Source organism: Streptomyces asoensis (assembly GCF_013085465.1).
Classification (GTDB): domain Bacteria; phylum Actinomycetota; class Actinomycetes; order Streptomycetales; family Streptomycetaceae; genus Streptomyces; species Streptomyces cacaoi_A.
Map to the genome: position 1 here is coordinate 7548906 of NZ_CP049838.1, position 57671 is coordinate 7606576.

Here is a 57671-nt window from a genome sequence, read left to right on the forward strand (position 1 = left end):
AGGTTCGGGCTGGAACTGGCCGTAGCGGTGTAGTGCGCTTGATGCGCGTGCGCGGAGAGGACTGAACTCCGAATCTCAGGAACGCCAGTGGCACCGTCGGTGCGGACATTGCGAGGCCCCTGTGGCGAGCACTCTCCGTGAAGGCTGACGGGCGCTCAGATATCTCTGACGCCTCGTCACCAATTTAAGATCATCTTGCACGCACGTTGCACAAGGTGATGAAAAACAGCGATGATCAATGGAGGGTCCCGCAAGTGTGTAACAGCAGGTCAGCAGGCATTTAGGAGTGTCGTGCCCCTCATCTCCTAGGGGCACGACACTCCTACCGATCAGATGTCCCGGAAGATCTCGATCTGCGCCCCGACGGAGTTCAGCCGCTCGGCCAGGTCCTCGTAACCGCGGTTGATGACGTACACGTTGCGCAGCACCGACGTACCCTCCGCCGCCATCATCGCCAGCAGCACGACCACCGCGGGCCGCAGGGCCGGCGGGCACATCATCTCGGCGGCCCGCCAGCGCGTCGGGCCTTCGACCAACACCCGGTGCGGGTCGAGGAGTTGAAGCCGGGCGCCGAGCCGGTTCAGGTCCGTCAGATAGATCGCGCGGTTGTCGTAGACCCAGTCGTGGATGAGGGTCTTGCCCTGCGCGACGGCCGCGATGGCCGCGAAGAAGGGGACGTTGTCGATGTTCAGCCCGGGGAACGGCATCGGGTGGATCTTGTCGATCGGCGCCTCCAGCTTGGAGGGCCGGACCGTGAGGTCGATCAGACGGGTGCGGCCGTTGTCGGCCGGGTACTCCGGCGTACGGTCGTGGTCGAGCCCCATCTCCTCCAGGACCGCCAGCTCGATCTCCAGGAACTCGATGGGCACCCGGCGCACCGTCAGCTCCGACTCGGTGACGACGGCGGCGGCCAGCAGGCTCATCGCCTCGACCGGGTCCTCGGAGGGCGAGTAGTCGACGTCGACGTTGATGTCCGGCACGCCGTGCACCGTGAGCGTGGTGCTGCCGATGCCCTCGACCCGCACCCCGAGCGCCTCCAGGAAGAAACACAGGTCCTGGACCATGTAGTTGGAAGAGGCGTTGCGGATAACGGTTACGCCGTCGTACCGGGCGGCCGCCAGCAGAGCGTTTTCGGTAACCGTGTCCCCGCGCTCGGTCAGTACGATCGGCCGGTCCGGGTGGACGGCACGGTCGACGATGGCGTGATACTGCCCCTCCGTCGCCGCGACCTCCAGCCCGAACCGGCGCAGCGCGATCATGTGCGGCTCGATGGTCCGCGTACCGAGGTCGCAGCCACCGGCGTACGGCAGCTTGAAGTGGTTCATACGGTGCAGCAGCGGACCGAGGAACATGATGATGGAACGGGTGCGTACGGCGGCCTCGGCGTCGATCGCGGCCATGTTCAGCTCGGCCGGCGGCACGATCTCCAGGTCGACACCGTCGTTGATCCAACGGGTCCGTACGCCGATGGAGTTCAGGACCTCGAGGAGACGGTAGACCTCCTCGATCCGGGCGACCCGGCGCAGCACCGTGCGCCCCTGGTTGAGCAGTGAGGCGCACAGCAGGGCCACGCAAGCGTTCTTGCTGGTCTTCACGTCGATCGCGCCGGACAACCGACGGCCACCCACGACCCGCAGGTGCATCGGTCCCGCATAGCCCAGAGAGACGATTTCACTGTCCAGTGCTTCACCGATTCGAGCGATCATCTCAAGGCTGATGTTTTGGTTGCCTCGCTCGATGCGGTTGACGGCACTCTGGCTGGTTGCGAGCGCCTCGGCCAGCTGCGCCTGTGTCCAGCCCCGGTGCTGCCGGGCGTCACGGATGAGCTTGCCGATGCGTACGAGGTAGTCGTCTGCCATGGGGTTGAGGTTATCTCAAATATGAGATGGCACCTCTTGGGGGGTCCGTTCGGGTGACGTCCCGTCAATGGTGCCTGTCCTTACGCGTACGACGCCACCCGAAAGGTCCGGGCAAATCAACCGATGTCGTACGACGTCCGGTGCTGCTGTGCGTGTGACGCGGTCCGTGCTTGCCGCCGCCGGTCGTGATCGACCAGGAATGCCGATTGATGTTCAGCCGCACCCCGGGGAGGATGCGGAAACTCTTGCGGAAGGTGAGGGGCATCGAGTCTCCTTCGTCGCGAAGTGTCCGTCCGCACGCGTCTACCCCGACTCGGCGGGCCCATGACCGGTGCGCTTCCAATGCCCCTCACCCGGAGGCTCGTTCAGCCGTCGACGCCCCGCACCGCCGTCACCACCACCGTCGCGTACGGTGCGGTGAAGCCGCCGCCCCTCGCGTCGATCGCGGCCCCGACTTCGGCCAGCACCTCCGCCACCCGGTCGGCCGGAAGTCGGGTGAGGATGCCGTGGGTGCGCATCTGGTCCAGCCAGGCGTCCCGGGTGTAGGTCCACTCCCAGTCGAACCGCCACTGCTCCGGCTCGCCGAACTTGCCCGTCTCCCGGATCGCGTCGGCGGCCTTCGTGGCAGGCGCCCGATATCCGTCCGCGCCGCGCCGCATGGCCCCGACGTCGATCGGCGAGTCGGGTGCCACCCGCCGGTAGGCGCCGGCCAGTGCCGTCGTCAGATCGTCGGGGAGTCGGGGCACGTTCCAGAACGCGGCGAGCCGTCCGCCCGCTCGCAGTGTCCGCCCGGCCTTCGCGGCCCCCGCGACCGGATCGATCCAGTGCCAGGCCTGGCCGGCGACGACGGCATCGAAGGCGCGGCCCGCGGGCTCCCACGACTCGAACGTCGAGACCTCGGCCTCCACTCCGTGGGCGCGAGCCTTCTCGGCCATTCGCTCGTCCGGCTCGACCCCGAGCACCCGGCAACCGGCCGCCTGGAGTTGCCGGGCGACGATCCCGGTGCCGCAGCCGACGTCGAGGACACTCAGGGGGTCGGGCCCGGACCGGCCGGCCACGATCCGGTCGATCAGGGGGGCGGGATATCGGGGACGGGTCCGGTCGTAGCGTCCGGCGTCGACACCGAAGGACTCGGCCATCTGCCGGTGCGCGTGGGGTTGGGCGTTTGGTTGGGCGTGGGGTTGGGCGCCGAAGGGCGGCGGTAAAGTGGGCATGCGCCCACTCTAGTGGGCGCATGCCCACTCGCCAATGGGGCGAGGCGGCTGAGTAACCGCTTGAGTAACAAACCGCTTGAATAGCAGTCCGCTTGAGCAGCAGATACTCGACCAGCAGACCGATTCGAGCAACTGACCGACTGAGCAATCGAAAGGGGAGGCCACGACTCATGGCGCCGACCGGAGTGGCCATCCGCGATGTCCGCGAGCAGCTGTTCGATGCCGCCGAGCGCGTCCTGTCGCGGGACGGGGTGACCGCACTGACCAGCCGGGCGGTCACCATCGAGGCGGGTTGCGCCAAAGGCGTCCTGCATCGTCACTTCGCCGACTTCGACGCGTTCCTCGCCGAGCTCGTCCTCGACCGCATCGGCGGGCTCCGGTTCCGGGCGCAGGGGCTGCGCGAGTCCGCCGGGACCGGCACGGTCGTCGCCAACCTCACCGCCACCCTGACCGACCTGTTCGGCTCGGTCGCCGTGGCGATCGTCGCCCTCGTCATCTCCCGCGACGAGCTGCGCTCCCGCCTGCGCGCCGCCGGCTCGAAGGGCGTCCCGCTCCTCACGGAGGCGGCGGCCGTGACCGCCGCCTACCTCACCGCCGAGCAGGCCCACGGCCGCATCGCGCCGGACGCCGACGTCGACACCCTCGCCCCCACCCTGATCGGCGCGGCCCACCTGCTCTTCGCGAGCGCCGGAAACACCGAGCCGCCAGAGGAGGCGGAGGTCACGAAGGTCGTGACGGCGGTGGTGGGCGGGGTGGTGCGTGCGGGCTGAGGGGCGAGGTGAGTAGACCGATGGGCCTTCGATCAGGCCGAGTCGGGCCCAGATGATCACCGTGCGCATTCTGGTGAGACCTGCCCTCCGGGGGGACGGTTCGGATCCTTTGCGGCCGGGACGGGCCGGATCGGTCGACCGGGTTGGAAACTGTTTCCGTGAGGGAGCAGGAGTACGCGCGGATCGAGCGGGAGAGACGGTTTCTGCTGGCCGCTCCTCCGGCACCTTCGTCGATAACGGTTACCCGGCTGATCCGGGACCGGTATCTGGAGGGAACGCGGTTGCGGCTCAGACGGATCGAACGCCCGGACACCGGTTCTCGGGAGCTCAAGCTCACCCAGAAGGTGCCCGCGAACCGGCCGGGTGCCGTCCAGGGACTGATCACGAACACGTATCTGTCGCAGGCCGAGTACGACCTGCTCGCCTCGCTGCCGGCGGCGGTGCTGTCCAAGACGCGGTTCAGTGTGCCGCCCCTGGGTGTCGACGTCTTCGTCGGTCCTCTGACGGGCCTGGTTCTTGCGGAGGCGGAGTTCTCCGGCGACGAAGAGGCGCTGGCCTTCGTGCCGCCCGCGCAGTGCGTGGCCGAGGTCACGGACGACGTGCGCTTCACCGGCGGCATACTCGTCAGCGCCTCCCGGCGGGAGCTGTCGGCCTGGCTGGCCGAGTACGGAATCCGGCTTTCACCGGGAGCGGACAGCGAGCCCGGGCATGACCATTCAGCCCCCATGTACTAGAGTTATCTCGACATCGAGATATCTGCCGAGGCGCCCCGCAGTCGCCACCCTGGTAAGGGTTACCTAACTTAGCCTGACCTTAGCGGATCGGCCAAGTCTGCGTGGCGGCAGGATGCGGTGGTAAGCGCACATCAATGAAGGAGACTGTCGTGTCGGCGAACAGCTTCGACGCCCGCAGCACGCTGCAGGTGGGCGACGAGTCGTACGAGATCTTCCGGCTGGACAAGGTGGAAGGCTCGGCTCGCCTTCCGTACAGCCTGAAGGTGCTGCTGGAGAACCTGCTCCGTACCGAGGACGGCGCGAACATCACCGCCGACCACATCCTTGCGCTCGGCAACTGGGACTCCCAGGCCCAGCCGTCGCAGGAGATCCAGTTCACGCCGGCCCGCGTGATCATGCAGGACTTCACCGGCGTGCCCTGTGTCGTCGACCTCGCCACCATGCGTGAGGCCGTCAAGGAGCTCGGCGGCGACCCGGCGAAGATCAACCCGCTGGCCCCGGCCGAGCTGGTCATCGACCACTCCGTCATCGCCGACAAGTTCGGCACCAACGACGCCTTCGCCCAGAACGTCGAGCTGGAGTACGGCCGCAACAAGGAGCGCTACCAGTTCCTGCGCTGGGGCCAGACCGCGTTCGACGAGTTCAAGGTCGTCCCGCCGGGCACCGGCATCGTCCACCAGGTGAACATCGAGCACCTCGCTCGCACGGTTATGGTGCGTAACGGCCAGGCCTACCCCGACACCCTGGTCGGCACCGACTCGCACACCACCATGGTCAACGGCCTCGGCGTCCTCGGCTGGGGCGTCGGCGGCATCGAGGCCGAGGCCGCGATGCTCGGACAACCGGTTTCGATGCTGATCCCGCGCGTCGTGGGCTTCAAGCTCACCGGCGAGCTCACCCCCGGCACCACCGCCACCGACCTCGTGCTGACCATCACCGAGATGCTCCGCAAGCACGGCGTCGTCGGCAAGTTCGTCGAGTTCTACGGCGAGGGCGTCGCCGCCACCTCCCTCGCGAACCGCGCCACCATCGGCAACATGTCGCCGGAGTTCGGCTCCACCGCCGCGATCTTCCCGATCGACGACGAGACGCTGAAGTACCTCAAGCTCACCGGCCGCTCCGAGCAGCAGGTCGCGCTCGTCGAGGCGTACGCCAAGCAGCAGGGCCTCTGGCTGGACCCGAAGGCCGAGCCGGACTTCTCCGAGAAGCTCGAGCTGGACCTCTCCACGGTCGTCCCGTCCATCGCCGGCCCGAAGCGCCCGCAGGACCGCATCGTCCTCGCGAACGCCGCCGAGCAGTTCAAGAGCGACGTCCGCAACTACGTCGCCGACGACGACGAGGCGGGCAAGGAGTCCTTCCCGGCCTCCGACTCCCCGGCCGCCTCCAACGGCGTCCCGTCGAACCCGGTCACCGTGACCGCCCCCGACGGCTCGACGTACGAGATCGACCACGGTGCGGTGACGGTCGCAGCCATCACTTCCTGCACCAACACCTCCAACCCGTACGTCATGGTCGCCGCCGCGCTCGTCGCGAAGAAGGCCGTGGAGAAGGGCCTGACCCGCAAGCCGTGGGTCAAGACCACGCTCGCCCCGGGTTCGAAGGTCGTAACCGATTACTTCGACAAGGCGGGTCTCACCCCGTACCTCGACAAGGTCGGCTTCAACCTCGTCGGCTACGGCTGCACCACCTGCATCGGCAACTCCGGCCCGCTGCCGGAGGAGGTCTCCAAGGCGGTCAACGACCACGACCTCGCCGTCACCTCGGTCCTCTCCGGCAACCGGAACTTCGAGGGCCGGATCAACCCCGACGTCAAGATGAACTACCTGGCCTCCCCGCCGCTGGTCGTCGCGTACGCCCTCGCGGGCTCCATGAAGGTGGACATCACGCGCGACGCCCTCGGCGTCGACCAGGAGGGCAAGCCGGTCTTCCTGGCCGACATCTGGCCCTCCGAGGCCGAGGTCAACGACGTCGTGGCGAACGCCATCGGCGAGGACATGTTCAACAAGTCCTACCAGGACGTCTTCGCGGGCGACGCCCAGTGGCAGGCGCTGCCGATCCCGACCGGCAACACCTTCGAGTGGGACGCCGAGTCGACCTACGTCCGTAAGCCCCCCTACTTCGAGGGCATGACGATGGAGACCACCCCGGTCTCCGACATCGCCGACGCGCGCGTCCTGGCCAAGCTGGGCGACTCGGTCACCACCGACCACATCTCCCCGGCCGGCGCGATCAAGGCCGACACCCCGGCGGGCAAGTACCTCACCGAGCACGGCATCGAGCGGCGTGACTTCAACTCCTACGGCTCGCGCCGAGGCAACCACGAGGTCATGATCCGCGGCACCTTCGCCAACATCCGCCTGCGCAACCAGGTCGCGCCGGGGACGGAAGGCGGTTACACCCGCGACTTCACCCAGGCCGACGCGCCGGTGTCGTTCATCTACGACGCCTCGCGCAACTACATCGAGCAGGGCATCCCGCTGGTCATCCTGGCCGGCAAGGAGTACGGCTCCGGTTCGTCCCGCGACTGGGCGGCCAAGGGCACCGCGCTGCTCGGCGTCAAGGCCGTCATCGCCGAGTCCTACGAGCGCATCCACCGCTCCAACCTCATCGGCATGGGTGTCATCCCGCTTCAGTACCCGGCGGGCCAGTCCGCCGAGACCCTCGGCCTGACCGGCGAGGAGGCCTTCTCCATCGCCGGCATCACCGAGCTGAACGACGGCACCACCCCCGCTACGGTCAAGGTCACCACAGACACCGGTGTGGAGTTCGACGCGGTCGTCCGCATCGACACCCCCGGTGAGGCGGACTACTACCGCAACGGCGGCATCCTTCAGTACGTGCTGCGCAGCCTGATCCGCAAGTAACCGATCGGGCAAGCGGTTCCGCAACCGATCCCGGCAAGCGGTTCCGCAACCGATCGAGCAGCGGTTCGGCAAGCAGTACGGCAAGGCAATGGAGGGCCGCATCCCCGTCGGCGGGGGTGCGGCCCTCCGCCGTGCCGCCCGGACGCCGGACCTCGTGGCCGACCAGTGCCGATGCCCCTTTGGGCCGCGGCGGTCGGCGGGCAGTCGGCAGCCCCCGGGCAGGCCCTCGGCAGGCCTGCCCGGGGCCTGGGACCGAAAGCCGTGCGCCGCCACGGATCGGCACAGAGGGAAAGAACCCCGGTTCGCACGGCTTCGGCTCAGTCGGAACACAGGGTTCCCTCAGTCAACCGGGACAGGATCAGGACATGGCTGGCATCTCCGGTACCCGAAGCGGACGGGTCCGCGTTCTGATCGTCGACGACGAGCCCGCGCTCACCGAAGTGCTCTCCGTGGCCGTCACCGAGGCGGGCTGGCGCCCCTACCCGGCCGCCGACGGACACAGCGCGCTCAGGATCGCGCGCGGCTGCGCCCCGCACGCCGTCGTCCTCGACGGCATGCTGCCCGACCTCGACGGCATCCAGGTGCTGCGCCGTCTGCGCTACGAGAACCCCGAGCTGCCCATCCTCATGCTCACCGCCCGCGACGCCCTGGAGTTCCGCATCGACGGGTTGGCGAACGGGGCCGACGACTACGTCACGAAACCGTTCTCACTGGAGGAGGTCGTGCTGCGCCTGCGCGGGCTGCTGCGCCGGTCCGGTGCCGAACGGACCCGCACCGACGACTCCGTACGCGTCCTCGGCGACCTGGTGCTGACCGGCGAGTCCCGTGAGGTGCACCGGGACGGTTCGCGGATCACCCTGACCGCCAAGGAGTTCGAACTGCTCAGCCTGCTGATGGAGCACCCGCGGCAGGTCCTGAGCAAGACACAGATCCTCGACCACGTCTGGACCAGCACCTTCGACGGCGGCGGAAACCTTGTCGAGGTGTACATCTCGAGCCTGCGCCGCAAGCTCGACCGTGGCCGCCCACCCATGATCCACACCGTGCGCGGGCTGGGATACGCCATCAGGCCGGTGGAGGACGGAAGATGAGGACTCGTCCGAGTAACGTCCGCCCGCAGGGTGCCGGTTCGAGGGATGCCCGTCCGGCCGACGTCCGTCCAGCCGATGCCGGCCCTGGGTATGTCCGTCCTGGGGGTGTCCGACGGTGGGATTTCCGTAGGGCGGATGCCCGTCCGCGGGGTGGTTCCCTGCGCACCCGTCTCCTGGTCTTCATCAGCGTCGTACTCGTCGCCGTGTGCGCGGTGATGGCACTCACCACCGTTTTCGCCCAGCGTGCCTACCTGCTGGGCAACCTGGACGACCGGGTCACCAACGCCGCGGAACGCAGCCTGGGCGGTGCCTCCCTCCACCCGGACCTGACGCAGGACCTCACCTTTCTCAACGAGAGCGGCCATCCGGCCGGGATGCTCGCCGCCCGTCTGGGCGCGGACGGCACCGTCCTCGCGGCGGCGACGGTGGGCCAGGACGCTCCGCCGCAGAACCTGTCGGCAACCCAGATCGCGTCCCTGAAAGGCATCGAGGCCGACGGCGGTCTGCACACCAGGACGGTCCCCGGCCTGGGCACCTACCGCTTCACCGCGCTCGGCAACAACGGTGTACGCGTTCTCACCGGACTCCCGATGGACGACGTCCAGGACATGATCGGCGGCCTGGTGGTCGTGGAGGCGGTCGTCGCCGCGGCGGGCCTGACGGTGGCCGGCTGTGTCTGCGCGGTGGTCATCCGACGTCAGCTGCGTCCCCTCGGCAGGGTCGCCGCCACCGCCGTCGAGGTCTCGCACGCCCCGCTCTGCCGCGGGGAGGTAACCGGTCTCACCCGGGTTCCCGAACGGGACACCGACCCCGGCAGCGAGGCAGGTCAGGTGGGCGCCGCCCTGAATCGCATGATCGACCATGTGGAGTCCTCGCTCGCCGAACGCCAGCGCAGCGAGGAGCGGATGCGCCGCAGCGAGGAACGCATGCGCCGCTTCCTGGCCGACGCCAGCCACGAACTGCGCACCCCTCTCGCCTCCATCGCCGGATACGCGGAGCTGATGAACCGGGGAACGGACCGCATCGAACCGGGACTGGCCTGGCGCCGGGTGACGGCCGAGTCGGCGCGGATGACGGGCCTGGTGGAGGACCTGCTGCTGCTCGCCCGGCTGGACGAGGGCAGACCGCTGCAATCTGCCGAGGTGGACCTCGCGGCGCTCGTCGCCGAGGCGGTGTGGGACGCCCGGGCCGCGGGCAGCGGCCACGACTGGCAACTGGAGCTGTGCCTCGACGAGGCGCCCCTGGTCCTCGGCGACGAGGCACGCCTCCACCAGGTGGTCGCCAACCTGTTGGCCAACGCACGTGTGCACACACCCGTTGGCACGAGTGTCGTGGCCGTGGTGGAGGCAGGACGGGGGATGTGCGCGGTGCGCGTCCGGGACGACGGCCCAGGCATCCCGCCCGACCTCCTCCCGACGGTCTTCGAACGCTTCACCCGCGCCGACGCCTCCCGGGCCCGTGCCACCGCCGGCAGCGGCGCCGGCCTCGGCCTCGCCATCGTCGCGGCGATCACGGCGGCCCATGGCGGTCACATCGACGTGCACAGCGAACCGGGCCGCACGGAGTTCACGGTGGAGCTGCCGCTCACGGGGGATACCGGCGCGGACACGCTGACCTGGAGTCCACGGGTGTCGGTGCGATGAGCTGACGCGCCGCCGAGGTGCCCGAGCCGGCGAGCCCCGCCGCACCACGCTGGGACTTCACTCAGCCCGATCACCGCGCACAGCCGAGCCGTTCCACTCGGCCGCCTCGATCCGCTTGCTCCGGCAGGTACCGATCAGACGCCAGGAAACCGCTGTCCACGACGATGCTGATGCGACGACATCGGCCCCATCGAACGTCCCGTCGGGCCACCGCAGCGGGTCGCATCAGGAACACGGGCGAAGCGCCGGCCTGCCATGTTCCAGTCGGCAACCTGCCCGACGAGCCGTCGAGTCCACGTGATCCAGAAGCCGCCTCTTCAGTTTTCCCTCAGTTTTCGCACCCAAAGTCGTCCCCGGCCCGGCACTCCGCCACGGACGTGCCAACGACGAAGGGAGCCAGCCGAGATGACCGATTCCACCACCGGGGAACCGGAACCGCAGGCGCAACCGCAGCCCGAAACCGGTCGACGCTCTCACGCCGGCCGCCGAAACTTCATGCGCAAGGTTTTCCTCGCCAGCGGCGCCACCGCCGTGGCGACCATGGGCGGGGCCGGAGCCTGGGCCGCGATGGCCGACGATGCCACCGGCTCGGTGGACGCCACCGCCTCCGCCTCCCCGAGCGGTGGGGCCGGCGGCGGGCCGGGCGGTGGGGCCGGCGGGGCCATGCCGACGGAGGGCATCACGGAGGAGTTCTTCGGTCTCACCACGGACGGCAAGCGGATCGAGGACCTGTACACGATCCACTCGCAGAAGGTCGCCACCGCGCCGGTGACCGCCGCTGCCCAGGCCTTCCTCGCCGGGCTGAGCGACAGCGAGAAATCCGACGCGCAGTTCGCCATCCACTCGACCGAGTGGCGGCTGTGGAGCAACACGGACGCCTACTCCCGCCAGGGTGTTTCCATCGCGGATCTCTCCGACGAGAAGAACGCCCTCGGCGAGGCTCTGCTGAAGGCCGCGCTCAGTGCCCAGGGACTGGAAACCACCCAGCTCACCCGGAAGATCAACAAGGCTGCCTGCGAAGCCATCAACAGCACGCAGTACGCCGAGGCGTACTACTGGACGATCATGGGCACGCCCTCCGCCACCGAGCCCTGGGGTTTCCAGTTCGACGGCCACCACCTGGTCGTCAACTACTTCGTCCTCGGCGACCAGGTGGTCATGAGCCCGTGTTTCTGGGGTTGTGAGCCGACCTCGATGGAGATCGACGGCACGAAGACCGAGGTGATGCAGGAGGAGATCGAGGCGGCGCTCGCGGTCGTCAACTCCCTCGACTCCACCCAGCAGTCGACGGCGATCCTCAAGTCCGAGAAGGACAACGACGAGATCACCGCCGGCGCCTTCACCGACAACGCGGTCGTCGAGTACAAGGGCATCCTCGCCACCCGCCTCACCGCCGCCCAGCGCAAGCTGCTGTTCACGCTGATCGACCGTTTCGTGGGCAAGGCCAAGGACGACGTCGCCAAGGTCCAGATGGCCGAGATCAGGAAACATCTCGCCGAGACCTACTTCGCCTGGATGGGGGGTACGGCCGCCGAATCCGCTTTCTACTGCCGTATCCAGAGCCCGGTCATCTGGATCGAGGTCGACTGCCAGTCGCCGTTCGCGTTCGGCTCGCTCTACGGCGAGACCAACGGCGGGGCCCCGACTCAGCAGCATCTGCACTGTGTGGTCCGCACACCCAACGGCAACGACTACGGCAAGGAGCTTCTGCGCCGGCACCTCGAGACGTCGCCGCACCACCACTGACAGCCGACGTTTCGCAGGAGCGCCGTACGTGCCCGTTTACAAGTGGGCCGTACGGCGCTACCTTCCGCCACAGGTGAAGTGGGAGCGCTCCCATATCTGCTCGCGTCCGGCGGACCGGAACCTGTCGGGCTCGGGTCCGGGAGGCTCCCACTTCACGCCCCCACACCCGCATCCGCAGTGCACCCCATGCACGCACGGTCCGTACACGGAAGGCGGACTCATTTGCCATGCAATCTGTCATGATCACGTCAGACTCGAGGCCAAGGTTACGCACCCGGGCCCTCCTCCTCGTCCTCCTCGCCCTGCTGGCCACCGTCCCCGCCCTGGGCCTGATCGTCACGACCGGCGGCAAGGCCGAGGCTCACGGCACCCCCATGAAACCCGGCAGTCGCACTTTCCTGTGCTGGCAGGACGGGCTCACCGACACCGGTGAGATCAAGCCGATCAACCCCGCCTGCAAGAACGCGCAGCAGGTAAGCGGTACCACGCCGTTCTACAACTGGTTCTCGGTGCTGCGTTCCGACGGGGCAGGCCGCACCCGCGGCTTCGTGCCGGACGGCCAGTTGTGCAGCGGCGGCAACGCCAACTTCACCGGTTTCAACGCGGCCCGCAGCGACTGGCCGCTCACCCATCTCACCTCGGGCGCGAGCGTCGACTTCTCCTACAACGCCTGGGCGGCACACCCGGGTTGGTTCTACGTCTATGTCACAAAGGACGGCTTCGACCCGACCCAGACCCTCACCTGGGACGCGATGGAGAGCCAGCCCTTCCTCTCCGTCGACCACCCGCCGCTCAACGGCAGTCCGGGCACGGTCGAGGCCAACTACTCCTGGACCGGCCAACTCCCGGCGAACAAGTCCGGCCGGCACATCATCTACATGGTCTGGCAGCGCTCGGACAGTGCCGAGACCTTCTACTCCTGCTCCGACGTCGTCTTCGACGGCGGAAACGGCGAGGTAACCGGCATCCATGAACCGGGCAACCCGACCGAGCCCGTTCCCGGTACCTGCACCGCCACTCGGCGGACCACCAACAGCTGGACGGGCGGCTACCAGTCCGAGGTGACCGTCACCAACTCCGGCGACGTTCCGATGCTCGGCTGGATGGTCGACTGGACGCTGCCCAGCGGCCAGTCGGTGGCCAGTCTGTGGAGCGGCAACGCGACGTACAACGGGCAGGCGGTGATGGTCCACAACGCCGACTGGAACGGCTCGTTGAGTCCGGGCCAGAGTACGACGTTCGGATACGTCGTCTCCGGTTCGGGCGGCGACAGCGCCACGAGCCTTCCATGCAGGGTCGGCTGAGCAAGAGCAGCTCAGGGCGGGCCTGCCCCAAGGGGGGGGAGAGGGGCGGTCCGGGGAGTCCCCGCCCGGACGGTGCCACGGGCAGGGATCGCGGTGCGACAACGTTGTCTCAACGTCGCGTGGACGACCCTACCGGGTCAACGCGTGTAGGAGCCAACCGAGTTGGATACGGGTTGGCCGGGAAGCGCCGGCCGTCGCCCAGGTACCCGCGTACATTTCTCGCCGCGGGGGAGATGCGTGATCGCCTCGGTCCGACACTCGTAGAGCACCACTCCGCAGGGGCGCCGGCATTCCGGCGTCCTGCACAGCCCCCGGCCCTCGCGGGCGGTGGTCACGTGATGTGGACCTCAGCCGGTCAACGTCGATGCCAGCCAGTGGAGTTGGCGTGCCACCTGCTCTCCCTCGCCGCCCTCGTGCCCGTTGAACGGATACGCGTACATCTCCCTCCGGGGATCGGCGCCACCGCTCAGCTCCCCGTACCGGTTGAACGCGGCGTACGCCCCGCTCGGCGGGCAGACCGTGTCGCGCAGGCCGGTGCCGAAGTGGGCGGGGGCCTGGGCGCGGCGGGCGAAGGAGACACCTTCCACGTAGGAGAGCGTGCGGTATGCGGTTTCTTCGATTCCGCGGTGGACGGAGAGGTAGGTGGCGATCTCGCCGTACGGACCTGTGTCGGTGAGGTCCAGGGCGCGCCGGATCCCGCACAGGAGCGGGGCCGTGACCAGGACGGCGGCCAGATCGGGGAGCAGGCCCGCGACAGCGAGGGCGAGTCCGCCGCCCTGGCTGTTGCCGACGGCGACCGTGCGGGCGGAGTCGACGCCGGGTAGCGCCCGAGCCGCCGTCACCGCTCGTACCGCGTCCGTGATCAGACGGCGGTAGTGGTAGTCATGCGGGGAGCGAAGGCCGCGAACGGCCGGACCCGGGCCGCCAGGCGCGGTGGCGTGCGGGTCGGGGGTGGCGCCCCCGTTGCCGTACTGGTCGCCCTGGCCGCGGTTGTCCATCAGTAGGTGGGCATAACCGGCGTTCACCCAGGTCAGGCGCTCGTGGGGGAGACCGCGGCCACGTCCGTAGCCGACGTATTCGACAACCACCGGAAGCGGTTCCCGAGCGCCCGCCGGCAGGCTGAACCAGGCGCGCACCGGATCCCCCGCGAAGCCCCGGAACGTCACGTCCCAGGTGTTCGTGAGGCGGAGACCGTTGTCGACGGGGTGCACCGACACGAGCGGGGCCGGCTGCCCGGCCTCCTTCAGGGTGGCCCTCCAGAACGCGTCGAAGTCGTCGGGCTCGTCGGGCTCGGGGCGGTGTCGTTCCAGCTCCGGCAGCGGCAGGTCGAACGCGGGCACGGGGGCACCTCGCAGGGGTTGTGGGCGATCGATCGTTGCGTAGGTCAGCCAGAAATTTGCGGTGGACGGTAGCACTCAACTTCCCGGTTCTACCCCGCCGGTGACGGAATCCAACGCCATGCGCCGTCCCACCAGTCCGCGGTGCAGCACCCATTGACAGCGCTTTCCGTGAGCCCTTACGTTGCCGCAGAGTTACCGGTAAGGGCACGAAAGTTTCGAGATCACGCGCTGCGAATCGAGCGTTTCGAAGAACGCCCCGGGAGGCCCGAGCATGAGCACCTCCACCACATCGGCCCCACCCCCAGGAACCCAGGACCCGCCGCCCAAGACCCGGCACGGTCCCGCGCATCCGGTCGCCGCGCGCCGCGGCTGGCGGCGGGCGCTGCGCCGGGACTGGCAGCTGTACTCGCTGGCCGTGCTGCCGCTGCTGTTCTTCCTGGTCTTCCGTTACCTGCCGATGATCGGCAACGTGATCGCGTTCCGCCGCTTCGAACCGGGCGGTTCGATCCTGGGGGAGCAGTGGGTGGGGCTGCGCTATGTGCGGATGTTCCTGACCGACCCCACCTTCTGGCAGGTCTTCCGCAACACCCTGTGGCTCGGCGGACTGACGCTCGTGTTCTGTTTCCCCATCCCGATCGTCCTGGCACTGCTGCTCAACGAGGTGCGCCGACGCTCGCTGAAACGGTTCGTGCAATCGGTTTCGTACCTTCCGCACTTCCTGTCGATCGTGATCGTCGCGGGCATCACCATGCAGATGCTGGCCACGGACGGCCCGGTCAACCATGTGCTCGACTGGTTCGGCCACGATCCGGTCCGGTTCATCCAGGAACCCGGCTGGTTCCGCACGATCTACGTCGGCTCGGAGATCTGGCAGACCGCGGGATGGGGCACGATTCTCTACCTCGCCGCGCTCACCACGATCGACGAGGACCTCTATGAGGCCGCCCGGATCGACGGTGCGAGCCGCTGGCGGCAGATCTGGCATGTCACCCTGCCCGGTATCCGCCCCACCATGATCACGCTGCTGATCCTGAACATCGGCACGTTCCTGGCGGTCGGCTTCGAGAAGGTCCTGCTGCTCTACAACCCGCTGACCTACCCGACGGCCGACGTGGTCTCGACCTACCTCTACCGGGCCGGCGTCGAGTCCAACAGTTTCAGCTACGCCGCCGCGATCGGTCTGTTCGAAGCGATCATCGGTCTGGTGCTGGTCACCGGCGCGAACCAGCTGTCGCGCCGCACGGTGGGGACGAGCCTGTGGTGAGCCTCCTGACGTCCCGTGCTCCGCGTCCTCGCACCTCCGTGAACCAGCCGACGCGTGGCTACCGCGTCTTCCAGGGCGTCAACGGCGTGATCCTCACCCTTGTCGTGCTGGTGACCCTCTATCCCTTCGTCAACATCATCGCCCGGTCGTTCAGCGGTGAACGCCAGATCCGCGCCGGTGAGGTGACCCTGTGGCCCGAGGGGTTCAACCTCACCACGTACAGAATCGTTTTCCAGGACTCGATGTTCTGGCGCAACTACGGAAACACCGTGCTCTACACGGTTGTCTCCACCGTCGTCGCCATGGTTCTGACGACCTGTTACGCCTATGTCCTGTCGAAGAGGAATCTCAAGGGGCGGGGCGTTCTCGTCGGAGTCGCCGTCTTCACCATGTTCTTCACCGGCGGGCTGATCCCGAACTACGTCCTGGTCACCAGCCTCGGCCTGAAGAACTCCGTCTGGGCGATCGCGCTGCCCAACGCGATCAGCGTCTTCAACCTGCTGGTGATGAAGGCATTCTTCGAGAGCCTGCCGACCGAACTGGAGGAGGCCGCGGAGATCGACGGTCTGAGCACCTACGGCATTCTGCTCAGGGTCGTGCTGCCGCTGTCCAAGGCGGTCATCGCGACGATGCTGCTCTTCTACTCGGTGTCCTTCTGGAACTCCTGGTTCTCCGCATACCTCTACATGGACCGGACCGAACTCATGCCGGCCACCGTCTATCTGCGCAACCTCATCTCAGGCGCCACCACGGGAGGCAACGCGGGCGCCGGTACGGAGCAGCTCAGTCAGGTGGGGGCCAACATCCAGGCGGTCACGATCGTGCTGACATCGCTGCCCATCCTCTGTGTCTACCCGTTCGTCCAGCGCTATTTCGTCTCGGGCGTGATGCTCGGCGCGGTCAAGGGCTGAGAGCCGTCCCTCTTACGGAACAAGGGAGTATCCGTGAAGAACGCCGGTCAGCTGTCCCGACGTCAGATCCTCACCGCCGCAGGCTTCATCGGCCTCGCCACCCTCACCGGGTGCGGCAGCGGCGACGACGGAGGGGACTCCAAGGACCTCTCCAAGAAACAGAACGGTGCGATGAAGGAGTACCGCGCGGGCCAGCAGTTCAAGGCGTCGAAGCCGCTTTCCTTCTCGGTCCTGCACAACAACAACCCGGTCTACCCGTTGAAGGACAGCTGGCTGTTCTGGAAGGAACTCACCAAGCGCACCGGTATCACGCTGAAACCCGTTGCCGTCCCGCTGAGCGATTACGAGAAGAAGCGCAGCGTCCTCATCGGCGCGGGCGACGCCCCGTTCCTGATTCCCAAGACGTATCACCCGTCGGAGGTCGCCTTCGTCTCCTCGGGCGCGATCCTGCCGGTCAGTGAGTACGTGCACCTCATGCCCAACTTCCAGGACAAGGTCAGAAAATGGAAGCTGGAACCGGAACTCGACTCCATCAGGCAGTCCGACGGCAAGTACTACCTTCTTCCCGGCCTGCACGAGAAGGTCAAGTCCGGCTACTCGCTGTCCCTGCGCACGGACGTCCTCGACAGGCTCGGCCTGAGACTGCCCACCACCTGGGACGAGGTGTACGACGTCTTCAAGGCGATCAAGGCCGAGTACCCCGATCGCTACCCGTTCACCGATCGCTGGAGCACCAACACCCCTTTCCCGGCAGCCGCGTTGCTCAGCTACCTCGGCCAGGCGTACGGCGTGAGGGCGGGCTGGACCTACGACAACATCAGTTTCGACGCGAAGGCCGGGGAGTTCGTCTTCACCGGCGCCACGGACGGCTACCGCCAGGTGATCGAGTACCTGAGGAAACTGGTCGCCGAGAAGCTGATGGACCCGGAGAGTTTCACCCAGACGGACGACGACGCCGTGCAGAAGCTGCTGGGCGAGAAATCCTTCGCGATCAGCGCCAATCCGCAGGAGCTGGTCCAGAACTACCGCTACAACCTGGAGAAACAGGTGAGCGGAGCGAAGATCGAGATGGTGCCGGTGCCGCTCGGTCCGGCCGGTCCGGTGGTGCTGGGCGGCGCCCGGTTGGAAAACGGTGTCATGGTCTCCAGTAAGGCGCTCAAGAGCGACACCTTCGTCGCGATGATGCAGTTCGTCGACTGGCTGTGGTACTCGGACGAGGGCCAGCGGTTCGCCAAGTGGGGTGTCCAGGACGTCACCTACACCCGGGCCGGCGACCAGTACAAGCTGGAGCCGGGCATCACCCTCATGGGCTCGGATCCGGATGCCCCGAAGGACCTGCAAAAGGACTACGGCTTCTTCAACGGTGTCTTCACGTACGGCGGCAGCTGGGCGCTGGTCTCCTCTTCCTTCAGCCCGGACGAGAAGAAGTTCCAGGACGCGATGGCCCAACGCGAGCAATTGCCGATCGGCCCGGCCCACCCGTTGCAGTCCGTGGAGCAGGAACAGGCGTCGCTGTGGGACACGCCCCTGAGGGACCACGTCACCCAGAACACGCTCAAGTTCGTCATGGGCAAGCGCCCGTTGTCCGAATGGGACGACTACGTCACCGAGTTGAAGGCCAAGAACATGGATCAGCTCGTCGGCCTGCACAACAAGGCGCGTGAACGCTTCAAGAAGGAGAACGGGTGAGCACCGTTCCCGCCGAGCCGACAGGTCGACTCTCCGACGCCTGGCGTTTCTGTGTGGGCACCGGACGGATCGAACTCGCCCTGCGTCGCGACTACCAGGACTCCCTGGCTCTGATCCAGCGCGAAATCGGTTTCCGTCACATCCGCGGCCACGGCCTGCTCAGTGACGGCATGGGCGTGTACCGCCCGTACGACCATGAGGGAACCCGCCGCACCCACCACTCCTTCACCTACGTCGACCAGGTCGTCGACGCCCTTCTGACGGCCGGCATCCGCCCCTTTCTCGAGCTCGGCTTCATGCCCGCCGAACTGGCCTCCGGAAGCCGGACCGTCTTCTGGTGGCAGGGCAATGTCACCCCGCCCCGCTCCCACCGCGAGTGGGCCGACCTGGTGCGCTCCACCCTCGCTCACCTCGTCGACCGCTACGGCCTCGACGAGGTTCGCACCTGGCCGATCGAGGTGTGGAACGAGCCGAACCTGCCCGACTTCTGGCAGGACGCGGACGAAAAGGCGTATCACCGCCTGTACGAGGTCACCGCGCACACGGTGAAGGAGGTGGACGCCGGCCTCCAGGTCGGGGGCCCGGCGATCTCCCCGGGCGCCGACGACTGGCTGGAGCGGTTCGCCGAGTTCGCCGAGCATCGGGACGTGCCCGTCGACTTCGTGTCGAAGCACGCCTACACCTCCGGCCCCGCGCAACACGTGCCGTTCGGCGTCCACCAGACCCTGGCCCCGGCATCCGGCCTGCTCGACCAGTTCGCCACACCCCGCGCACTCCTCAAGGGCACCCGGCTGGCAGAACTACCGGTACACATCACGGAGTTCAACTCCTCCTACCGTCCTGACAACCCGATCCACGACACCGCTTTCCATGCCGCTTACCTGGCCCCGGTCCTCGCACACGGCGGCGACCTCGCCGACTCCTTCTCGTACTGGACGTTCAGCGACATGTTCGAGGAAATCGGTGTCCCCACCGCCCTCTTCCACGGTGGGTTCGGGCTGCTCACCCACCGGCAGATCAGGAAACCGACGTACCACCTGTACACGTTCATGGCGCGGATGGGCCCCGACCTGCTCGCGCGCGGCGACGACCACCTGGTCACCCGCCACCCCGACGGCCGGATCACGGTCCTGGCCTGGGCGCCCGTCGACCCGACCGGCGAGAGCCCCGGCCCCGACCGGCATCTGCTGCGGCTGTCCCTCCCGGTTGTGGCGCGCGAGGTCTTCGTCCGCCGGTCCACCGTCGACGAGGAGCACGGAAACGCCTACACCGCCTGGCGGCACATGGGCAGCCCGCGCTCACCGAAGCCCGGGCAGCTGGACATCCTGCACGAGGCCGCCGAGCCCGCCCGCAGCCACCGGCGGCTGCCCACGAGGGAGGGCCGCGCCGAACTCGACCTCACCCTGTCCCGCCACGAGATCACCCTCGTCGAACTCACCCCGGTCACCGACGAAGCCCCTCCCTGGTGGGACGAACGACGGCTGCTCGGCGAGGCGGTGGCATGAGCGCAGTAAGCGCTTCGATACCGCTTTCCTCGCCCGCCGGTCACCCGGAGGAAAGACCGCCTCATGCGCGGCCGTGTGAACGAGGTCGATACCGGTTTCCCGCCCCGCCGCCTACCACTCCGCGGCAGGGCCGCCCGGGCCGCGGGCTGAATGATTCCGGAACCGGTTACCCCCGCCGCAGCCCGCCGACGGCAAGGAAAGCCTCATGAGCACCGCGACCACCGTGGGCGGTTTCGGCACCGGACCCCTGTCCCGCGCCGCCGCCCTCCTGCACACCCTCCTCACCGTCGAGGCCCTTCTCCTCGCGACGGCCGCCCCCGGCCTCGTCGGCCTGCTCTTCCTGGGCCCCGAACCGGCGAACCTGCCCCTCGCCGCCGGCTGCGTGCTGCCGCTCGGGCCGGCCGTCTCCGCCGCGCTGTACGCCCTGTACCACCGCAGCCGCGACCTCACCGACCTCCACCCGGCCCGCGTCTACCTGCGTGGCTGGCGTCTCAACGCGTTCCCCGCGCTGAAGCTCTGGGCACCCCTGCTGGCCTGGCTCACCGTGATCGCTTTCACCCTTACCCACTTCGCCGCCACCGGTCTGCCCGGCTGGTGGGCGGTGCTCCTCGGGGTGATCGGCGTGGCCTCGCTCCTCTGGGGCGCCCACGCGCTCGTCCTCACCTCGCTGTTCGCGTTCCGCGCCCGTGACACCGCTCGCCTCGCCGCGTACTTCCTGCTCCGGCAGGGCCGCGCCACCCTCGCCGCGGCCTCCCTGCTCATCCTGGTCGGCGGTCTGACCGCCCTGCTCACGGAAGCCCTGCCCGCTCTGCTGGCCGCACCAGTGCTGCTCTCCCTGCTGAGGTCGAGCGGCCGGGTGATCGTCGAGACTCAGGAGGACTTCACCGTATGACCGAGCCCGACACCGGAAACGACGGCCGTCTCCCGCACACCGACAGGATCCCGTACGGCGGCGACTACAACCCCGAGCAGTGGCCGCAGGCCGTCTGGGACGAGGACCACCGCCTGTTCACCCAGGCCGGAGTCGACACCCTCACCGTGGGCGTCTTCATCTGGTCACTCACTCAACCTGACGAAAGCGTTTACGACTTCACGATCCTCGACGGCATCCTCGACCGGGCCGCCGCCGAGGGGCGGCAGGTCTGCCTCGCCACCGGGACCGCCGCCCTCCCGCCCTGGCTCGCGAAGAAGTATCCCGAGGTCAACCGCACCGACTTCGAGGGCCGCCGCCACCGATACGGTCAACGGCACAACTTCTGCCCCAGTTCACCCGAGTACCGTCGACTGGCCACGGCTCTGGCCGGTCGTCTCGCCGAACGCTACGCCGAGCACCCGGCGTTGCTGGCCTGGCACATCAACAACGAGTACGGCGGAGCCTGTTACTGCGACCTGTGCGCCGACGCCTTCCGCGGCTGGCTGCACGAACGGCACGGCACACTCGACGCCCTCAACGACGCCTGGTGGACGACGTTCTGGTCGCACCGCTACACCGACTGGGACCAGATCGAGCCGCCGAGCGCCCTCACCGAGCACTGGCGCGGCCCCGACCACACCGCCTTCCAGGGCATCACCCTCGACTACCAGCGCTTCATGACCGAGGCCCTGCTCGGCTGTTTCACCGGCGAGAAGGAGGCGATCCGCGCCCACGACCCCGACACGCCCGTCACCACCAACCTCATGGGCACCTACCGTCCGCTCGACTACCACCGTTGGGCGCCCCACCTCGACTTCGCCTCCTGGGACAACTACCCGCCCCTCGACGCCCCGCCCACCCGTCCCGCCCTCGCCCACGACCTGATGCGCGGCCTCAAGGACGGCGCCCCCTTCTGGCTGATGGAGCAGACCCCGTCCACCACCGCCTGTCGCGACGTCAATCCTCTGCGCCGACCGGGCGAACTGCGCCTCGCGACCTGGCAGGCCATCGCGCACGGGGCGGACGCCGCCCTGTACTTCCAGATGCGCGCCTCACGCGGCGCCTGCGAGAAGTACCACGGTGCGGTCATCGGTCACGCGGGCCGCGACGACACCCGCGTCTTCCGCGAAGTCGCCGCCCTCGGCCGGGAACTGGGCGAGCTCGGAGGAAGCACCCTGGGCGCCCGGACGCCGGCTCGCACCGCGCTCCTCTTCGACTGGGACAGCTGGTGGGCACTGGAGATCTCCGACGGCCCCTCGCGACTGGTCCGTTACCCGGACGTCGTACACGCTTACTACCGAGCCGCACGCGAGGCAGGAGCCGACGTCGATGTCGTGGCGGTGACCGCCGATCTCACGCCGTACGACGTGGTCCTCGCCCCGGCACTCCACCTCGTCAAGGGAGACCTGGCGAAACGCCTGGAGGCGGTGGCCCGACGAGGCGGCACCGTCCTCGCCACCTTCCTCACCGCCCGCTCCGACGAACACGACCGCGCCTTCCTCGCCGACGTCCCCGGCCCGCTGGCCCCCCTCATGGGCATCCGCGTCGACGAATGGGACGCCAAGCCCGGCGACGTCGAACAGCCAGTACAGGTAGGCGACTTGGCGACGCGAGCCCGTCTCGTCTTCGAGATCGTCCAGCTCCGCGGCGCCGAACCGGTCGCCACCTACGGCGCCGACTTCTACGCCGGCACCCCGGCCGTGACCCGTAACCACTTCGGCGCGGGACAGGCCTGGTACGTGGCGACCGCCCTCGACCAGCCAGGCGTCGACCACGTTGTCCGCCAAGTTCTCGCCCGCCATGACCTGGTCGGGCCCTACGCCGACCACCACACCGTCGAGACCGCCACCCGCGTCACACCCGACGGAACCCGTCTGCTCTTCCTCCTCAACCACGCGTCCGAGCACGCCCGATTGCCCGCCCACACAGCCGCGACCGACCTCCTCACCGGCAAAAGGTTCGACCAGGGCGAAGTGCTTGCCCTGGACCCGTTGGGTGTAGCCGTCCTTCGGCTTCAGTAGATCGTGCGTCCCCGGCCGTCCGGGATTCCGGACTTCCGCAGGAAGTAGCTGTTCACCTGGTCCCGCCACTCGCGTGCGCCGCGCACCTGCTCCTCGTACCGTTCCGCAACGCGCGCGTGCCACGCCGGTTCCACCAGGTCCGCGAGGCCCGCCCACACCCGGCGGGCCTCCTCGGCTTCCTCCGCACCCTCGAAATGCGTGTCGTAGATGTGCTGCACAACCGTTTTCCCGCTCCTCAGCACATGCCCGTACGGCACGTGGTGGAAGAACAGCAGAAGCTCGTCGGGGCAGGATGCGGCCGACTCGAACAGCTCTGCCCAGGGCTTGGCGTACTGCGCCGCGTACCCCGTGCCGGTGGCCGCGCTCCGGTCGACGCCGATCCCGTCCCGGTCGGCGAAGTGGTACGTCCCCCACGGGCTGTACTCGTAGCCGTCGACACTTGGCCCGTAGTGGTGGCCCGGCTGCACCATGAAGCCGACGCCGAGCGGAGCGGTGTACTTCTCGTACGTCCGCCAGGAGCCGTGCAGCACCGCCCGCAGCCCGGCGGCCAGCCGCTCGGAGGCCGTCGGGAAGGTGAGCGCGATCCACTCGTCCAGGATCCGATGAGGGTCGGCATCCGGTTGCCAGGCGAGCCGACCGAAGGTGTAGAGGTTCGCCTGTGCCAGCGGATGCCCGGTCCAGAACGGGTCGTCCCCGACATTGGCCACCGCCACAAGCCCGCCGCGCGCCAACTCCGCGACACGCAGCCGCTGTTCACTCTCCGGATGGAAGCGCAGCGCCTCGCTCCACATGGGTCCGAGCCAACACACATGCCGTTGCTGCCCGGTGTACTCCTGAGTCGACTGCACCTCCACCGCGACCCGCGTACGAGGCAGCGCTCCCAGCACCGGCGAGACCGGCTCACGCACCTGGAAGTCCATCGGCCCGTGCTTCACCTGGAGCACGGCGTTGTCGGCGAACTTCCCGTCCAGCGGGGCGAAATGGTCGTACGCGGCCCGCGCCCGGTCCGTCGAACGGTCCCGCCAGTCCTGGCGGTGGTCGTACACGAACGCCCGCCAATGGACGGTGCCGCCGTGCGGGGCGAGAGCCACGGCCAGCATGTTCGCGCCGTCCGCGTGTGAGCGGCCGTACGTGAACGGGCCCGGCTGGCCCTCCGAGTCGGCCTTCACCACGAATCCGCCGAAGTCCGGGATCGCCGAGTACACCTTCCGCACGGCCTCCGCCCACCAGCCGCGCACCGCCTCGTCCAGCGGGTCGGCGGTGGACAGTCCGCCGAGCACGATGGGTGCGGCGAAGGTCACGGACAGATGTGTGCGGATCCCGTACGGACGCAACGTCCGTGCGATGTCGGCCACTTCGCCGATCCGGTCGGTGAGGAGGTGCGCCTCTGTCTCGTGCACGTTGACGTTGTTGACCGAGATCGAGTTGATCCCGCAGGCCGCAAGTAGCCTGGCGTACGCCCGTACCCGCTCCAACTCCTGTCGGGCGCACCCGTTTTGCCAGAAGAGTGAGCCGCCCGCGTACCCGCGCTCCACCTGGCCCATGACCGGATGCACGGCCACGTTGTCCCAGTGGTCCAGCATCCGCAGCGCCGTCGCCGGGCGGTGTGTCTCACGCGCGCGCGTGCCCCGGAAGGCGTTCTCGCCGAGCCGTACGACATGGAACAGTCCGTACAGCAAACCGGGTTGACCGCTCGCGGTGACGATGGTGGTCCCGTCGGTGCGCTCGATGGCGAACCCCTCTGCGCCGAGTTCGCCATCACCCGGGCTGCCCAAGCCGCCGAGGCTGCCAAGCTCCCCGACACCTTCGAGACCCGGACCGGTGTCGCCGGAGCCACCGGCCTCCGCCACCCGCAGCACGAGGTCGTACGAGGACGAGGCATCCGATTTCTCGCCCCGTACGACCACCTCGCCGCCGAACTGTGCGCAGGCGTACGCCACTTCACCGTGCACCGTGTCCACCAGTGGGCCCGTGCCGTCGACCAGCGTTCGCCGGCCGCCCACCGGCCGGAACGTCTCCGGTGGCAGCCAGGCGGGGTCGATCCCCTCGGGCAGGACGGGCACGGTGAGCGGCATGGTCCCTCCGGGTGATGCGGGCTTGCCTAGGCGATGGCCGATCCGGTGCCGCGGGCGGCGCCGATGAGGTCGGTGAGCGCAGCGTCGTCGTAGACGGAGATGTCGACGTAAGCGCCTTCGGGCAGGTCGAAGTCCTCGACCTCGTAGTCCAGCACCGCCGTGGTCCCGGGCGGGCTGAAGGTGCCCAGGTCGTGGGACACGCCGCCGGACGTGTAGCTGACCTTGACGTAGTACGTGTCACCGTCGTTGGCGGTGTCGTACACCCACAGCTTCTCGTCGTTGGGGTGGAATTCCACCTTGCCGACGAACGCCCCCGAGTTGGTCAGCTCCATCTTCACGGCCAGGCCGCCGGCATCGTTCGCGAAGTACGTGTTGTCGAACGGGTCGGTGAGGTTGCCGCCGCTGCACGGGCAGTTGTCGGTGTCGTAGTAGTAGGCGTGATACACCGGGTTGGGGCTGTACGCCTGCGCCGGAGCCGCCGTCGCGAACAGCGCCCCCGCTCCCAGCGCCGCACCCGCGAGCAGTCCCGTGAACCGTCTGATGATGCTCATGTACCGCTTTCCCCCTCCGTGACGGGCCGCCCGGTGACCGCGGGCGGCCTGATCATTCTGGAACACGGGTGACGCCCGGTACAGCGGGCCGTCGCTGTTGGTTACCGGATCAGGACAACAACTCCACTTCGGCGAGGCTTACTTGGCCTGCTCGTGCTCCGGGGGCCGCGTTGCTCGGTGCGCCTCCGGTGCCCGCCCCTCCCGCGTCGCCGTCGAGGACCAGCCGGTAGTGCGCGTATGTGCCCGGCCGCTCGAGCGTGAAGGCGCGGGTCTGACGGTCCCAGGGGAAGGTCTGGCCGGAGCGCCGGTCCAGGTCGGTCCACGTCAGGCTGTCCGAGGAACCCTGGAGCACCCAACCCGTCGGTGCCTGCGTGTGGTCGGCCGATGTGAGGGTGTACTGCACCGCTTTGGTACCGGTCGAGACCGGCAGGGTGAGCGTGCCCGACACCGTTTCCTGCGTTGCCGACGTGTCGTCGAACAGCGCGCCCGCGCCCTTCAGTACGTCCGTGCGCGGCGCCGGCGCCTTGTCGTCCTGAGTGATCGAAACCGGTCCCGCGTTCTTTCCGGACCCCCACGACGAGGGGCGCGGTCCCATGTCGAACTCCAGGACCCCACCCTTGGCGAGCAGCGTGTGGGGCAGTGAAGTCGACGTCCAGGCACGGCCGTTGACCTTCAGGCCCTGTACGTACACGTTCTTGGCGCTGTTCTTCGGCGCCTTGACCACCAGGTCCTTGCCGTTCTCCAGGTGCACGGTCGCCTTGGTGAACAACGGTGAGCCGACGGCGTATTCGCCGCTTCCCATCACCAGCGGATAGAAGCCAAGCGCGGAGAACAGGTACCAGGCCGACTGCTCGCCGTTGTCCTCGTCGCCGTGGTACCCCTGCCCGATCGAGCTGCCGGTGTAGAGCCGTGCGAGTACCTCGCGGGCCTTCGCCTGCGCCTTCCAGGGCTGCCCGGCCGCGTCGTACATGTAGATCGCGTGATGGGCGACCTGGTTGGAGTGCCCGTACATGCCCATCCGCACGTCCCGCGCCTCCGTCATCTCATGGATGACGCCACCGTACGAACCCGCAAACTCCGGGGAAGCGGTTTCCGGGGTGGCGAAGTAGGTGTCGAGCTTCTTCGCCAGACCGTCGCGGCCGCCGTACAGATTGGCCAGGCCCCGGCTGTCCTGCGGGGCGGTGAAGGCATAGCCCCAGCCGTTGGTCTCGGTGTAGTCGTAACCCCACACTCGCGGGTCGTAGTCCTCCGACGCCACCCGCCAGTCGCCCTTCTCGTCCTTCCCCTGGAAGAACCCGGCCTTCGTGTCGAAGAGGTGCACATAACCCTGCGCGCGGTTGAGGAAGTAGTCGGCTTCCTCCCGGTAACGCTTCTCGCCGGTCTTCCGGAACAGGGCCTGGCCCATGCGGGCGATGCCGTAGTCGTTGAGGTAGCCCTCCAGTGCCCACGACAGGCCCTCGTGCGTGGCCGTGCTCGTGTAGCCGAGGAAGGGCGAGGTGGACATGCCCTTGCGGCCCACCCCCGACGCCGGGGGCACCACCGTCGCGTTCTTCAGGGCCGCCTCGTACGCGGCCTTGGCGTCGAAGCCGACTCCCTTGACGAACGCGTCCGCGAAGGCGACGTCGGACGAGGTACCGGTCATCAGGTCGGCGTACCCGGGCGAGGACCAGCGCGAGGTCCAGCCGCCGTCCTTGTACTGCTGGACGAACCCGTCGGTCAGCACACCAGCCTGAGTGGGCGTCAGCAGGGCATAGGCCGGCCAGGTCGTCCGGTAGGTGTCCCAGAAACCGTTGTTGACGTACACCTTTCCGTCCACGATCTTCGCGCCGGTGTGCGTCGGGGTGTCCGGGCCGGGCATCGGCGAGAACGGCGACGCGTACCGGTACGTCGAACCGACCTTTTCGAAACCGGAGTTGGGGTACAGGTAGAGCCGGTACAGGCTGGAGTACAGCGTCGTGAGCTGGTCCTGGCTCGCGCCCTCGACCTCCACGGTGCCGAGGAGCTTGTCCCACTGCCGCTGGGCGCGCTGCTTGACCGTGTCGAAGTCGGTGTCCTGCGGGATCTCCTGGCGGAGGTTGTCGCGGGCCTGGTCGACACTGATGAGGGAGGTCGCCAGGCGCAGGGTGACCGTGCGGTCGGCGCCCGCGTCGAAACGCAGGTATCCCTTTACGCCGCTCGATGCACCATCCGCCACCGGGGCGTCGAACTCGCCGTACACGAAGAGCCGGGTCGCTCCCGTCGACAGTCCCGACTTCACGTCCGAGTAACCGGTTACGACGCCGGCTTCCTTGTCCAGGGTCAACCCCGCCTGGTCGGTCACGTTGTCGAAGACGACGCTCGCGTCCGAGCCCGGGTAGGTGAAGCGCAGGGCGGCCGCATGGTCGGTCGGTGCCATCTCCGCCGTGAGACCGTTCTCGAAACGGACTCCGTAGTAGTACGGGCGGGCGGTCTCGTTCACGTGCCGGAAGGCCAGGGCCCGTGCCGTCCGCCCGGTGTCCGGGATGCCGGCCGCGGCCGACGGCATCATCTGGAAGGTCTGCCGGTCACCCATCCACGGACTCGGCTCGTGACTCGCGCTGAACGCCTGGATCGTGGGCAGGTTGTCCGCGTTGTTGGCCCGCGCGTAGTCGTACAGCCAGCCGAGCGAGGACGCGTTGGTCACCGGCGTCCAGAAGTTGAAGCCGTGCGGCACGGCCGTGGCGGGAAACGTGTTTCCGCGCGAGAAGCTCCCGCTGGAGTTGGTGCCGCGGGTGGTCACCGCGTAGTCCGACAGATGCGCCTTCGCCGCCTCAGGGGCAGGGGTGCGCAGCGTGATGTCGTCCACCCAGCCCCTGAACCGGGCCGGCCCGCCGGGGGAGTCGTAGGCGATGAGAATCCGGTCGACGGTTTTCCCGGCCGCCACCGTCCCGATCGCGGACATCACGTCGTTCCACTGGTTGACGTACAGCACCTTCGCGGTGCCCTGCCCACGAGGCGACAACGGGAAGCCGTACTGATCGCTCGCCCCGAGCCCGCTCAGATACGTGCCGTCCGTGAAAGCAAGGTCCACGGAAACATTTGTCGCGGCGTAGTCACGATCGCCGTCCGCCATCCCGGGGAAGATCCGGTACGCCAGCTGTGTGCGGGTACCGACCCGGATATTCACGTCGAAAACCTTGTTGTACGAGTACGCCCGGCCGGAAGCGGTGTGCCGACCCGCGTAACGCAGCGCACGGCGCCCGCTGAACCCGGCGCCCGCCTTCGCGGTCGGTGAGCCGCTCGGGCCCCGGTCGACGACGGTGAGCATGTCCGGCGGGACGGGCCCGTCGCTGCCGCCCGTGCCGAACCGCACGTCGGCGAGCTGGAGGATCCCGGCGCCGTGGTTGCGGGTGACCTCCAGCCGGAAGTGCCGATACTCGGCCGAGGCCGAGGTCGCGAGGGTGTACGTACGGGTCTGGAACCGCTCGGCGAAGGACTCCCCGGAGCGGGTGTCGAGGGGCGTCCAGGCGGTGCCGTCCGCCGAGCCCGAGAGGGTCCAGTCGGCGGGGTCGCGCTCGGCGAAGTCATTGGCCGAGGTGAGTGCGTAAGCGGTTGCCCGCACAGGCTCGTCGAGGTCGAACTCGACCCACCCGGTGGACGCGAACGCCAGCCACTTGGTGCTCGCCTCGCCGTCGGCGAGGTTCTCCTTCACCTCGCCGCCGGCCTGGTTCTCGGCGCTCGCCCGGACGTCCGTGACCCGGTCGGTCACATCGCCGGGGAGCCCACCGCCGTAGCCGCCGTCCACGCCCGAGGCCCGCTTGCCGCCGCCCGGCGTGGTGTCGACGGTGCTCTGCCAGTCGGGGGCGTGTTCACCCGCCTCGAAGGACGAGGCGAACCCCCGGCCCGGTAGCGGCACCGGGGAGGGCAGTGCGACCGCCGTCCCCTGTGCGCCGACCGTCATGACCAGAGCGGCCGTGATCACGACCGCCCGCAACCGCCCCAACCGCTGCATGCGTGAGCACCCTCCCCGCGCCGGACAACGCCCCGGACAACGTTGTCCTCCTGGTTGTGCAGGAATCAGTAGGGGGTCAAGTGGACAGTGATGTCAAGGATGTTGATTGCGCCAAGCGGGGCTCATGTCATGCAATTTTCCGGCAAGGCGCCCACCGGCCGGTCATATTTCCGGGAGGTCTCAACTCGGAAAAGACCAACGGCCAACCTTGCATTCGATCTTGCTCCGCTGGCAAGAAGTGGACTATACCTGTCGGCGATTCACCGTCGAATCCGGCGATGCCGTCCGACCGCATGATCTGTACGACCCTGCTTGACCTGACCGCGGTGCCGGGAAGGATCCGGTGCACCGCCTGAGTCCTGGAGAAGGCGAGGACTTGAGCATGGGATCCCACTCCGAGAACATCGGCTCCGACAAGAACGGCTCCGTAGGTGTCGGCCGCCGAGATCTGATCAAGAGATCCGCGGCGCTCGGCCTGATCTCCGTCCCCACGATGAGCTTTCTGTCCGCCTGCGCCAGCAGCGGCGGGGGCGACGAGGACAAGGCCAAGGCCGGAAAGAAGACCGCGAAGAATCCCCTCGCGGTCAACGAAACCGCCCAGATGGAATTCGTCCTGTTCGACGGCGGTTTCGGCAAGGAGTACGCCGAGGACGCGGTCAAGATCTACGAGAAGGCCTTCCCCGACGCGAACGTGAAGTTCTCGGCCACCCAGAAGATCCAGTCGACCCTCCAGCCCCGCTTCAACCAGGGCACCCCGCCCGACCTCATCGACAACTCCGGCGCCGAGCAGATGGACATGGGCGTCCTGGTCGGCAAGAATCAGCTTGCCGACCTCACCCCGCTCCTGGACGCCGCGTCCTACGACGACCCGAACAAGAAGGTGCGCGACACCCTGCGGCCCGGCATCGTCGAGATGGGCCAGTTCGACGGCGACCCGGTCTGGATCATGTACTACGCCTACACCGTCTACGGCGTCTGGTACTCGCAGAAGGCCCTGGACTCGCTCGACGCCACGTACCCCGAGACCTGGGACGAGATGCTCGCGGTCTGCGAGAAGGCCAAGAAGAAGGGCATCGCGGGCTGGACGTACGCGGGCAAATACCCGTACTACCTCCCCTTCTCGCTGTACCCGATGATCGGCAAGGTGGGTGGTCGCGAGGTCCTCGACGCCATCGACAACCTGGAGCCGAACGCCTGGAAACACCCGGCGGTAAAGGCTTGCTTCGACGCCTACTACGAGCTTTTCAAGAAGGGTTACATCCTCAAGGGCACCCCGGGCCTGGACCACATCCAGTCGCAGACCGCGTGGGCCAAGGGCAAGGCCCTGTTCATCCCCAACGGTTCCTGGGTGGAGAACGAGTCGGCGAACGTCATCCCCGCCGACTTCGACCTGGCGGTCTCCGCGCCCACCGGCATCGACTCCTCCGACAAGATGCCCTTCGGCACCATCTGGGCCTCGGGCGGCGAGCCGTTCGTCGTGCCGGCCAAGGCGAAGAACACGGCAGGCGGCATGGAACAGCTGCGCATCATGCTCAGCGAGGCGTCCTCCAAGAACTTCACCTCGAAGGTGAAGTCGCTGACCGCGTACAACGGCGGCACCGACGGCATCACTCTCACTCCCGGCCTCAAGTCGGGTGTGGCGGCGCTGGACAAGGCCGGCGAGAACGTGGTGAATCCGCGACTTCAGGACTGGTATGTCCAGCTTCAGAAGGAGAAGATCGGGGTGTCCGGCCTGGGCGAGATGATGGCCGGCCGGCTCACACCGGCCGAGGCGATCAAGAAGATCCAGGGCTACGCCGACGAGGCCGCGAAAGACACGTCGATCAAGCATTACAAGCACCAGTGACGGTGAGAATCACGGCGAAGTATCCATAAAAGCACCGGAGTGGCGATGCAGCACGGCAAGTACCGGTTCATCGTGGGGTTCCTGGCGCTCCCCCTGGGACTGTACGCGCTCTTCGTGGTGTGGCCGTTCATCCAGTCCATCTACTACTCGTTCACGGACTGGACCGGCCTGAGCCCCGAATTCAAGATGGTCGGCCTGGACAATTACCGGAGGATGCTGGACGACGAGATCTTCTGGAAGTCCTTGCAGCACAGCTTGATGTTCGCGGTCGTGCTGCCGCTGGTGACGATCAGCCTGGCGCTGTTCTTCGCCTTCATGATCAATGTCGGTGGACGGCGAAGGAAGGGCGGCCCGGTGATCTCCGGGGTCCGGGGCTCTTCCTTCTACAAGATCGTGTACTTCTTTCCGCAGGTGTTGTCGATCGCCATCGTGGCGCTGCTGTTCGCCTTCGCGTACAACCCGGACAGCGGCGCGATCAACTCCTTCTTCCGGGGGATCGGGCTCGACGGCCTCCAGCCGCTCTGGCTCGGCGACCCGGATCTCGCGCTGTGGTGCGTGATGGCGGTGCTCGTCTGGTCCACGGTCGGTTTCTTCGTGGTCCTGTTCTCGGCGGGCATGGCCTCCATCCCGGCGGACCTGTACGAGGCCGCGCTGCTGGACGGCGCGGGCCGGGCCGCGACGTTCTTCCGCATCACCCTGCCCCTGCTCTGGGACACGGTGCAGTCGGGCTGGGTCTACATGGGGATCCTCGCGCTCGGCGCCGAGTCGTTCGCGGTCGTGCAGATCATGACGACCGGGCCCGGCGGCCCCGACTACTCGACCACCGTCATGGTCCTTTACGTGTACCAGAAGGCCTTCCGTGACGGTCAGGCCGCCTACGCCACCACCATCGGCGTCGCCCTGCTCATCGTGACGCTGGCCTTCGCCGCGGTCGTGATGCGGCTGGGGCGGCGCGAGCGGCTGGAGTACTGACGATGAAGACGACCGAAACCCCCGCGCCTCCGCCTGCCGAGTCCGGCTCGGCTGTCCCTGTCACGAAGGTCGGCCTGCCCACCAAGAAACCGCCTACGGAGAAGAAATCGGAAGGAAGCGTTCTCAACGCCTTCTCCCACGGCATCCTGGTCATCTGGGCGATCATGGTCGTGCTGCCGTTGCTGTGGGCGGTGATGACCTCCTTCAAGGACGACAGCTCCATCTTCGGTTCACCCTGGTCGCTGCCTGACAAGCTGCACTTCGACAACTGGTCACGGGCCTGGACCGAGGCCAACATGAGCGACTACTTCCTCAACACCATCCTGGTGGTGGGTGGTTCACTCATCGGCACGCTGGTCCTCGGCTCCATGGCGGCCTACGTCCTCGCGCGTTTCGACTTCCCCGGCAACCGTTTCATCTACTACCTCTTCATCGGCGGCATGAGCTTCCCGATCATGCTGGCGCTGGTCCCGCTGTTCTACGTCGTGAACAACATGGGCCTGCTGAACTCCATCCACGGCCTGATCCTCGTCTACATCGCCTACTCGCTGCCGTTCACGGTGTTCTTCCTGACGGCCTTCTTCCGCACGCTGCCGACCTCGGTGGCGGAGGCGGCCTTCGTGGACGGCGCCTCGCACAGCCGTACGTTCTTCCAGATCATGGTGCCGATGGCCAAGCCGGGCCTGATCAGCGTCGGTATCTTCAACTTCCTGGGCCAGTGGAACCAGTACATGCTCCCCACGGTCCTCAACACCGACCCCGACAAACGCGTCCTCACCCAGGGACTGGTCCAACTGGCTGTCAGTCAGGGCTACAAGGGTGACTGGTCGGGGCTCTTCGCGGGCCTCGTGATGGCGATGCTGCCGGTGCTCGCCGCGTACATCGTCTTCCAGCGGCAGGTGGTGCAGGGGCTGACCGCGGGTGCGCTGAAGTAGGAGCACATCCGGGCACGGCCGGCGCCCGCGTCGAGACGCCCTTCGGGTCTGCGCGGGCGCCCGCTGCACGGGACGGCCCGCGCAGGCCCGGCCGCTACCGTTCGCCCGCCGCCCGCCGCCCGCCGCCCGCCGCCCGCCGCCTGCCGCCTGCCGCCTGCCGCCCGCCGCCCGCCGGCCTTGGCGTCGTGCATGCTCCGATTTCGGCCGTGGCCATGGCGGCGGCATGCGGGCCAACCAAAAGAAGTGGGACGAAAGCGGCTTCGCCTTCATTACCTGGCCCCCCTGCACCCACCCTCACTCCCACCGTCCCGCACGCTCCCCAGGCGCTCACCCCACCTCGCTCCCCGCCGGCACCTGTTCTCCCCCGCCCCGGCCCCGTCCGAGCCCTGGCCGCAACGCCCCGCAGCCGCTCCCACACGCCCCGCGACCCCGGCTCGGCCACCCTCCGTGTCTCTTCGCACGCATGCGGATACTGTTCAACCTCTTGACGGGAGGCGACCCGAACGGCTCAGCTTAGAGTTCACTAGTTGGACATAGACGGGGCCTCATCGAAGCGGTCCCGCGCGCAGGAGGTCGTCGTGGAGACTCCGGGGTCGCAGTCGTCGCTGCACCGAGCCAACCTGGAGAGAGTCGTACGCGCCGTGCGTCTGGCCGGGTCCCTCACGCAGGCGGAGATCGCCAGGACCACAGGTCTGTCCGCCGCGACCGTCTCCAACATCGTGCGCGAGCTCAAGGACGGTGGAACCGTCGAGGTGACACCCACCTCGGCCGGCGGACGAAGGGCACGCAGCGTCAGTCTGAGCGGCGACGCGGGCATCGTCATCGGGGTGGATTTCGGTCACACCCACCTGCGCGTCGCGGTGGGCAATCTGGCCCATCAGGTCCTTGCCGAGGAGTCCGAGCCGCTGGATGTGGACGCCTCTTCGACGCAGGGCTTCGACCGGGCGGAACAGCTGGTCACCCGGCTGATCGAGGCCACCGGGGTGGACCGTACGAAGGTCGCGGGAGTCGGTCTCGGCGTGCCCGGACCGATCGAGCTGGAGTCCGGAACGCTCGGCTCGTCCGCCATCCTGCCCGGCTGGATCGGCACCAGACCCGCCGAGGAGATGAGAGGCCGGCTCGGCGTACCCGTGCACGTGGACAACGACGCCAACCTCGGCGCCCTCGGCGAGATGGTCTGGGGCAGCGGCCGAGGCGTTCGTGATCTTGCTTACATCAAGGTCGCGAGCGGTGTCGGCGCCGGTCTGGTGATCGAGGGGAAGATCTACCGAGGTCCCGGCGGCACCGCCGGAGAAATCGGACATATTACACTTGACGAGTCCGGCCCCGTCTGCCGCTGCGGAAACCGGGGCTGCCTGGAGACGTTCGCGGCGGCGCGCTATGTGCTCCCGCTCCTCCAGTCCAGCCACGGCACGGATCTGACGATGGAAGGCGTCGTACGGCTGGCGAGGGACGGTGATCCGGGCTGCCGTCGGGTGATCGCCGACGTCGGCCGACACATCGGCAGTGGAGTCGCCAATCTCTGCAACCTGCTGAACCCGAGCCGGGTGGTCCTGGGCGGTGATCTCGCCGAGGCCGGTGAGCTGGTGCTCGGTCCGATCAGGGAGTCCGTCGGCCGCTATGCGATCCCGAGTGCGGCGCGCCAACTTTCCGTTCTTCCGGGGGCACTTGGGGGTCGTGCGGAGGTGCTTGGAGCGCTCGCTCTCGCACTCAGCGAGATGGGCGATTCAACCCTTTTGGACGGCACGCTGACCGCAGCGACACCTGCCTTCACTTAGAGAACGAATGAGGCCGTTGCCATCTCGTTAAGTATTTACTTCTTGACGTCGAACTTGCGGCCGAGTTGACTTCGAGCCACCTCGGCCGCAGCGTTGCGGCCCTGTCAGGGAGGCACACCCCAATGAACGCAACGATGCGTAGAGTCGTGATCGGCGCCACCGCCGTGTCCATGGCGCTTTCGATTGCCGCGTGCGGCAAGGCGGGCGACGACAAGGACAGCGACTCCGGTAGCAGCAGCTCGGGCAACAAGTCCATCGGCCTGCTGCTCCCCGACAGCGTCACCGCGCGGTACGAGAAGTTCGACAAGCCGTACTTCGACGCCAAGGTCAAGGCGCTCTGCTCCGACTGCAAGCTCGAGTACGCGAACGCCGCGGCCGACTCGGCCAAGCAGGCCCAGCAGGTCAGCAGCATGGTGACCAAGGGTGTCAAGGTCATCGTGATCTCCGCCCAGGACTCCGCCGCGATCAAGTCCTCGATCCAGTCCGCGGTGGACAAGGGCGTCAAGGTCGTCGCGTACGACCGCCTCGCCCAGGGCCCCGTCTCGGCCTACGTCTCCTTCGACAACGTCAAGGTCGGCGAGCTCCAGGGTCAGGCCCTGCTCGACTCCCTCGGCGCCAAGGCGACTCCCAAGGCGAAGGTCGTCATGATCAACGGTGACGACGCCGACCCGAACGCCGGCCAGTTCAAGGAAGGCGCGCACAAGGCCCTCGACGGCAAGGTCGACATCGCCTACGAGCAGTCCGGCCTCTGGAAGGACACGGTCGCCGCGCAGAAGATGTCCGCGGCCATCACCCAGCTCGGTGCCAAGAACATCGCGGGCGTCTACGCCGCCAACGACGGCATGGCCGGTGGCATCGCCAACACCCTCAAGGGTGCGAAGATCAGCGGCATCCCGCTGACCGGCCAGGACGCCGAGCTCGCGGGTATCCAGCGCATCGTCGCCGGCACCCAGTCCTCCACCGTCTACAAGGCCTTCAAGCCCGAGGCCGAGGCTGCCGCCCAGCTCGCGGTCGACCTGCTCGAGGGCAAGGACATCAAGGCCCTGGCCACCGAGACGCTGACCAGCGGCTCCGGCGACAAGGTCCCCTCGCAGCTGCTGACCCCGGTGTCGGTCACCAAGGCCAACATCAAGGACACGGTGATCAAGGACGGTCTGTACACCGTCGCGGACATCTGCACCGCCGAGTACGCCGCCGCCTGCAAGACCGCCGGTCTCCAGTAGCCCAGCCGGTCCACCCGTAGGCACCCGGTCCCGAGGGCCCCTCTCGAGTCGCATCTCGAGCCGGTCCTCGGGTCCCACCGACCGCTCAGCGGTCCCGTGAGACCTGTCCGACGCCCGCCCCACTTCACACCCCGCTGCCGGGGCGGGCGTCGGACGGAACCGTTGCCAAGCGCAGCGGATTCACGCATGTTCATCTTGTAAACCTCGTGCGTCGGCATCGCGTACCCCGCGTGCCGCGCACATCCCTCCGCGCCTGTCTTTGAGCGCGGCATCCCCGCCGGTCAGGCGGCGAAGGAGATGGTTCACGTGTCCGCTACGCCCGTGCTGGCGTTGCGCGGAGTCTCCAAGCGATTCGGTGCGGTGCAGGCACTCACCGACGTCGAGCTGGAGGTCCACGCCGGAGAAGTGGTCGCCCTGGTGGGCGACAACGGCGCAGGAAAGTCCACCCTGGTCAAGACGATCGCGGGTGTCCACCCCATCGATGAGGGCGTCATCGAGTGGGAGGGAAGCCCGGTCAGCATCAACCGGCCGCACGACGCCCAGGGACTCGGCGTCGCGACCGTCTACCAGGACCTCGCCCTGTGCGACAACCTCGACGTGGTCGGCAATCTCTACCTCGGACGCGAGTTGCTGCACCGAGGCGTCATCGACGAGGTGACGATGGAGAAGAACGCGCGGGAGCTGCTGTCCACGCTCTCCATCCGCATCCCGAGCGTGCGCATCCCGATCGCCAGTCTCTCCGGCGGTCAGCGCCAGGTCGTCGCCATCGCGCGCGCCCTGATCGGTGACCCGAAGGTCGTCATCCTCGACGAGCCCACCGCCGCCCTCGGCGTCGAGCAGACCGCGCAGGTCCTCGACCTGGTCGAGCGGCTGCGCGAGCGCAACCTCGGCGTCATCCTCATCAGCCACAACATGGCCGACGTCAAGGCGGTCGCGGACACCGTCGCCGTCCTGCGTCTGGGCAAGAACAACGGCTCCTTCCCCGTGAAGGACACCAGCCACGAAGAGATCATCGCCGCGATCACCGGGGCCACGGACAACGCCGTGACCCGTCGTGCGGGGCGTCGCACCGCGGAGGCGGCAAAGTGAGCGACACGTCCAAGACCGTGAAGAGCGACTCCTCGGAGCCCGGGAAGGTCGAGAAGACCGGGGGCGTCATCGAGGACCAGACCACCGTCGCCCCCGCCGACGACCCGACGGCCGCGCCGGTATCCGTCGTCGACCCGCGCCTGCTGGTGCGGGAAGAGGGCTTCAAGGGCTACATCACCGAGTTCAAGCGCAAGGTCAAGGGGGGCGAACTCGGTCAGATCCCGGTCGTCATCGGCCTGATCGTCATCTGGACGATCTTCCAGGCGAAGAACGACCTGTTCCTGAGCGCCGACAACCTCTCGAACATCAGCTACTTCATGTCGGCCACCGGCATGCTGGCCATCGGCCTGGTGTTCGTCCTGCTGCTCGGTGAGATCGACCTGTCGGTCGGTTCCGTCAGCGGTCTGGCGTCCACCCTGTTCGCCGTGTTCGTGGTGGACCACACCATGAACCCGTGGCTGTCGCTGGTCCTGACGATCCTCACCGGTGTCGGCATCGGCGCGCTGCACGGCTGGTTCTTCGCGAAGATCGGCGTACCGGCCTTCGTGGTCACCCTGGCCGGCTTCCTCGGCTGGAACGGTCTGATGCTGTGGCTGCTGGGCTCCAGCGGCACGATCAACATCCCGTCGGACTCCGGCCCGGTGCACCTGCTCGGCCAGAACTCCTTCTTCATGGACCAGGCCATCATCGGCGCCTACCTGCTGGCCGGTCTCGCGGTCGTGCTGACCGCCGTCGGCAACTTCGGTGAGCAGCGTCGCCGCCGGGCCGCCGGTGTGCCGTTCCGGCCGACCACGGAGATCCTGCTGCGCGTCGGTGCGCTGGCCGTCGCGTCCTTCCTGGCGGCGAGCGTGCTGAACAACGCCTCCGGTGTCTCCAACGCGCTGGTGATCTTCCTGGCGGCGCTGGTGATCGTCGACTTCGTGCTCCGTCGCACCACGTACGGCCGTAAGGTCTTCGCGGTCGGTGGCGGCATCGAGGCGGCCCGTCGTGCCGGTATCAACGTGCCGATGGTCCGCATCACCGTGTTCGCCATCTCCGGTGGCTTCGCGGCGGTCGGCGGCATGTTCTTCGCGGGCCAGACGGCGTCCGCGACGCTGAACGCCGGTGGCGGCAACACCCTGATGCTCGCCATCGCGGCGGCCGTCATCGGTGGTACGAGCCTCTTCGGCGGCCGCGGCACTGTGTGGTCCGCGCTCCTGGGCATGCTGGTCATCCAGTCCATCCAGACCGGCCTCGACCTGCTGAACATGAACACCTCGATCCAGTACATGATCACCGGTGGTGTTCTGCTGGGCGCGGTCGTCATCGACTCCATCTCCCGCAAGAGCCAGAAGGCCGCCGGTCGAGGCTGACGCTCCAGGTGACGCCCTGTGCCCGGCATCCGTATCGATGCCGGGCACAGTCGTGTCATAGGAAAGGCTCATTCTGGGTACGGCCGTTCGCGTGACCTATGACGCATGGGCCGGAGTCGATCCGCCCGGGCGGAACATTAGACTCGACAAGCCCGGCAACAGCTCGATCAGCTTTTACTGCAAGGAGGCACGGGTGCCGCTGCTGACCCGCATCAGGGGACCGCGCGATCTGGACCGGCTCAGCCTGGAAGAGCTGGACCAGCTGGCAGAGGAGATCCGGAGCTTCCTCGTCGACGCCGTCTCCAAGACCGGTGGCCACCTCGGCCCCAACCTCGGCGTGGTCGAGCTCACCATCGCTCTGCACCGGGTCTTCGAGTCGCCGAAGGACAAGGTGCTCTGGGACACGGGCCATCAGTCCTATGTGCACAAACTGCTCACGGGCCGGCAGGACTTCTCCCGGCTGAAGATGAAGGGCGGCCTGTCCGGCTACCCCTCGCAGGCCGAGTCCGAGCACGACGTCATCGAGAACAGCCACGCCTCCACGGTGCTCGGCTGGGCCGACGGCCTCGCGAAGGCCAACCAGATCCTCGACCGCGACGACCACGTGGTCGCCGTCATCGGTGACGGCGCGCTCACCGGCGGCATGGCCTGGGAGGCGCTGAACAACATCGCCGACGGGGACCGCCCGCTGGTCATCGTCGTCAACGACAACGAGCGCTCGTACGCGCCGACCATCGGAGGCCTGGCCAACCACCTCGCCACCCTGCGGACGACGGACGGCTACGAGCGCTTCCTCGCCCGCACCAAGGAGGTGCTGGAGCGCACCCCCGTCGTCGGCAGACCCCTCTACGAGACCCTGCACGGCGCCAAGAAGGGCCTGAAGGACTTCATCGCCCCCCAGGGCATGTTCGAGGACCTCGGCCTGAAGTACGTCGGCCCGATCGACGGCCACGACATCGAGGCCCTGGAGTCCGCGCTGGCCCGCGCCAAGCGCTTCGGCGGCCCGGTCATCGTGCACTGCCTCACCGAGAAGGGCCGCGGCTACCAGCCCGCCCTCCAGGACGAGGCCGACCGCTTCCACGCCGTCGGCAAGATCCACCCCGACACCGGGCTGCCGATCGCCACCTCCGGCGCCGACTGGACCTCCGTGTTCGGCCAGGAGATGGTCGAGCTCGGCAAGGAGCGCGACGACATCGTCGCCATCACGGCGGCCATGCTCCAGCCCGTCGGCCTCGACAAGTTCGCCAAGGCCTTCCCGGACCGGGTCTACGACGTCGGCATCGCCGAGCAGCACGCCGCCGTCTCCGCCGCGGGCCTGGCGGCGGGCGGGGTGCATCCGGTGTTCGCGGTGTACGCCACATTCCTCAATCGTGCCTTCGACCAGGTCCTGATGGATGTCGCCCTCCACAAGTGCGGTGTGACTTTCGTACTGGACCGGGCCGGCGTCACCGGCACCGACGGCGCCTCCCACAACGGCATGTGGGACATGTCGATCCTCCAGGTCGTCCCGGGCCTCCGACTCGCCGCCCCGCGCGACGCCGACCAGGTCCGCGCCCAGCTGCGCGAGGCCGTCGAGGTCGAGGACGCGCCGACCGTCGTCCGCTTCTCCAAGGGCGCCGTGGGCCCCGCCGTACCCGCCGTGGGACGCGTCGGCGGCATGGACGTGCTGCGCGAGAGCGGCACCGACACCCCGGACGTGCTGCTGGTCTCCGTCGGCGCCCTCGCCCCGATGTGCCTGGAGATCGCGACCCTCCTCGACCGGCAGGGCATCACCACCACGGTCGTCGACCCGCGCTGGGTCAAGCCCGTCGACGAGGCCATGGCCCCGCTCGCCGAGCGGCACCGCGTGGTCGTGACCGTCGAGGACAACTCCCGCGTCGGAGGCGTCGGCTCGGCCATCGCCCAGGCGCTGCGCGATGCGGGCGTAGACGTCCCGCTGCGCGACTTCGGCATCCCGCCCCGCTTCCTCGACCACGCCTCCCGCGCCGAGGTCATGGCCGAGATCGGGCTCACCGCCCCCGACATCGCCCGCCAGGTCACCGGCCTGGTCTCCAAGCTCGACGGCAAGTACGGCAGCACGGCCGCCGAGGTCGACTCCGTGGAGTCCGCGCGCGACTGACGCCGTCGCGGGCCGACCGATACGCCCGGATGGGCCGGTTTCACCACTGTGAAGAGTGGTGAAACCGGCCCATTCGCGTTAACTCGCCCGCGCCGGGGCATACGCTCTACGCCCCCTCTCGATCATGTCGAGGACGACACAGCGTGGGAGGTACCCCGTGAGCAGCACCCTCTTCCGGACGAAGAAGGTCGAGCAGTCCATCCTCGATACCGAGGAACCCGAGCACGCGCTCAAGAAATCCTTGTCCGCGCTGGATCTCACCGTCTTCGGCGTCGGCGTCATCATCGGCACCGGCATCTTCGTCCTGACCGGCACCGTCGCCAAGAACAACGCCGGTCCCGCCGTCGCCCTGGCCTTCGTCGCGGCCGGGGTGGCCTGCGCGCTCGCCGCGCTCTGCTACGCCGAGTTCGCCTCGACCGTGCCGGTGGCCGGCTCGGCGTACACCTTCTCGTACGCCTCCCTGGGAGAGCTCCCCGCCTGGATCATCGGCTGGGACCTGGTCCTGGAGTTCGCGCTCGGCACGGCGGTGGTGGCCGTCGGCTGGTCCGGGTACATCGCCTCGCTGCTCGACAACGCGGGCTGGCATCTGCCGGCAGCGCTCAGCGGCAGAGAGGGAGCCGACGGCTTCGGCTTCGACATCCTCGCCGCCGCCCTCGTCCTGGTGCTGACGGTCATTCTCGTGGTCGGCACGAAGCTCTCCGCGCGGGTCACCACCGTCGTGGTCGCCATCAAGGTGACCGTCGTCCTGACCGTGATCATCGCGGGTGCCTTCTTCATCAGCGGCGACAACTACGACCCGTTCATCCCCAAGGCGCAGACCGTCGACGCGGGCGGCGGTCTCGATGCCCCGCTCATCCAGCTGATGTTCGGCTGGGCGCCGTCCAACTTCGGCGTGATGGGCATCTTCACCGCCGCCTCCGTCGTCTTCTTCGCGTTCATCGGCTTCGACGTCGTCGCCACGGCGGCCGAGGAGACCAAGAACCCGCAGCGTGACATGCCCCGCGGCATCATCGGCTCCCTCATCATCTGCACCGTCCTGTACGTCGCCGTGTCGATCGTCGTCACCGGGATGCAGCACTACACCAAACTGTCGGTCAGCGCCCCGCTCGCCGACGCCTTCAAGGCCACCGGGCACCCCTGGTTCGCGGGCTTCATCAGCTTCGGCGCCGCCGTCGGCCTGACGACCGTCTGCATGATCCTGCTCCTCGGCCAGACCCGGGTCTTCTTCGCGATGAGCCGCGACGGACTGCTGCCGCGCTTCTTCTCCCATGTCCACCCGCGCTTCAAGACCCCGCACCGGCCGACGATCCTGCTGGGCGTCCTCATCGCGATCCTGGCCGGCTTCACCAGCCTCAGCGAACTCGCCGAGCTGGTGAACATCGGCACCCTCTTCGCCTTCGTGGTCGTCGCCATCGGCGTGATCATCCTGCGCAGGTCCCGCCCCGACCTGCCCCGCTCCTTCCGGACCCCGTGGGTGCCGTTCCTCCCGATCCTGTCGGTGTGCGCCTCGCTGTGGCTGATGCTCAACCTGCCCGCCGAGACCTGGCTGCGGTTCGGCATCTGGATGGTCGTCGGGTTCGTCGTGTACTTCCTCTACGGCCGCTCGCACAGCCTTCTCGGACGGCGCGAGGCGACATCCGCCGACGGGGCCCTCAAGCCGGGCCGCGACGACACGGTGTGACGGCCGGGAAGCCGGCCCCGTACGACCGCCCGGGGCCGGCTCGGGCGCCGTTCGCTTCGGTCCCGTCCGGTCAGTCGCGTACGGAGCGCGGGCCCGTCACGTCCGCGCCCAGCTCCGTCACCCGGCGGCGCAGCTCGCGGTCGGCCGTGACGACCAGGCGGGAGCGTCCCACGGACCCGGCCACCAGCTCGACGATACGGTCGTCCCCGCTGCCGGGCGCCGCCTCCACCCGTACGCCGGGCACCGGCTCCACCCCGCGGGCCGCGCCCTCCACGACGAGAACGATCTCCTGGGCCCCCTCGCACCCGGGCAGCCCGTCCGCGGCCAGCCGGTCGCGCAGACGCTCCGCGGCCCCGCGCCGGTCCCGCCACCACCCGTCGGGCACCGACCCGACGACATTCGCGGCGTCGACGATCACGAGCAGCGCGGCGTTGTCGTCCATGGGCCCAGCGTCGCACGGTCGGCCCTGCGGGTGTGACCCTCGCGCAGGAGCCGTGAAGGGTCCGTCATAAAGTGATCGGGTGAACGGCGACTGGCTCATACGCGGCCGCGACGGGCGGCTCGGTGTCTATCTCATGTCGGACGACGCCGTCCTGTGCCGGGCGGAACGAACCCCGGGCGGGCCCTGGGAGGCCCCACGCAGGGTGGGCGGCGACCAGAAGGTGCATCCGGCCCTGGCCGTCGGCCAGGGCGCCGACGGCTACGCCCACCTGGCCTCCTGGTGGACGACGCTGAAGGGGGTGACGGGCATGGTGCACTCCGTGCACTTCCGGCCGCTGCTCGCCGCCCTGGACTGGGCGCCCCTCGGCCATCCCGACAAGAAGGGCGACCGCACCGGCACGCCCGCCGTCGCGGTGGACACCCAGGGACGCGCGCATGTCTTCGTCCGCGGCATCGGCACGGGACTGCGCATGATCGCCCAGAAGGAGAAGGGCGGCTGGGACCCGTGGCGCGACCTGAAGGGGCAGGGCCTTGAGGGGGCACCGGTCGCGGTGACGGGGGAGTCCGGCTGCGTCCAGGCGTACGCGGCCGTCTCCGGTGGGATCCTGCACTGGCGCCAGGAGGCGCCGGGCACCCAGCCGGTGCTCCAGGAGCCCCTCAAGGCACCGGTCAGGACCGGCACCCTCCGGGCGCTGGCCACCTCCCCGGAGCACACCACCCTCTTCTACACCGACGACTCCGGTGATGTGTGCGCGTGGCGTCCCGGCACCGAGCCCGTCTCCGTGCTCGCCGCCGCCGGCCCCGGTCCGGTCGCCGCGATCCGCACCGAACTCGACGGTCACGACTGCACGTTGCTCGCCCAGCGCTCCGCGAGCGGCCGGGTCGCCTTCGCGGCGTATCCGACCGAACGGGAGTCGGCGGGCGCCTGGTGGGCCGAGTCGGGCCCCCAACTGCCCGCCGACGCCGTGGTGGCGCTCGCCAAGGACCACGAGGACCGGGTGGTCGCGGCGGCTCTGTCCCCGTCGACCGGCCTGCTCCAGCTCACCCGCCGCAAGGACGAGCCCGGCCTGGCCCTGATGGCCTGGCGGACGGTCTGACGCGGAACAACCGGGTGACGTGCCCGCCGCGGCCGGCGGTACGCCCACCCGTATCGCCGTATCGCCGTACCGGAGGCCGAGCACGCCGAACGGAAAGCACGGGCCGGGGCCGGACAGGACAGGACGACGGGAACGCATGAAAGAGGGCCTCCGCCACTGGCGGAGGCCCTCTTCACGTCCGAAGCCGCAGGGCGGCTACAGCGGTGACGACGGTTACACCGGAACCGAGGCCACGCCCGGCGCCAGGAACTTCTTGCCGTTCACGCGCTCGGAGACACCCTCGCGGTCCAGGTACGGCGTGATGCCGCCCAGGTGGAAGGGCCAGCCGGCGCCCGTGATCAGGCAGAGGTCGATGTCCTGCGCCTCGGCGACGACACCCTCGTCGAGCATGAGCCCGATCTCCTGCGCCACCGCGTCCAGGACGCGCGCCCGCACCTGCTCCTCGGTCAGGACGGTGTCGCCCTGCTCCAGGAGCGCGGAGACCTCGGGGTCCAGCTCGGGCTTGCCGCTGTCGTAGACGTAGAAGCCGCGCTTGCCCGCCTTGACGACGGCCGCGAGGTTCGGGGAGACCGTGAAACGGTCCGGGAACGCCCGGTTGAGGGTTTCCGAGACATGCAGACCGATGGCCGGACCGACCAGCTCGAGGAGCACCAGCGGGGACATCGGCAGGCCGAGCGGTTCCACCGCCTTTTCCGCCACCTCGACCGGGGTGCCCTCGTCGATGACGTTCTGCACCTCGCCCATGAAACGGGTGAGAATGCGGTTCACGACGAACGCCGGGGCGTCCTTGACCAGAACCGCCGTCTTCTTCAGCTTCTTGGCGACGGCGAAGGCGGTGGCCAGCGAGGCGTCGTCGGTCTGCTCGCCCCGGACGATCTCGAGGAGCGGCAGGATCGCGACCGGGTTGAAGAAGTGGAAGCCCACGACCCGCTCGGGGTTCTTCAGCTTCGACGCCATCTCGGAGACCGACAGCGAGGAGGTGTTCGTGGCGAAGATCGCGTGCGCCGGGGCGACCGCCTCGACCTCCGCGAACACCTGCTGCTTGACGCCGATCTCCTCGAACACGGCCTCGATGACGAAGTCCGCGTCGGCGAAGCCCTCGGCCTTGTCCAGGACACCGGTCACCAGGGCCTTGAGGCGGTTGGCCTTGTCCTGGTTGATGCGGCCCTTGCCGAGCAGCTTCTCGATCTCGGCGTGGACGTAGCCCACACCCTTGTCGACGCGCTCCTGGTCGATGTCGGTCAGCACGACCGGCACCTCGAGACGGCGCAGGAACAGCAGCGCGAGCTGCGAGGCCATCAGGCCCGCGCCCACGACGCCGACCTTGGTTACCGGACGCGCCAGGGACTTGTCCGGGGCGCCGGCCGGGCGCTTGCCGCGCTTCTGCACCAGGTTGAACGCGTAGATACCGGCGCGCAGTTCGCCACCCATGATCAGGTCGGCGAGCGCGACGTCCTCGGCGTCGTAGCCCTGCTGGAGGTCGCCGTTCTTGGCGGCGGCGATGATGTCGAGGGCGCGGTAGGCGGCCGGGGCCGCGCCGTGCACCTTGCTGTCCGCGACGAACCGGCCGCGCGCGACGGCCTGGTCCCAGGCCTCACCGCGGTCGATCACCGGGCGCTCGACCTCGACGTCGCCCTTGAGGACGTTCGCCGTCCAGATCAGCGACTGCTCCAGGAAGTCCGCGCCCTCGAAGATCGCGTCGGCGATCCCCAGGTCGAAGACCTGCTGGCCCTTGAGCTGCTTGTTCTGGTTGAGGCTGTTCTCGATGATCACCGAGACGGCCTTGTCGGCGCCGATCAGGTTCGGCAGCAGGGTGCAGCCGCCCCAGCCGGGCACCAGGCCGAGGAAGACCTCGGGCAGGGAAAACGCGGGAAGCGCCTTCGAAACGGTGCGGTACGCGCAGTGCAGACCGACCTCGACGCCGCCGCCCATCGCCGCGCCGTTGTAGTACGCGAAGGTCGGGACCGCGAGGCCCGACAGGCGCTTGAAGACCTCGTGGCCGCCCTTGCCGATGGCGAGCGCGTCCTTGTGCTCCTTGAGGAGCTCGACGCCCTTGAGGTCCGCGCCGACGGCGAAGATGAACGGCTTGCCGGTGACGCCGATACCGACGATCTCGCCGGCCGCCGCCTCCTTCTCGACCTGGTCGATCGCGGAGTCGAGGTTCGCGAGGGACTGCGGGCCGAAGGTGGTCGGCTTGGTGTGGTCGAAACCGTTGTCGAGCGTGATCAGGGCGAAGCGCCCGGCGCCGAACGGCAGGTCCAGGTGACGGACGTGCGCCTGGGTGACGACCTCGTCCGGGAACAGCTCGGCCGCGCCCTTCAGGAGTTCGGTGGTGCTCACTTGTCGCCTCCGGCGGACTCGAAGTGCGGGTTCTCCCAGATGACGGTGGCGCCCATGCCGAAGCCGACGCACATGGTGGTCAGGCCGTAGCGGACGTTCGGCTGCTCCTCGAACTGGCGGGCCAGCTGCGTCATCAGACGGACGCCGGAGGAGGCCAGCGGGTGACCGAAGGCGATCGCGCCGCCGTACTGGTTGACGCGCTCGTCGTCGTCCGCGATGCCGTAGTGGTCGAGGAAGGCCAGGACCTGGACGGCGAAGGCCTCGTTGACCTCGAAGAGGCCGATGTCGGAGATGGACAGACCGGCCTGGGCCAGCGCCTTCTCCGTGGCCGGGATCGGGCCGTAGCCCATGACCTCCGGCTCGACACCCGCGAACGAGTACGAGACGAGGCGCATCTTGACCGGCAGGTTGTTCTCGCGGGCGAAGTCCTCGGACGCGATGAGGGAAGCGGTTGCGCCGTCGTTCAGACCGGCCGCGTTACCGGCCGTGACCCGGCCGTGGACGCGGAACGGGGTCTTGAGACCGGAAAGGTTTTCCAGCGTCGTTCCCGGGCGCATCGGCTCGTCGGCGGTGACCAGGCCCCAGCCCGTCTCACCGGCGTCCGGGTTGGTGCGGCGGACCGAGACCGGCACCAGGTCGGCCTGGATCTTGCCGTTCGCGTAGGCCTTGGCGGCCTTCTCCTGCGAGCGCACGGCGTACTCGTCGGCGCGCTGCTTGGTGATCTGCGGGTAGCGGTCGTGCAGGTTCTCCGCGGTCATGCCCATGAACAGGGCGGACTCGTCGACCAGCTTCTCGCTGACGAACCGCGGGTTGGGGTCCACGCCCTCGCCCATCGGGTGGCGGCCCATGTGCTCGACACCACCGGCGATGGCGATGTCGTAGGCGCCGAAGGCGACGGAGCCGGCGACCGCGGTGACGGCCGTCAGAGCGCCCGCGCACATGCGGTCGATGGAGTAGCCGGGCACGGAGGTCGGCAGACCGGCCAGGATGCCGGCGGTACGGCCGATGGTCAGGCCCTGGTCACCGATCTGCGTGGTCGCGGCGATGGCGACCTCGTCGATCTTCTTCGGGTCGAGACCGGGGTTGCGGCGCAGCAGCTCCCGGATCGCCTTCACGACGAGGTCGTCGGCCCGGGTCTCGTGGTAGATGCCCTTCGGGCCCGCCTTGCCGAACGGGGTACGGACGCCGTCGACGAAGACGACGTCCCTGACGGTACGAGGCACGATGGCTCTCCTCCAGGTGCGGGATGGCACTGCTGCGACACGCAAGCGCTGAGCGCGCGCTCAGGACCCATGCTACTTGTGGGTAACGTAGCTGCCCAGTCCCGGAGGGCCAAGCGGCGAACGTCACACCCGGGACGGGGCCGAGGTCACCTCGCGCTCAGCCCCGCGGCGGCGCCGTCGAGCCCCGCGGTGTCAGGACGGGCGTCGGTACCGGATGCGATCCGGGACCCGACCCGGTGATCACGCCGAACAGCGTCCGCGCCGCCTCAGCGCCGAAACCGTGCACGTCATGGCTCATCGCGGAGAGCGTCGGATGAGTCAGCCGGCACAGCTGGGAGTCGTCCCAGGCGAGGAGGGAGACGTCGCCCGGCACACCGAGCCCCATCTCGGCCGCCACGGCCAGCCCGGCCACCGCCATGATGTCGTTGTCGTAAACGATTGCCGTCGGCCGGTCCGCCGGAGCGGCGGTCAGCATCGACCGGGTCGCCCGTGCCCCCGCCTCCCCGGAGTAGTCCGTGGCGACCTGCCACGCCCCGGCCAGCCCCAGAGTCCGCGCCGCCGCGTCGAAGGCGGCGGTCCGCATCACCGTGTGCCCGAGCGCGGCCGCGCCTCCCACCCGCGCGATCCGCCGGTGCCCGAGCGCCGCGAGATAGCGCACCGCCTCCGTCACCGCCGTCGCGTCGTCGGTCCACACGGACGTCAGGCTCCCGGTCAGCGTGGGGTGCCCCACCGCGACCACGGGCATCGCGAGCCGCTCGGCCGCCGCCACCCGGGGATCGTCGGCCCGGAAGTCGACCAGGATCGAGCCGCCGATCTGCCGCCCCCGCCACCACGACTCCAGGAGCCCCGCCTCTTCCTCGACGGTGCGCACCAGCCTGAGCAGCAGCGAACAGGAGTGCTCGGTCAGCACGCTCTCCACCCCGGAGACGAACTCCATGTAGAACGGTTCCAGGCCCAGCATCCGCGCCGGCCGGCAGATCGCGAGCCCCACCACGTCCACGCGCGAACTCGACAGGGAGCGTGCCGTGAGGTTCGGTTCCCAGCCCAACTCCCGCGCCGCCGCGAAGATCCGGTCCCGGGTCGCCTCCGACAGTCCCGGCTTGCGGTTGAAGGCGAGCGACACGGCACCCTTGGACACTCCGGCGCGCGCCGCCACGTCCTTTATGGTGACGCGGGACGACGGGGAGGCTGTCATCGAGCGGACTCCTGGCAGTACAGCGCGGCCCGGGCGGCGGCGGCATCCGGAGTCTCCCAGCCCTCGACCCCGATGGTCACCCGTTCCCCGGGCAGCAGGGTCACGAGCCCCCGATCGGCCCGAGCCCCCGGCGCCAGCCGGTCGGCCTGGAGCAGCAGATCCCGTACGAGGGTGTGGGCCGTGACCGTGACGCTCCCCGGTGCCACGGTCACCTCGAACTGCGGCCGCGGGTACGGGATGTCACGGTCGGGCACCGGGAAACGCACCGCCCGCAGCCCTTCCCCGCTCTCGGCATCGCCCGAGCGGGGGGACCCCCAGACGTCGGCCACCAGGAACTCCTTCGCCCCGGCCGGCTCCAGCTCGGCCGGCACCCGCACCTCGTCCACCACCCGGGCGCCGACCGCCAGTTCCACGCTCGCCGCGCCGAACACCTCGCCCTCCACGGACATCCGCCGCAACGACAGCGTCCCCGCCCACGGCTGACCCGACTGGTTCACGGCGGCCAACACCAGCCCGCTGTCCCGCATTTGAAAGGTGAGCAACCGGTCCGCATAGAGCCGCCGCAACTCGTGGTACAGCGGTTTCTCCCGCCCGTCCCCGTCGATCGCCGCCCAGGACGTCACCGGCCAGCAGTCGTTGAGCTGCCAGACGATCGTGCCCGCGCACACCGGCCAGTGCGACCGCCAGTGCTCGATCCCGGTCGCCACCGCCCGTGCCTGGTTGACCTGCGTGAGGTAGTGCCAACGGTCGAAATCCCCCTCCGGCACGGCGAAGTGGCGGGTGAGACCGCGCTCCAGTTTGCCGTTGCCGTCCTCGGCCTTCTGGTGGTGCAGCATGCCGGGGGAGTCCGCCGCGAGCTCCTCGCCCGGCAGCGCCCGCCGCAGAGTCGCGTGGGCGGGCGGCGCCTGCCAGCCGAACTCGGCCACGAATCGCGGTACTTCGCACCGGTACTCGGCGTAGTCCTGCCGGTTCCACACCTCCCACGAGTGGTGCGTCCCGTGCGCCGGGTCATTGGGATGGTGCGCCCACGATCCCGACCAGGGGCTTCCCGCCGTGTACGGCCGCGTCGGATCCAACTCGGCCACGACCCGGGGAAGCACGCCCAGGTAGTACCCCTCGCCCCAGGAGTCCCCGCCGAGCCGCTCCTCCCACCCCCAGTCCCTGAACCCCCACAAGTTCTCGTTGTTGCCGTTCCACAACACGAGCGACGGATGCGGCATCAGCCGGACGACGTTCTCGCGGGCCTCCGCCTCCACCTCGCCCCGCAACGGCTGGTCCTCGGGGTAGGCCGCGCACGCGAACGGGAAGTCCTGCCACACCAGCAGGCCCAGTTCGTCGCAGGCGTCGTAGAAGTCCTCGCTCTCGTAGATACCGCCGCCCCAGACCCGGATCAGATCGACGCCGGCGTCGGCCGCCTGTCGCAACCGCTTCCGGTAACGCTCTCCGGACACCCGGGACGGAAACACGTCGTCCGGGATCCAGTTCACGCCCCTGGCGAAGAGCCGCTCCCCGTTGACGACGAGGGTGAAACCGGTTCCGTGGGCGTCCGGGGAGGTGTCCAGTCCGACGCTGCGGAACCCGACGCGCCGCCGCCAGACATCGAGCGGCGAGCTCCCGTGATGCAACGTCAACTCGACCTCGTACAGCGGCTGCCCGCCGTATCCACGCGGCCACCACAGCTCCGCGTCCGGCACCTCGACGCGCACGACACCGCTGGTGCCCGTCATCTCGGCCCGCGCCGACCGTCCCGCCACCCGGGCCTCCAGCGTGAGCCCGGCCTCCACCCGGGTCCGCTCCACCTCCACCCGCAGCTCTACGACCCCGACCCCCTCTTCGACGTTCACCAGCGGACGCACCCGGGCGAGCCGCGCCGTCGACCAGCGCTCCACCCGCACCGGCCGCCAGATCCCCGCCGTCACCAGGGTGGGCCCCCAGTCCCAGCCGAACGAGCACGCCATCTTGCGGAGGTACTGGTACGGCTCGGAGTAGGCGGCCGGGCGGTCACCGACCTTGCCGCGCACGGCCTCCGCCTCGGCGTAGGCCGAGACGAACCGGACGGCCAGCCGCCCCTCGAGCCCCGTCACGTCGAAGCGGTACGAGCGGTGCATGTTCCGCACCCCACCGAGGAGTTGACCGTTCAGGGTGATCTCCGCGACCGTGTCGAGTCCGTCGAAGACCAGGTCGGTCTGCTCGTGCCCGGACGGCACGGCCGGCAGCTCCCTCTCGTACGTCCACTCGCGCCGCCCCACCCACGCGACCTCCTTCTCACCCAGACCGACGAACGGGTCCGGGATCACCCCGGCGGCGAGCAGATCGGTGTGCACACAGCCCGGCACCACGGCCGGGAACGCCTTTCCCTCGTGCCGCAGCTGCCATCCGTCGTCGAGCGGTGAGGCCTCCAGCATGCGCACTCCCTAAACCGGTCAAGCCCACAACTGAGCGCCACTTCTTCATCGTTGGCGGGAATCGGACTTTACCGGTTGAGAAAGCGCTGTCAGAGTGCCGAATCAGCCAACCCGCTCGTGTTCGACCAACCCGCACGTGCTCGTCCGTCCCGAGAACATCCCGAGAACGGAAGTGATGCACATGAACCGCCGTACAGTCACGATCCTCGCCACGGTCGCGGGAGCCGCCCTGCTGCTCCCGGGCTGCACCGGCACCGGAGGCAGCACGAAGGGCGCGGACGCCAAGGCGCCCGACGACCCCGCCGAGGTCAGCGGAACCATCACGGTCCTCACCGTGCGCACCGACCTCGTGCAGGACGGCACGATGAAGAAGTACGCCGCCGAGTTCAACAAGACCTATCCCAAGGTCAAGGTGGAGTTCCAGGCCCTCACCAACTACGAGGCCGAGATCAAGATCCGGATGAACACGGACGACTACGGCGATGTCCTGCTGATCCCCGCGGTGATCAAGAAGGACGACTACCCGAAGTTCTTCGCCTCCCTCGGCACCGCCGCCGAACGCGGCAAGAAGTACCGCTTCACCGACTTCACCACCGTCGACGGCAAGGTCTACGGCCAGAGCCCGGTCGGTGTGATGCCCGGCTTCGTCTACAACAAGCGGGTCTGGAAGGAGGCGGGAGTCACCGAATGGCCCACCACCCCCGCCGAGTTCCTCGCCGACCTGGAGGCGATCAAGACGAAGACCGACGCGATCCCCTACTACACCAACTTCGCCGCACAGTGGCCCCTGACCTCGTGGACGTACGTCGACGGCTCCGTCCACTGCGACCCCCAGGCGACCACGAAGCTCGCCGAGGACGACCCCTGGGCCGAGAACTCCGACCTGCGCGTCGGGGACACGCTGCTGTACGACATCGTCAAGCAGGGCCTCGCCGAGAAGGACCCGACGACCAGCAACTGGGAAGAGTCCAAACCCCGGACGGCCAAGGGCGAGATCGCCACCCAGTGGCTAGGCACCTGGGCGATCATCCAGTTCCAGGACGCCGCGAAGAAGGCCGGCGTGAACCCGGACGACATCGGTTTCATGCCGTTTCCCGCCCAGACGGACGGCACCTTCTGCGCGACCGTCGGCCCCGACTACAACCAGGCCGTGAACGTCCACTCCCCGCACAAGGAGGCGGCCCGCGCCTGGATCGACTGGTTCACCGACAAGTCCGGTTACGACCAGGACAACCTGGCGATCTCCCCGCTCAAGGATGCGGCCATGCCCGAGGTGCTGAAGCCGTACGAGCAGGCGGGCGTCAAGCTCATCGAACTGGACGACGCGGCGGGCGCGAAGGTCAAGCTGATCGACGACGAGTCCGAGGTGGGCATCTACAAGCCCGAGTACCGCCAGGATCTGGTCGACCTCGCGCGCGGCGCCAAGAAGGGCAGCCTGGACGACTTCCTCGGCGGACTCGGCAAGAAGTGGACCGAGACGCAAGCGAACGTGAGCGACTGATGGCGCACGCGCACACGCACACCCCGGCGCACCGCACCGAACAGACGAACTCCGAGGCCGTGAAACCGGTTTCGAAACGCGTGGCTCCCGCGCCGGCCCCGCGCCGGGCGCGCACCTGGCGGCTGCTGACCCCCTGGCTGTTCCTGCTCGCCCCGCTCGCCCTGCTGATCACTTTCACCTACGCGCCGATCGCCAACATGGTCGCCTACAGCTTCACCGACTGGGACGGCGTGAGTCCCGAACTGCACTACACGGGCGCCGAGAACTACACGGAGATCTTCACCAGGGAGGACCTCTTCCAGGTCTTCTGGGTAAGCGGCTACTACCTGGTTGCCTCGGTGATCCAGATCGTCGCCGCGCTCTACTTCGCGACGATCCTGAGTTTCAGCATCCGTTTCCGGAACTTCTTCAAGGGCGTGCTCTTCTTCCCGTCCCTGGTGAACGGCGTGGCAATCGGTTTCGTCTTCCTCTACTTCTTCCAGGACGGCGGCACCTTCGACACGGTCCTCGGCCTCTTCGGCTACCACACCGACCACGCCTGGCTGGGCACCCCGGCCTCGGCGAACGTCTCGCTGGCCGGCGTCTCGATCTGGCGCTACCTCGGCATGAACTTCGTCCTGTTCCTCGGCGCGATCCAGTCCATCCCGGGGGAGCTGTACGAGGCGGCCGAACTGGACGGTGCCGGCCGCTGGCACCAGTTCCGCTACATCATCCTGCCCGGCATCAAGCCGGTGCTGACCCTGACGGTGATCCTCTCCGTCTCCGGTTCGCTCTCGGCCTTCGAGATCCCGTACATCATGACCGGCGGGGCGACCGGTACCGAGACCTTCGTGATCCAGACCGTGAAGCTGGCCTTCCAGTTCAACAAGACGGGGCTCGCCTCGGCGGCGGCGGTCGTGCTGCTGCTGATCATCCTGCTGGTGACCTGGGTGCAGCGACGTCTCGTCCCCGACGACAGGGTGGACCTCGTATGACACGCCGTGCCGTGGCCCGTGCCCTCGTGTACCTGTCGCTGATCGCCGCGACGCTGGTCGTCCTGCTCCCGCTGGGCGTCGTACTGCTGACCTCGCTGAAGACCGAGAACGAGACGGCGAACGGCAGCGGAGCGCTCACCCTGCCGCACGACCTGCTCAACTTCCACAACTACGTGACGGCGTTCCGGGACGGCGGAATGCTCACGGCGTTCGGCAACACCGCCTTCATCCTCGTCGTCTCGGTCGGCGGAACCGTTCTCATCGGGTCGATGACGGCGTACGCGATCGACCGGTTCACCTTCCGTTTCCGGAAACTGGTGATCGCCCTGTTTCTGGTCGCCGCGCTGGTCCCCGGGGTGACCACCCAGGTGGCCACCTTCCAGATCGTCCACAGCCTCGGCATGTTCGACACCCGCTGGGCCCCGATCGCCCTCTACATGGGTACGGACATCGTCTCGATCTACATTTTCCTACAGTTCGTGCGCTCGATCCCGATCTCCCTCGACGAGGCCGCCCGCCTCGACGGCGCCAACGCCTTCACGATCTACCGGAAGATCATCTTTCCGTTGCTGAAACCGGCGATCGCGACGGTCGTGATCGTGAAGGGGATCGCCGTCTACAACGACTTCTACATCCCCTTCCTCTACATGCCCTCACAAGATCTTGGCGTGATCTCGACGTCCCTGTTCCGCTTCAAGGGCCCCTACGCAGCCCACTGGGAAACGATCTCGGCAGGAGCGGTGCTGGTCATCCTGCCGACACTGATCGTCTTCCTCGCCCTCCAGAAATACATCTACAACGGTTTCATGAGAGGAGCGACGAGGTAACCGCTTGCGGCGCGTGCAGCCAGTGCAGCCCGTACGGCGCGTGCAGCGCGCACCGCTCGTGCGGCTCGTACTCAGGCCTCCCGAGCGGGCCGCTGAAGTCAGGCACCCTGGCCGGCCAGCGCCGCAGCGAGCACCGGAGCGACCTGCTCCACCTGCCACGGCCGCGCCCCGTACGACGTGAGCGCACCGGCAACCGCTTCCTCGTCGGCGGCCGGAGGCTCCCAGCAGACCCGCCGCACCGCGTCCGGAGCGATCAGGTTCTCCTGCGGCATGTTCAGCTCCTCGGCCAGCGCGGAGACAGCGGTCCGCGCCGCGGACAGCCGCGCCGCCGCCACGGGGTCCTTGTCTGCCCAGGCCCGCGGCGGCGGCGGGCCCGCCACCGGCTGCCCGGGCTGCGGCAGCTGCGCCTCGCTCAGCGCCTTGGCCCGGTCGACCGCCGCCTGCCACTGCTCCAGCTGCCGCCGGCCCATCCGGTGCCCGAACCCGTTCAGCGCGGCCAGCGCCTGCACGTTCACCGGGAGCGACAGCGCCGCCTCCACGATGGCCGCGTCCGACAGCACCTTGCCCGGCGACACGTCCCGCCGCTGCGCGATCCGGTCCCGCGTCTGCCACAGCTCCCGCACGACACCGAGCTGCCGCCGCCGGCGCACCTTGTGCATGCCGGACGTACGGCGCCACGGGTCCTTGCGGGGCTCGGCCGGCGGGGCGGACGCGATGGCGTCGAACTCCTGGCGGGCCCAGTCCAGCTTGCCCTGCCGCTCCAGCTCCTTCTCCAGCGCGTCGCGCAGGTCGACCAGGAGCTCGACGTCGAGAGCCGCGTACCGCAGCCAGGGCTCGGGCAGCGGCCGGGTGGACCAGTCCACCGCGGAGTGGCCCTTCTCGAGGACGAAGCCCAGTACTCCCTCGACCATCGCGCCGAGGCCGACCCGCGGGAACCCGGCGAGCCGTCCGGCCAGCTCGGTGTCGAACAACCGCGTCGGCACCATGCCTATCTCGCGCAGACACGGCAGGTCCTGGGTGGCCGCGTGCAGCACCCATTCCACGCCGGACAGGGCCTCGCCGAGCGCGGAGAGGTCGGGGCAGCCCACGGGGTCGATCAGCGCGGTGCCGGCGCCCTCGCGACGCAGCTGCACCAGATAGGCGCGCTGTCCGTAGCGGTAGCCGGAGGCGCGCTCGGCGTCCACGGCGACGGGGCCGGTACCGGCGGCGAAGGCGGCGATCACCTCGGCGAGGGCCGCTTCGTCCGCGATCACGGGAGGGATGCCCTCGCGCGGTTCGAGCAATGGTGTCGGCGCCCCGGAATCAGCTGATCCGCCGTCGTCCGGAGGGGCGCCTCCGGTGGTTCGCAGTGAACTGGCTGCTGCGGTTTCTTGGGCGTCGGTCACCTGTCAAGGGTATCTGTGTATGGACGGCGCCCGCCGACGGAACGTTCCGTCGGCGGGCGCCGGAGGGTCGTAAACCAGTCAGGACGGTGAACGAAGGGGAAGGGGTCGGGAAGAAACCGGGCAGAGACGGGAGGAGTCGGGCCGGGGGGCACGGGCGTTCCCGGGGGTGGATCCCCGGGTGCCGGGTGGGGTGTCAGTGGATGATGCCGGTCCGCAGGGCCACCGCGACCATGCCGGCGCGGTCGCCCGTGCCGAGCTTGCGGGCGATACGGGCGAGGTGGCTCTTGACGGTCAGCGCGGACAGGCCCATCGAGACGCCGATCGCCTTGTTGGACTGGCCTTCCGCGACCAGTCGCAGCACCTCGACCTCGCGGCCGGAGAGCTCGCGGTAGCCGCCCGGGTGACTCGGGGCACCCGGGGGGCGGCGGTGCAGACGGGCGGCGGAGCCCATGGGGGCGGCACCGGGTCGGCTGGGGAGGCCGAGGTTGGTGCGGGTGCCGGTGACGACGTAGCCCTTGACGCCGCCCGCGAGGGCGTTGCGCACGGCGCCGATGTCGTCGGCGGCGGAGAGGGCGAGGCCGTTGGGCCAGCCCGCGGCACGGGTCTCGGACAGAAGGGTGAGGCCGGAGCCGTCGGGCAGGTGGACGTCGGCGACGCAGATGTCGCGGGGGTTGCCGATGCGGGGACGAGCCTCCGCGATGGACGAGGCCTCGATGACGTCGCGCACACCGAGCGCCCACAGATGGCGGGTGACGGTGGAGCGGACGCGCGGGTCGGCCACGACCACCATGGCGGTGGGCTTGTTCGGGCGGTAGGCGACCAGGCTTGCGGGCTGCTCGAGGAGAACGGACACCAGGCCTCCTGGGTGGGGGACGGGGGGCCGGCTCGCGGGGCTTGTGGGGAGGAAGCCGGGACGAACCGTGCTTTCAAGGTCACAGTCGTCTTCGGCAGCGAACCCGGGGTCCTTTAGAGAATGATCACGATCTAGTGAGTAACAATACGTGCAATTCGGACACGCGATCGATCATCCGAAGATCGAGTCGGTTTAAGTGGGTGTCTTACGGGATCGAAAATGGCCGTATCGACAAAGAGATGGTCAACGTGACTGGGGCCCCCTGCGCTGCGGCAGCGTCACCACCGACGCGTCCCCCGGACCGGCCGGCGGCAGCCCGGCCACCTGCGCCAGCAGATCGCACCAGGACGCCAGGTGCGCCCCCGCCTCCGGGATCCCGCCCAGCCCCTCGCGCGGCGTCCAGGAGGCCCTGATCTCGATCTGCGAGGTCGCCGGGCGCTCCGCCAGCCCGCCGAAGTAGTGCGAACTCGCGCGCGTGACGGTCCCGCTCGGCTCGCCGTACGTCAGCCCGCGCGCCTGGAGCGCGCCGGTCAGCCACGACCAGCACACCTCCGGCAACAGCGGGTCCGCGGCCATCTCCGGCTCCAGTTCGGCCCGGACGAGGGTCACCAGCCGGAACGTTCCGCGCCAGGCGTCGTGCCCGGCCGGGTCGTGCAGCAGCACCAGCCGGCCGTCGGCCAGGTCCTGGTCGCCGTCCACGACCGTCGCCTCCAGCGCGTACGCGAACGGGGCGAGCCGTTTGGGGGCCGGTGTCGGCTCCACCTCGATCTGCGGCCGCAGCCGGGCCGCCCTCAGTTGGTCGACGGCCGCCCGGAAGGGCGGTGGAGCCGACCTGGTCCCATCCGGGTCCCCCTCGTTCGCGTCATCCATCCCGCCAGCGCCGTCCGACAGTCGTCCCTGAGCCGCAGCCATGCGGGGAAGATTAAGGGGAACGGGGCCTTCGCGCAGGGCAAGACACCCGTGCGCGGCCC

Annotated in this window: 41 protein-coding genes; 26 read left to right on the forward strand and 15 right to left on the reverse strand. The window is 68.6% G+C overall.

The features are described 5' to 3' along the window. Positions 1-329: 329 nt before the first annotated feature. The 3 genes from G9272_RS33935 to G9272_RS33945 form a co-directional block, all read right to left on the reverse strand. Positions 330-1859 carry a UDP-N-acetylglucosamine 1-carboxyvinyltransferase gene (locus G9272_RS33935; RefSeq protein WP_171400044.1) on the reverse strand — a complete coding sequence of 510 codons (1530 nt, stop codon included), beginning with the start codon at positions 1857-1859 and terminating at the stop codon, positions 330-332. 64 nt (positions 1860-1923) lie between these two features. After that, positions 1924-2124: a DUF4236 domain-containing protein gene (locus G9272_RS33940; protein ID WP_082412957.1), complete on the reverse strand. Its 201-nt coding sequence runs from the start codon at positions 2122-2124 to the stop codon at positions 1924-1926. A gap of 100 nt (positions 2125-2224) precedes the next feature. After that, positions 2225-3073, reverse strand: a complete 849-nt coding sequence (locus tag G9272_RS33945; protein ID WP_437184330.1) for a class I SAM-dependent methyltransferase — start codon at positions 3071-3073, stop codon at positions 2225-2227. A gap of 170 nt (positions 3074-3243) precedes the next feature. Here G9272_RS33945 and G9272_RS33950 point away from each other — a divergent pair, with 170 nt between their 5' ends. The 7 genes from G9272_RS33950 to G9272_RS33980 all read left to right on the forward strand — a co-directional run bounded on the left by G9272_RS33950 (position 3244) and on the right by G9272_RS33980 (position 13225). Beyond that, positions 3244-3843: a TetR/AcrR family transcriptional regulator gene (locus tag G9272_RS33950; RefSeq protein ID WP_171400045.1), complete on the forward strand. Its 600-nt coding sequence runs from the start codon at positions 3244-3246 to the stop codon at positions 3841-3843. A gap of 158 nt (positions 3844-4001) precedes the next feature. Continuing rightward, positions 4002-4577 carry a hypothetical protein gene (locus G9272_RS33955; RefSeq protein WP_253268034.1) on the forward strand — a complete coding sequence of 192 codons (576 nt, stop codon included), beginning with the start codon at positions 4002-4004 and terminating at the stop codon, positions 4575-4577. A 149-nt stretch (positions 4578-4726) separates the two neighbouring features. Continuing rightward, positions 4727-7441, forward strand: a complete 2715-nt coding sequence (gene acnA, locus G9272_RS33960; protein WP_171400046.1) for an aconitate hydratase AcnA — start codon at positions 4727-4729, stop codon at positions 7439-7441. Between the two features lie 365 nt (positions 7442-7806). Next, complete coding sequence (locus G9272_RS33965; protein WP_171400047.1) at positions 7807-8532, forward strand: response regulator transcription factor; 726 nt, start codon at positions 7807-7809, stop codon at positions 8530-8532. A gap of 215 nt (positions 8533-8747) precedes the next feature. Further along, positions 8748-10175: a HAMP domain-containing sensor histidine kinase gene (locus G9272_RS33970; RefSeq protein ID WP_253268035.1), complete on the forward strand. Its 1428-nt coding sequence runs from the start codon at positions 8748-8750 to the stop codon at positions 10173-10175. A gap of 495 nt (positions 10176-10670) precedes the next feature. Further along, the gene (locus tag G9272_RS33975) at positions 10671-11921 is read left to right on the forward strand and encodes a DUF3500 domain-containing protein (RefSeq protein WP_253268036.1); all 1251 of its coding nucleotides are present in this window, start codon (positions 10671-10673) and stop codon (positions 11919-11921) included. Positions 11922-12160: 239 nt separating this feature from the next. Further along, positions 12161-13225, forward strand: a complete 1065-nt coding sequence (locus G9272_RS33980) for a lytic polysaccharide monooxygenase auxiliary activity family 9 protein (protein WP_171400049.1) — start codon at positions 12161-12163, stop codon at positions 13223-13225. A 347-nt stretch (positions 13226-13572) separates the two neighbouring features. On the opposite strand, the gene G9272_RS33985 is transcribed toward G9272_RS33980, so the two are convergent. Beyond that, positions 13573-14565 (reverse strand): acetylxylan esterase, encoded by a 993-nt coding sequence (locus G9272_RS33985; RefSeq protein ID WP_171400050.1) that lies wholly within the window; start codon positions 14563-14565, stop codon positions 13573-13575. Between the two features lie 271 nt (positions 14566-14836). Here G9272_RS33985 and G9272_RS33990 point away from each other — a divergent pair, with 271 nt between their 5' ends. The 6 genes from G9272_RS33990 (at position 14837) to G9272_RS34015 (ending at position 22868) form a co-directional block, all read left to right on the forward strand. Further along, positions 14837-15829: an ABC transporter permease gene (locus G9272_RS33990; protein ID WP_171400051.1), complete on the forward strand. Its 993-nt coding sequence runs from the start codon at positions 14837-14839 to the stop codon at positions 15827-15829. 38 nt (positions 15830-15867) lie between these two features. Next, positions 15868-16740 carry a carbohydrate ABC transporter permease gene (locus tag G9272_RS33995; protein ID WP_171400052.1) on the forward strand — a complete coding sequence of 291 codons (873 nt, stop codon included), beginning with the start codon at positions 15868-15870 and terminating at the stop codon, positions 16738-16740. Between the two features lie 33 nt (positions 16741-16773). Next, a complete protein-coding gene (locus G9272_RS34000; RefSeq protein WP_171400053.1) occupies positions 16774-18429 on the forward strand; it encodes an ABC transporter substrate-binding protein in 1656 nt (551 codons plus the stop codon). Further along, on the forward strand, positions 18426-19934 hold the full coding sequence (locus G9272_RS34005) for a GH39 family glycosyl hydrolase (RefSeq protein WP_171400054.1): 1509 nt from the start codon (positions 18426-18428) through the stop codon (positions 19932-19934). Before G9272_RS34000 ends, G9272_RS34005 begins: the two co-directional genes overlap by 4 nt. Before the next feature lie 205 nt (positions 19935-20139). Beyond that, complete coding sequence (locus G9272_RS34010; RefSeq protein ID WP_171400055.1) at positions 20140-20826, forward strand: hypothetical protein; 687 nt, start codon at positions 20140-20142, stop codon at positions 20824-20826. Continuing rightward, positions 20823-22868, forward strand: a complete 2046-nt coding sequence (locus G9272_RS34015; RefSeq protein ID WP_171400056.1) for a beta-galactosidase — start codon at positions 20823-20825, stop codon at positions 22866-22868. Before G9272_RS34010 ends, G9272_RS34015 begins: the two co-directional genes overlap by 4 nt. On the opposite strand, the gene G9272_RS34020 is transcribed toward G9272_RS34015, so the two are convergent. The 3 genes from G9272_RS34020 to G9272_RS34030 all read right to left on the reverse strand — a co-directional run bounded on the left by G9272_RS34020 (position 22862) and on the right by G9272_RS34030 (position 29464). Then, complete coding sequence (locus G9272_RS34020; RefSeq protein WP_171400057.1) at positions 22862-24943, reverse strand: alpha-glucuronidase; 2082 nt, start codon at positions 24941-24943, stop codon at positions 22862-22864. The genes G9272_RS34015 and G9272_RS34020 overlap by 7 nt on opposite strands. Before the next feature lie 26 nt (positions 24944-24969). Further along, positions 24970-25494 carry a hypothetical protein gene (locus G9272_RS34025; RefSeq protein ID WP_171400058.1) on the reverse strand — a complete coding sequence of 175 codons (525 nt, stop codon included), beginning with the start codon at positions 25492-25494 and terminating at the stop codon, positions 24970-24972. 109 nt (positions 25495-25603) lie between these two features. Next, positions 25604-29464, reverse strand: a complete 3861-nt coding sequence (locus tag G9272_RS34030) for a GH92 family glycosyl hydrolase (RefSeq protein WP_171400059.1) — start codon at positions 29462-29464, stop codon at positions 25604-25606. A 382-nt stretch (positions 29465-29846) separates the two neighbouring features. Between G9272_RS34030 and ngcE the strand changes: the two genes are divergently transcribed. From ngcE to G9272_RS34075, 9 genes are all read left to right on the forward strand, one after another. Further along, positions 29847-31310, forward strand: a complete 1464-nt coding sequence (gene ngcE / locus G9272_RS34035) for an N-acetylglucosamine/diacetylchitobiose ABC transporter substrate-binding protein (protein ID WP_171400060.1) — start codon at positions 29847-29849, stop codon at positions 31308-31310. 45 nt (positions 31311-31355) lie between these two features. Further along, positions 31356-32282: a carbohydrate ABC transporter permease gene (locus G9272_RS34040; RefSeq protein ID WP_054243397.1), complete on the forward strand. Its 927-nt coding sequence runs from the start codon at positions 31356-31358 to the stop codon at positions 32280-32282. Between the two features lie 2 nt (positions 32283-32284). Then, positions 32285-33217, forward strand: coding sequence for a carbohydrate ABC transporter permease (locus tag G9272_RS34045; protein WP_171400061.1), 933 nt, complete (start codon positions 32285-32287; stop codon positions 33215-33217). Positions 33218-33795: 578 nt separating this feature from the next. Beyond that, positions 33796-34995 (forward strand): ROK family transcriptional regulator, encoded by a 1200-nt coding sequence (locus G9272_RS34050; protein WP_171400062.1) that lies wholly within the window; start codon positions 33796-33798, stop codon positions 34993-34995. A 134-nt stretch (positions 34996-35129) separates the two neighbouring features. Then, on the forward strand, positions 35130-36218 hold the full coding sequence (locus G9272_RS34055) for a sugar ABC transporter substrate-binding protein (RefSeq protein ID WP_171400063.1): 1089 nt from the start codon (positions 35130-35132) through the stop codon (positions 36216-36218). 297 nt (positions 36219-36515) lie between these two features. Further along, complete coding sequence (locus tag G9272_RS34060; protein ID WP_079074152.1) at positions 36516-37307, forward strand: ATP-binding cassette domain-containing protein; 792 nt, start codon at positions 36516-36518, stop codon at positions 37305-37307. Beyond that, positions 37304-38659, forward strand: coding sequence for a sugar ABC transporter permease (locus G9272_RS34065; protein ID WP_437184331.1), 1356 nt, complete (start codon positions 37304-37306; stop codon positions 38657-38659). Before G9272_RS34060 ends, G9272_RS34065 begins: the two co-directional genes overlap by 4 nt. 193 nt (positions 38660-38852) lie before the next feature. Next, entirely contained in the window at positions 38853-40778 is a 1926-nt protein-coding gene (gene dxs / locus G9272_RS34070) for a 1-deoxy-D-xylulose-5-phosphate synthase (RefSeq protein WP_171402289.1), read from the forward strand. 157 nt (positions 40779-40935) lie between these two features. Continuing rightward, entirely contained in the window at positions 40936-42459 is a 1524-nt protein-coding gene (locus G9272_RS34075; protein WP_171400064.1) for an amino acid permease, read from the forward strand. Between the two features lie 70 nt (positions 42460-42529). On the opposite strand, the gene G9272_RS34080 is transcribed toward G9272_RS34075, so the two are convergent. After that, on the reverse strand, positions 42530-42901 hold the full coding sequence (locus G9272_RS34080) for an NTP pyrophosphohydrolase (RefSeq protein ID WP_171400065.1): 372 nt from the start codon (positions 42899-42901) through the stop codon (positions 42530-42532). Positions 42902-42980: 79 nt separating this feature from the next. Between G9272_RS34080 and G9272_RS34085 the strand changes: the two genes are divergently transcribed. Next, positions 42981-43997 (forward strand): hypothetical protein, encoded by a 1017-nt coding sequence (locus G9272_RS34085; protein ID WP_171400066.1) that lies wholly within the window; start codon positions 42981-42983, stop codon positions 43995-43997. Positions 43998-44210: 213 nt separating this feature from the next. Here G9272_RS34085 and G9272_RS34090 read toward each other — a convergent pair whose 3' ends face one another. The 4 genes from G9272_RS34090 to G9272_RS34105 form a co-directional block, all read right to left on the reverse strand. Further along, positions 44211-46337 (reverse strand): 3-hydroxyacyl-CoA dehydrogenase NAD-binding domain-containing protein, encoded by a 2127-nt coding sequence (locus tag G9272_RS34090; protein ID WP_171400067.1) that lies wholly within the window; start codon positions 46335-46337, stop codon positions 44211-44213. Next, the gene (locus G9272_RS34095) at positions 46334-47560 is read right to left on the reverse strand and encodes a thiolase family protein (RefSeq protein WP_171400068.1); all 1227 of its coding nucleotides are present in this window, start codon (positions 47558-47560) and stop codon (positions 46334-46336) included. Before G9272_RS34095 ends, G9272_RS34090 begins: the two co-directional genes overlap by 4 nt. A 157-nt stretch (positions 47561-47717) precedes the next feature. Further along, positions 47718-48755: a LacI family DNA-binding transcriptional regulator gene (locus tag G9272_RS34100; protein WP_171400069.1), complete on the reverse strand. Its 1038-nt coding sequence runs from the start codon at positions 48753-48755 to the stop codon at positions 47718-47720. After that, positions 48752-51160 carry a glycoside hydrolase family 2 protein gene (locus G9272_RS34105; protein ID WP_171400070.1) on the reverse strand — a complete coding sequence of 803 codons (2409 nt, stop codon included), beginning with the start codon at positions 51158-51160 and terminating at the stop codon, positions 48752-48754. Before G9272_RS34105 ends, G9272_RS34100 begins: the two co-directional genes overlap by 4 nt. A gap of 181 nt (positions 51161-51341) precedes the next feature. Between G9272_RS34105 and G9272_RS34110 the strand changes: the two genes are divergently transcribed. Genes G9272_RS34110 through G9272_RS34120 form a run of 3 tightly spaced genes read left to right on the forward strand, consistent with a single transcriptional unit; the run spans position 51342 to position 54462 of the window. Next, positions 51342-52661, forward strand: a complete 1320-nt coding sequence (locus G9272_RS34110; RefSeq protein ID WP_171400071.1) for an ABC transporter substrate-binding protein — start codon at positions 51342-51344, stop codon at positions 52659-52661. Then, positions 52661-53635 (forward strand): carbohydrate ABC transporter permease, encoded by a 975-nt coding sequence (locus tag G9272_RS34115; protein WP_171400072.1) that lies wholly within the window; start codon positions 52661-52663, stop codon positions 53633-53635. The genes G9272_RS34110 and G9272_RS34115 overlap by 1 nt, the downstream gene beginning before the upstream one ends. After that, positions 53632-54462, forward strand: coding sequence for a carbohydrate ABC transporter permease (locus tag G9272_RS34120; RefSeq protein ID WP_171400073.1), 831 nt, complete (start codon positions 53632-53634; stop codon positions 54460-54462). Before G9272_RS34115 ends, G9272_RS34120 begins: the two co-directional genes overlap by 4 nt. A 98-nt stretch (positions 54463-54560) precedes the next feature. Here G9272_RS34120 and G9272_RS34125 read toward each other — a convergent pair whose 3' ends face one another. The 3 genes from G9272_RS34125 to G9272_RS34135 all read right to left on the reverse strand — a co-directional run bounded on the left by G9272_RS34125 (position 54561) and on the right by G9272_RS34135 (position 57570). Beyond that, the gene (locus G9272_RS34125; RefSeq protein WP_171400074.1) at positions 54561-55847 is read right to left on the reverse strand and encodes a ribonuclease D; all 1287 of its coding nucleotides are present in this window, start codon (positions 55845-55847) and stop codon (positions 54561-54563) included. A gap of 193 nt (positions 55848-56040) precedes the next feature. After that, on the reverse strand, positions 56041-56700 hold the full coding sequence (locus tag G9272_RS34130) for a helix-turn-helix transcriptional regulator (protein WP_020125228.1): 660 nt from the start codon (positions 56698-56700) through the stop codon (positions 56041-56043). Between the two features lie 243 nt (positions 56701-56943). Continuing rightward, on the reverse strand, positions 56944-57570 hold the full coding sequence (locus G9272_RS34135) for a DUF3000 domain-containing protein (protein ID WP_437184332.1): 627 nt from the start codon (positions 57568-57570) through the stop codon (positions 56944-56946). Positions 57571-57671 lie beyond the last annotated feature (101 nt).

What these genes read in the sequence shown, in the direction of transcription:
- G9272_RS33935 (WP_171400044.1), bottom strand. Translation starts at nt 1,859, where the DNA reads ATGGCAGACGACTACCTCGTACGCATCGGCAAGCTCATCCGTGACGCC.
- G9272_RS33940 (WP_082412957.1), bottom strand. Translation starts at nt 2,124, where the DNA reads ATGCCCCTCACCTTCCGCAAGAGTTTCCGCATCCTCCCCGGGGTGCGG.
- G9272_RS33945 (WP_437184330.1), bottom strand. Translation starts at nt 3,073, where the DNA reads ATGCCCACTTTACCGCCGCCCTTCGGCGCCCAACCCCACGCCCAACCA.
- G9272_RS33950 (WP_171400045.1), top strand. Translation starts at nt 3,244, where the DNA reads ATGGCGCCGACCGGAGTGGCCATCCGCGATGTCCGCGAGCAGCTGTTC.
- G9272_RS33965 (WP_171400047.1), top strand. Translation starts at nt 7,807, where the DNA reads ATGGCTGGCATCTCCGGTACCCGAAGCGGACGGGTCCGCGTTCTGATC.
- G9272_RS33970 (WP_253268035.1), top strand. Translation starts at nt 8,748, where the DNA reads ATGGCACTCACCACCGTTTTCGCCCAGCGTGCCTACCTGCTGGGCAAC.
- G9272_RS33975 (WP_253268036.1), top strand. Translation starts at nt 10,671, where the DNA reads ATGCGCAAGGTTTTCCTCGCCAGCGGCGCCACCGCCGTGGCGACCATG.
- G9272_RS33980 (WP_171400049.1), top strand. Translation starts at nt 12,161, where the DNA reads ATGATCACGTCAGACTCGAGGCCAAGGTTACGCACCCGGGCCCTCCTC.
- G9272_RS33990 (WP_171400051.1), top strand. Translation starts at nt 14,837, where the DNA reads ATGAGCACCTCCACCACATCGGCCCCACCCCCAGGAACCCAGGACCCG.
- G9272_RS34010 (WP_171400055.1), top strand. Translation starts at nt 20,140, where the DNA reads ATGAGCACCGCGACCACCGTGGGCGGTTTCGGCACCGGACCCCTGTCC.
- G9272_RS34015 (WP_171400056.1), top strand. Translation starts at nt 20,823, where the DNA reads ATGACCGAGCCCGACACCGGAAACGACGGCCGTCTCCCGCACACCGAC.
- G9272_RS34020 (WP_171400057.1), bottom strand. Translation starts at nt 24,943, where the DNA reads ATGCCGCTCACCGTGCCCGTCCTGCCCGAGGGGATCGACCCCGCCTGG.
- G9272_RS34025 (WP_171400058.1), bottom strand. Translation starts at nt 25,494, where the DNA reads ATGAGCATCATCAGACGGTTCACGGGACTGCTCGCGGGTGCGGCGCTG.
- G9272_RS34030 (WP_171400059.1), bottom strand. Translation starts at nt 29,464, where the DNA reads ATGCAGCGGTTGGGGCGGTTGCGGGCGGTCGTGATCACGGCCGCTCTG.
- ngcE (WP_171400060.1), top strand. Translation starts at nt 29,847, where the DNA reads ATGGGATCCCACTCCGAGAACATCGGCTCCGACAAGAACGGCTCCGTA.
- G9272_RS34040 (WP_054243397.1), top strand. Translation starts at nt 31,356, where the DNA reads ATGCAGCACGGCAAGTACCGGTTCATCGTGGGGTTCCTGGCGCTCCCC.
- G9272_RS34045 (WP_171400061.1), top strand. Translation starts at nt 32,285, where the DNA reads ATGAAGACGACCGAAACCCCCGCGCCTCCGCCTGCCGAGTCCGGCTCG.
- G9272_RS34055 (WP_171400063.1), top strand. Translation starts at nt 35,130, where the DNA reads ATGCGTAGAGTCGTGATCGGCGCCACCGCCGTGTCCATGGCGCTTTCG.
- G9272_RS34060 (WP_079074152.1), top strand. Translation starts at nt 36,516, where the DNA reads ATGGTTCACGTGTCCGCTACGCCCGTGCTGGCGTTGCGCGGAGTCTCC.
- G9272_RS34080 (WP_171400065.1), bottom strand. Translation starts at nt 42,901, where the DNA reads ATGGACGACAACGCCGCGCTGCTCGTGATCGTCGACGCCGCGAATGTC.
- G9272_RS34100 (WP_171400069.1), bottom strand. Translation starts at nt 48,755, where the DNA reads ATGACAGCCTCCCCGTCGTCCCGCGTCACCATAAAGGACGTGGCGGCG.
- G9272_RS34105 (WP_171400070.1), bottom strand. Translation starts at nt 51,160, where the DNA reads ATGCTGGAGGCCTCACCGCTCGACGACGGATGGCAGCTGCGGCACGAG.
- G9272_RS34110 (WP_171400071.1), top strand. Translation starts at nt 51,342, where the DNA reads ATGAACCGCCGTACAGTCACGATCCTCGCCACGGTCGCGGGAGCCGCC.
- G9272_RS34115 (WP_171400072.1), top strand. Translation starts at nt 52,661, where the DNA reads ATGGCGCACGCGCACACGCACACCCCGGCGCACCGCACCGAACAGACG.
- G9272_RS34120 (WP_171400073.1), top strand. Translation starts at nt 53,632, where the DNA reads ATGACACGCCGTGCCGTGGCCCGTGCCCTCGTGTACCTGTCGCTGATC.
- G9272_RS34135 (WP_437184332.1), bottom strand. Translation starts at nt 57,570, where the DNA reads ATGGATGACGCGAACGAGGGGGACCCGGATGGGACCAGGTCGGCTCCA.